Source organism: Pseudarthrobacter sp. NPDC058362 (assembly GCF_042723515.1).
Classification (GTDB): domain Bacteria; phylum Actinomycetota; class Actinomycetes; order Actinomycetales; family Micrococcaceae; genus Arthrobacter.
The window spans coordinates 1-54,822 of the sequence record NZ_JBHXIW010000006.1 but is presented as its reverse complement, the minus strand read 5'-3'; the positions used below and the strand labels follow the sequence as shown (position 1 = coordinate 54,822).

Annotated in this window: 54 protein-coding genes (1 of these 54 only partly in view); 25 read left to right on the top strand and 29 right to left on the bottom strand. The window is 66.5% G+C overall.

The window, feature by feature from the left end:
- Positions 1-425: the end of an EAL domain-containing protein gene (locus ACFWIX_RS12540; protein ID WP_377216456.1), read on the top strand. It extends 634 nt beyond the left edge of the window; 425 of the gene's 1,059 nt are visible here — the last part of the coding sequence; the start codon falls outside the window, past its left edge; the stop codon is at positions 423-425.
- Positions 426-556: 131 nt separating this feature from the next.
- Positions 557-1,000, top strand: coding sequence for a hypothetical protein (locus ACFWIX_RS12535; protein ID WP_377216455.1), 444 nt, complete (start codon positions 557-559; stop codon positions 998-1,000).
- Here the strand turns inward: ACFWIX_RS12535 and ACFWIX_RS12530 are convergent.
- From ACFWIX_RS12530 to ACFWIX_RS12515, 4 genes are all read right to left on the bottom strand, one after another.
- The gene (locus tag ACFWIX_RS12530) at positions 973-1,764 is read right to left on the bottom strand and encodes a glycerophosphodiester phosphodiesterase family protein (RefSeq protein ID WP_377216454.1); all 792 of its coding nucleotides are present in this window, start codon (positions 1,762-1,764) and stop codon (positions 973-975) included. The genes ACFWIX_RS12535 and ACFWIX_RS12530 overlap by 28 nt on opposite strands.
- 29 nt (positions 1,765-1,793) lie before the next feature.
- Entirely contained in the window at positions 1,794-2,042 is a 249-nt protein-coding gene (locus ACFWIX_RS12525; RefSeq protein ID WP_377216453.1) for a hypothetical protein, read from the bottom strand.
- 79 nt (positions 2,043-2,121) lie between these two features.
- Complete coding sequence (locus tag ACFWIX_RS12520) at positions 2,122-2,937, bottom strand: HAD family hydrolase (RefSeq protein ID WP_377216452.1); 816 nt, start codon at positions 2,935-2,937, stop codon at positions 2,122-2,124.
- A gap of 19 nt (positions 2,938-2,956) precedes the next feature.
- On the bottom strand, positions 2,957-4,471 hold the full coding sequence (locus ACFWIX_RS12515) for a multicopper oxidase family protein (RefSeq protein WP_377216451.1): 1,515 nt from the start codon (positions 4,469-4,471) through the stop codon (positions 2,957-2,959).
- Positions 4,472-4,577: 106 nt separating this feature from the next.
- On the opposite strand from ACFWIX_RS12515, the gene ACFWIX_RS12510 reads away from it, so the two are divergent.
- Complete coding sequence (locus ACFWIX_RS12510) at positions 4,578-5,441, top strand: F510_1955 family glycosylhydrolase (protein ID WP_377216450.1); 864 nt, start codon at positions 4,578-4,580, stop codon at positions 5,439-5,441.
- Positions 5,442-5,515: 74 nt separating this feature from the next.
- On the opposite strand, the gene ACFWIX_RS12505 is transcribed toward ACFWIX_RS12510, so the two are convergent.
- From ACFWIX_RS12505 to ACFWIX_RS12475, 7 genes are all read right to left on the bottom strand, one after another.
- Positions 5,516-7,147, bottom strand: a complete 1,632-nt coding sequence (locus tag ACFWIX_RS12505; protein ID WP_377216449.1) for an APC family permease — start codon at positions 7,145-7,147, stop codon at positions 5,516-5,518.
- 126 nt (positions 7,148-7,273) lie between these two features.
- On the bottom strand, positions 7,274-8,827 hold the full coding sequence (locus ACFWIX_RS12500) for an aldehyde dehydrogenase family protein (RefSeq protein WP_377216448.1): 1,554 nt from the start codon (positions 8,825-8,827) through the stop codon (positions 7,274-7,276).
- A gap of 31 nt (positions 8,828-8,858) precedes the next feature.
- A complete protein-coding gene (betA, locus tag ACFWIX_RS12495) occupies positions 8,859-10,562 on the bottom strand; it encodes a choline dehydrogenase (RefSeq protein WP_377216447.1) in 1,704 nt (567 codons plus the stop codon).
- Between the two features lie 156 nt (positions 10,563-10,718).
- A complete protein-coding gene (locus ACFWIX_RS12490; protein WP_377216446.1) occupies positions 10,719-11,312 on the bottom strand; it encodes a TetR/AcrR family transcriptional regulator in 594 nt (197 codons plus the stop codon).
- A 9-nt stretch (positions 11,313-11,321) separates the two neighbouring features.
- Positions 11,322-12,050 carry a Pr6Pr family membrane protein gene (locus ACFWIX_RS12485; RefSeq protein ID WP_377216445.1) on the bottom strand — a complete coding sequence of 243 codons (729 nt, stop codon included), beginning with the start codon at positions 12,048-12,050 and terminating at the stop codon, positions 11,322-11,324.
- 75 nt (positions 12,051-12,125) lie between these two features.
- Positions 12,126-13,064, bottom strand: a complete 939-nt coding sequence (locus tag ACFWIX_RS12480; protein WP_377216444.1) for a carbohydrate kinase — start codon at positions 13,062-13,064, stop codon at positions 12,126-12,128.
- Between the two features lie 33 nt (positions 13,065-13,097).
- Positions 13,098-13,901, bottom strand: coding sequence for an alpha/beta hydrolase (locus tag ACFWIX_RS12475; RefSeq protein ID WP_377216443.1), 804 nt, complete (start codon positions 13,899-13,901; stop codon positions 13,098-13,100).
- A 227-nt stretch (positions 13,902-14,128) separates the two neighbouring features.
- On the opposite strand from ACFWIX_RS12475, the gene ACFWIX_RS12470 reads away from it, so the two are divergent.
- Complete coding sequence (locus ACFWIX_RS12470) at positions 14,129-15,679, top strand: APC family permease (protein ID WP_377216442.1); 1,551 nt, start codon at positions 14,129-14,131, stop codon at positions 15,677-15,679.
- Positions 15,680-15,763: 84 nt separating this feature from the next.
- Here the strand turns inward: ACFWIX_RS12470 and ACFWIX_RS12465 are convergent, their stop codons facing one another.
- Positions 15,764-17,167 (bottom strand): flavin monoamine oxidase family protein, encoded by a 1,404-nt coding sequence (locus ACFWIX_RS12465; protein WP_377216441.1) that lies wholly within the window; start codon positions 17,165-17,167, stop codon positions 15,764-15,766.
- Positions 17,168-17,316: 149 nt separating this feature from the next.
- Here ACFWIX_RS12465 and ACFWIX_RS12460 point away from each other — a divergent pair, with 149 nt between their 5' ends.
- From ACFWIX_RS12460 to ACFWIX_RS12445, 4 genes are all read left to right on the top strand, one after another.
- Positions 17,317-18,006: a TetR/AcrR family transcriptional regulator gene (locus ACFWIX_RS12460; protein ID WP_377216440.1), complete on the top strand. Its 690-nt coding sequence runs from the start codon at positions 17,317-17,319 to the stop codon at positions 18,004-18,006.
- 95 nt (positions 18,007-18,101) lie between these two features.
- On the top strand, positions 18,102-19,193 hold the full coding sequence (locus tag ACFWIX_RS12455) for an agmatine/peptidylarginine deiminase (RefSeq protein ID WP_377216439.1): 1,092 nt from the start codon (positions 18,102-18,104) through the stop codon (positions 19,191-19,193).
- Positions 19,190-20,935 (top strand): amidase, encoded by a 1,746-nt coding sequence (locus ACFWIX_RS12450; protein WP_377216438.1) that lies wholly within the window; start codon positions 19,190-19,192, stop codon positions 20,933-20,935. The genes ACFWIX_RS12455 and ACFWIX_RS12450 overlap by 4 nt, the downstream gene beginning before the upstream one ends.
- A gap of 18 nt (positions 20,936-20,953) precedes the next feature.
- Positions 20,954-21,616: a cyclodeaminase/cyclohydrolase family protein gene (locus ACFWIX_RS12445; RefSeq protein ID WP_377216437.1), complete on the top strand. Its 663-nt coding sequence runs from the start codon at positions 20,954-20,956 to the stop codon at positions 21,614-21,616.
- Here the strand turns inward: ACFWIX_RS12445 and ACFWIX_RS12440 are convergent.
- Complete coding sequence (locus tag ACFWIX_RS12440) at positions 21,613-22,470, bottom strand: PhzF family phenazine biosynthesis protein (RefSeq protein WP_377216605.1); 858 nt, start codon at positions 22,468-22,470, stop codon at positions 21,613-21,615. The genes ACFWIX_RS12445 and ACFWIX_RS12440 overlap by 4 nt on opposite strands.
- 87 nt (positions 22,471-22,557) lie before the next feature.
- Here ACFWIX_RS12440 and ACFWIX_RS12435 point away from each other — a divergent pair, with 87 nt between their 5' ends.
- The 3 genes from ACFWIX_RS12435 (at position 22,558) to ppsA (ending at position 27,112) form a co-directional block, all read left to right on the top strand.
- On the top strand, positions 22,558-23,664 hold the full coding sequence (locus ACFWIX_RS12435; protein ID WP_377216436.1) for a GTP pyrophosphokinase family protein: 1,107 nt from the start codon (positions 22,558-22,560) through the stop codon (positions 23,662-23,664).
- Positions 23,665-23,717: 53 nt separating this feature from the next.
- Positions 23,718-24,536: a pyruvate, water dikinase regulatory protein gene (locus ACFWIX_RS12430; protein WP_377216435.1), complete on the top strand. Its 819-nt coding sequence runs from the start codon at positions 23,718-23,720 to the stop codon at positions 24,534-24,536.
- Positions 24,537-24,685: 149 nt separating this feature from the next.
- Positions 24,686-27,112, top strand: a complete 2,427-nt coding sequence (gene ppsA, locus ACFWIX_RS12425; protein ID WP_377216434.1) for a phosphoenolpyruvate synthase — start codon at positions 24,686-24,688, stop codon at positions 27,110-27,112.
- Between the two features lie 129 nt (positions 27,113-27,241).
- Here the strand turns inward: ppsA and ACFWIX_RS12420 are convergent, their stop codons facing one another.
- Positions 27,242-28,090, bottom strand: a complete 849-nt coding sequence (locus tag ACFWIX_RS12420) for an esterase/lipase family protein (protein ID WP_377216433.1) — start codon at positions 28,088-28,090, stop codon at positions 27,242-27,244.
- Positions 28,091-28,244: 154 nt separating this feature from the next.
- Between ACFWIX_RS12420 and ACFWIX_RS12415 the strand changes: the two genes are divergently transcribed.
- Together ACFWIX_RS12415 and ACFWIX_RS12410 are read left to right on the top strand one after the other, a co-directional pair.
- Positions 28,245-30,635, top strand: a complete 2,391-nt coding sequence (locus ACFWIX_RS12415; protein WP_377216432.1) for an ATP-binding cassette domain-containing protein — start codon at positions 28,245-28,247, stop codon at positions 30,633-30,635.
- Between the two features lie 20 nt (positions 30,636-30,655).
- Entirely contained in the window at positions 30,656-31,228 is a 573-nt protein-coding gene (locus tag ACFWIX_RS12410; protein ID WP_377216431.1) for an MOSC domain-containing protein, read from the top strand.
- Here ACFWIX_RS12410 and ACFWIX_RS12405 read toward each other — a convergent pair.
- Entirely contained in the window at positions 31,206-32,594 is a 1,389-nt protein-coding gene (locus tag ACFWIX_RS12405; RefSeq protein ID WP_377216430.1) for an MFS transporter, read from the bottom strand. The two genes, ACFWIX_RS12410 and ACFWIX_RS12405, sit on opposite strands and share 23 nt — an antisense overlap.
- Positions 32,595-32,837: 243 nt before the next feature.
- On the bottom strand, positions 32,838-33,041 hold the full coding sequence (locus ACFWIX_RS12400) for a hypothetical protein (protein ID WP_377216429.1): 204 nt from the start codon (positions 33,039-33,041) through the stop codon (positions 32,838-32,840).
- Between the two features lie 305 nt (positions 33,042-33,346).
- Between ACFWIX_RS12400 and ACFWIX_RS12395 the strand changes: the two genes are divergently transcribed.
- Together ACFWIX_RS12395 and ACFWIX_RS12390 are read left to right on the top strand one after the other, a co-directional pair.
- Complete coding sequence (locus ACFWIX_RS12395) at positions 33,347-34,648, top strand: glycosyltransferase 87 family protein (RefSeq protein WP_377216428.1); 1,302 nt, start codon at positions 33,347-33,349, stop codon at positions 34,646-34,648.
- A gap of 28 nt (positions 34,649-34,676) precedes the next feature.
- A complete protein-coding gene (locus ACFWIX_RS12390) occupies positions 34,677-35,927 on the top strand; it encodes a glycosyltransferase 87 family protein (protein WP_377216427.1) in 1,251 nt (416 codons plus the stop codon).
- A gap of 31 nt (positions 35,928-35,958) precedes the next feature.
- On the opposite strand, the gene mptB is transcribed toward ACFWIX_RS12390, so the two are convergent.
- Both mptB and ACFWIX_RS12380 read right to left on the bottom strand, forming a co-directional pair.
- Positions 35,959-37,545, bottom strand: a complete 1,587-nt coding sequence (gene mptB, locus ACFWIX_RS12385; protein WP_377216426.1) for a polyprenol phosphomannose-dependent alpha 1,6 mannosyltransferase MptB — start codon at positions 37,543-37,545, stop codon at positions 35,959-35,961.
- Positions 37,546-37,635: 90 nt separating this feature from the next.
- On the bottom strand, positions 37,636-39,159 hold the full coding sequence (locus ACFWIX_RS12380; RefSeq protein ID WP_377216425.1) for a SulP family inorganic anion transporter: 1,524 nt from the start codon (positions 39,157-39,159) through the stop codon (positions 37,636-37,638).
- Between the two features lie 203 nt (positions 39,160-39,362).
- On the opposite strand from ACFWIX_RS12380, the gene ACFWIX_RS12375 reads away from it, so the two are divergent.
- Positions 39,363-39,716, top strand: coding sequence for a MerR family transcriptional regulator (locus ACFWIX_RS12375; protein ID WP_377216604.1), 354 nt, complete (start codon positions 39,363-39,365; stop codon positions 39,714-39,716).
- A gap of 29 nt (positions 39,717-39,745) precedes the next feature.
- On the opposite strand, the gene ACFWIX_RS12370 is transcribed toward ACFWIX_RS12375, so the two are convergent.
- The 3 genes from ACFWIX_RS12370 to ACFWIX_RS12360 form a co-directional block, all read right to left on the bottom strand.
- Entirely contained in the window at positions 39,746-40,891 is a 1,146-nt protein-coding gene (locus tag ACFWIX_RS12370) for a diguanylate cyclase (RefSeq protein ID WP_377216424.1), read from the bottom strand.
- An 89-nt stretch (positions 40,892-40,980) separates the two neighbouring features.
- Complete coding sequence (locus ACFWIX_RS12365; protein WP_377216423.1) at positions 40,981-41,118, bottom strand: methionine/alanine import family NSS transporter small subunit; 138 nt, start codon at positions 41,116-41,118, stop codon at positions 40,981-40,983.
- A complete protein-coding gene (locus ACFWIX_RS12360; protein ID WP_377216422.1) occupies positions 41,115-42,680 on the bottom strand; it encodes a sodium-dependent transporter in 1,566 nt (521 codons plus the stop codon). Before ACFWIX_RS12360 ends, ACFWIX_RS12365 begins: the two co-directional genes overlap by 4 nt.
- Before the next feature lie 229 nt (positions 42,681-42,909).
- Here ACFWIX_RS12360 and ACFWIX_RS12355 point away from each other — a divergent pair, with 229 nt between their 5' ends.
- On the top strand, positions 42,910-43,242 hold the full coding sequence (locus ACFWIX_RS12355) for a hypothetical protein (RefSeq protein WP_377216421.1): 333 nt from the start codon (positions 42,910-42,912) through the stop codon (positions 43,240-43,242).
- A gap of 21 nt (positions 43,243-43,263) precedes the next feature.
- On the opposite strand, the gene ACFWIX_RS12350 is transcribed toward ACFWIX_RS12355, so the two are convergent.
- The gene (locus ACFWIX_RS12350) at positions 43,264-43,806 is read right to left on the bottom strand and encodes a MarR family winged helix-turn-helix transcriptional regulator (protein WP_377216420.1); all 543 of its coding nucleotides are present in this window, start codon (positions 43,804-43,806) and stop codon (positions 43,264-43,266) included.
- Between the two features lie 229 nt (positions 43,807-44,035).
- On the opposite strand from ACFWIX_RS12350, the gene ACFWIX_RS12345 reads away from it, so the two are divergent.
- The 3 genes from ACFWIX_RS12345 to ACFWIX_RS12335 are packed head-to-tail and all read left to right on the top strand — an operon-like array spanning position 44,036 to position 46,040.
- Positions 44,036-44,944 carry a hypothetical protein gene (locus ACFWIX_RS12345; RefSeq protein WP_377216419.1) on the top strand — a complete coding sequence of 303 codons (909 nt, stop codon included), beginning with the start codon at positions 44,036-44,038 and terminating at the stop codon, positions 44,942-44,944.
- Positions 44,941-45,399: a phage holin family protein gene (locus tag ACFWIX_RS12340; RefSeq protein WP_377216418.1), complete on the top strand. Its 459-nt coding sequence runs from the start codon at positions 44,941-44,943 to the stop codon at positions 45,397-45,399. The genes ACFWIX_RS12345 and ACFWIX_RS12340 overlap by 4 nt, the downstream gene beginning before the upstream one ends.
- Positions 45,396-46,040 carry a DUF3618 domain-containing protein gene (locus tag ACFWIX_RS12335; RefSeq protein WP_377216417.1) on the top strand — a complete coding sequence of 215 codons (645 nt, stop codon included), beginning with the start codon at positions 45,396-45,398 and terminating at the stop codon, positions 46,038-46,040. The genes ACFWIX_RS12340 and ACFWIX_RS12335 overlap by 4 nt, the downstream gene beginning before the upstream one ends.
- Before the next feature lie 205 nt (positions 46,041-46,245).
- On the opposite strand, the gene ACFWIX_RS12330 is transcribed toward ACFWIX_RS12335, so the two are convergent.
- Positions 46,246-47,076: a LysR family substrate-binding domain-containing protein gene (locus tag ACFWIX_RS12330; RefSeq protein WP_377216416.1), complete on the bottom strand. Its 831-nt coding sequence runs from the start codon at positions 47,074-47,076 to the stop codon at positions 46,246-46,248.
- Between ACFWIX_RS12330 and ACFWIX_RS12325 the strand changes: the two genes are divergently transcribed.
- On the top strand, positions 47,039-47,431 hold the full coding sequence (locus ACFWIX_RS12325; RefSeq protein ID WP_377216415.1) for a DUF5997 family protein: 393 nt from the start codon (positions 47,039-47,041) through the stop codon (positions 47,429-47,431). The genes ACFWIX_RS12330 and ACFWIX_RS12325 overlap by 38 nt on opposite strands.
- Before the next feature lie 79 nt (positions 47,432-47,510).
- On the opposite strand, the gene ACFWIX_RS12320 is transcribed toward ACFWIX_RS12325, so the two are convergent.
- The 6 genes from ACFWIX_RS12320 to ACFWIX_RS12295 form a co-directional block, all read right to left on the bottom strand.
- Positions 47,511-47,891 (bottom strand): VOC family protein, encoded by a 381-nt coding sequence (locus ACFWIX_RS12320; RefSeq protein WP_377216414.1) that lies wholly within the window; start codon positions 47,889-47,891, stop codon positions 47,511-47,513.
- Between the two features lie 23 nt (positions 47,892-47,914).
- On the bottom strand, positions 47,915-48,352 hold the full coding sequence (locus tag ACFWIX_RS12315) for a low molecular weight phosphatase family protein (RefSeq protein WP_377216413.1): 438 nt from the start codon (positions 48,350-48,352) through the stop codon (positions 47,915-47,917).
- Positions 48,353-48,635: 283 nt separating this feature from the next.
- The gene (locus ACFWIX_RS12310) at positions 48,636-50,021 is read right to left on the bottom strand and encodes an FAD-dependent oxidoreductase (protein ID WP_377216412.1); all 1,386 of its coding nucleotides are present in this window, start codon (positions 50,019-50,021) and stop codon (positions 48,636-48,638) included.
- Positions 50,022-50,030: 9 nt separating this feature from the next.
- On the bottom strand, positions 50,031-51,008 hold the full coding sequence (gene trxB, locus ACFWIX_RS12305; RefSeq protein WP_377216411.1) for a thioredoxin-disulfide reductase: 978 nt from the start codon (positions 51,006-51,008) through the stop codon (positions 50,031-50,033).
- Between the two features lie 25 nt (positions 51,009-51,033).
- Positions 51,034-51,468, bottom strand: coding sequence for an arsenate reductase ArsC (locus ACFWIX_RS12300; RefSeq protein ID WP_377216410.1), 435 nt, complete (start codon positions 51,466-51,468; stop codon positions 51,034-51,036).
- Positions 51,469-51,595: 127 nt separating this feature from the next.
- Positions 51,596-52,273, bottom strand: coding sequence for a helix-turn-helix domain-containing protein (locus tag ACFWIX_RS12295; RefSeq protein WP_377216409.1), 678 nt, complete (start codon positions 52,271-52,273; stop codon positions 51,596-51,598).
- A 47-nt stretch (positions 52,274-52,320) separates the two neighbouring features.
- Between ACFWIX_RS12295 and ACFWIX_RS12290 the strand changes: the two genes are divergently transcribed.
- The 4 genes from ACFWIX_RS12290 (at position 52,321) to ACFWIX_RS12275 (ending at position 54,630) form a co-directional block, all read left to right on the top strand.
- The gene (locus ACFWIX_RS12290) at positions 52,321-53,052 is read left to right on the top strand and encodes an aquaporin (protein WP_377216408.1); all 732 of its coding nucleotides are present in this window, start codon (positions 52,321-52,323) and stop codon (positions 53,050-53,052) included.
- Between the two features lie 52 nt (positions 53,053-53,104).
- Entirely contained in the window at positions 53,105-53,449 is a 345-nt protein-coding gene (locus ACFWIX_RS12285; RefSeq protein WP_377216407.1) for an ArsR/SmtB family transcription factor, read from the top strand.
- A 99-nt stretch (positions 53,450-53,548) separates the two neighbouring features.
- Positions 53,549-54,142 carry a hypothetical protein gene (locus ACFWIX_RS12280; RefSeq protein ID WP_377216406.1) on the top strand — a complete coding sequence of 198 codons (594 nt, stop codon included), beginning with the start codon at positions 53,549-53,551 and terminating at the stop codon, positions 54,140-54,142.
- A 41-nt stretch (positions 54,143-54,183) separates the two neighbouring features.
- Positions 54,184-54,630: a pyridoxamine 5'-phosphate oxidase family protein gene (locus tag ACFWIX_RS12275; RefSeq protein ID WP_377216405.1), complete on the top strand. Its 447-nt coding sequence runs from the start codon at positions 54,184-54,186 to the stop codon at positions 54,628-54,630.
- Positions 54,631-54,822: the final 192 nt, after the last annotated feature.

Genomic DNA, 54,822 nt, shown 5'->3' with positions numbered 1-54,822 from the left:
AGTTCATGGCGGCGGTCAACCCCTTCCGTGAGCAGGGCCTGCGGCTCGCACTGGATGACACCCAGCCCACCGCCGGCGCCCTGAGCCGCATGCTCCACCTGCAGCCGGACTTCCTGAAAGTGGGGCGCAACATCATCAGCGGCGTGGATACGGACGAGATCCAGCGCGCCCTCGCAGCCTGCCTGGTGGACTTCTCGGCGCAGATCGGCACATCGCTGGTGGCTGAAGGCATCGAAACACCGGGCGAGCTCAAAGCCCTGACCGAGCTGGGCATCCACGCCGGACAGGGCTACCTCCTGGGCCGGCCCTCCGTGCGGCCCCAGGACTGGGCCGGCTGGAACACCCCGCTGGATCCGGACGGCCTGAAGCGGCAGCTCGCGGACGCAGACGGAGCCGGGGCGCACCCAAGAGGCGGCGCCTCCTAAAGGATGTGCAGTCGTCGTCCGCACCGCAAGCCAGCCTCGCACTGGACTAAATGTAAGCATGCTGATAATTCTGGAATTGTCAGGCAGCGCCACCCGCAGTGGCCCCGCACACGATGTCAGGAGGAACAGTCATGGGAATCGGCGACAGCATCGGAAAGGCAGCGGAAAACGCGATGGAGGACCTCGCGGGCACATCGGATCCGGCAGAGAAGTCCAACGTTCCAGACCCTACGAATCCCAACGACGACGTAGAAGTCCACTCCTCCATCAGCGAAGGCTCCAACGCCATGGAGGCCGAGGAGCAGAAGGCGCCGGGGCTGAAGACAGGAGCAGCCCCCGGCCCGGTCTCGGAAGGTCCGGTTTCCGACAGCCCGCTGGGCGGCGACGCGGAACGAGGTCCGCAGCGGGGCGGTGGCGGCGGTACCGACGCGGCTGCGCCGGCCCCGGAGCATGTTGCCGGCCCCGGCGGACTGCCCGAAGGCGACCCCGAAGAGTTGCGCGCGGATCCTTCCGAGGGCGGCCAGGACCCGGCCACCACGCCAACCGACTACCGGACCGGCCCTTCAGGCCACTGACCCCGTTCCAGCAGCAGGTCCCGCAGCAGGTCCGCCCGGTCCGTGACGATCCCGTCCACGCCGAGGTCCAGCAGCCGCCGCATCTCGCCCGGGTCGTTGATGGTCCAGCAGTGAACCACGAGACCGAGGGAGTGCGCCCTCCGGACGAAGCCGGATGTGGCCACCCGGACCGGTCCGTAGCGGACGGGAACCTGGAGCGCGTGGACGTCGTGCAGGATCCGCGGCATCACGCGCCGGAAGAGCCGCGTGGGAAGGGCGGGGCCCAACAGCGTGAAGACGGCGCTGAGGGTGAGTCCGGCGGAGGAAGCCACGGGGCGGGACAGGCGTTTAAGGACCGCCCGGCGCCGCCGGTCCGAAAAGCTGGTAATTAGGACCCGGTGGTGGGCCTGGTGGCGTTCAATCACAGCCGCCACCGACTCCACGGAGTTCCAATCCTTGATGTCCAGGTTCAGCAGCGCCTCCGGCAGCTCCAGAAGCAGGGCATCCAGCCGGGGAACCTGCTCCGTGCCCCCGATTCTGGCCTGCGCCACCTGGTCCGCGGCCAGGCCGGAGATCCTGCCGGGGTTGCCGGTCACGCGCTTCAGGGTGCTGTCGTGGAAAAGGTGCGGAACGCCGTCGGACGTGGTGTGAACGTCCGTTTCCAGGTACCGGAAGCCGAGGTCGACGGCGGCGCGGAACGCGGCCATGGAGTTTTCCAGCCCTTCGCGGGAAAACCCGCGGTGCGCCAAGGCGGCCGGGCGGTCCTCGAAAAATGGCAGGCTCACTCCGTGAGCGTACCGGTTTCAGGCGCCGGTCAGGCGTCCCCGCGCCGGATGTCCACGCTGTCGCTGCAGTGCAGGAGCGTGCGGCCGGCTCCGTCGTCCAGGTGGACCCACACGGCCTCGTGGTCGGCCGTTACGGCATCTACGATCCCGCCGGTTTCGAAGCCGGGAGCCAGCTGTACGCGGACCCGGTCGCCCTGCCGGAGCTTCTTCCAGTGCGGCGCCGGCGAGACCTTGCGCACCGGTCCGTCCAGCGTATGGCGTTTGACGCTTCTGCCCATCGTTACCCCCTCATCGATTTCCCTACTCCAAGGTAGGAAGCCAAGATGAACGCGGGGTGAGCGCCAGCTGACAGCAGGCTTATAGTCTGACGCCCAAGGCTGCCAGCCGTTCCTCGAGGACCTGCGCAACGCCGTCGTCATCAAAATGCGGCGCCTGCCGGCCGGCGGCGCGGATCGCCTCCGGGTGGCCACTGGCCATCGCGTACCCGTGCCCTGCCCAGCGGAGCATCTCGATGTCGTTGGGCATGTCGCCGAAGGCCACCACGTCGGCGGCGTCGATCCCCAGGGTCGCTGCGTACCCGGCGAGGGTGACCGCTTTGTTGACGCCGGGTACGGCCAGCTCCAGCATCGCCACGTTGGGCGCGGAGTGGGTGGCGGACGCCAAATGCGCGACGGCGGGGCGCACCTGCGCCAGGAAGTCATCTGCGGTGCCCTCCCGGACAATCGCCAGGAACTTGGCCACGGCTTCGCCGGCGGCGAGCGTCGCGGCCAGCGGGGCGGGCGTGAATTCGCCCAGCAGTTCGCTGGAGCCGTTCTCGATGAAGCCGGGCTCCAGGTGGAAGCCGTCCAGGGTTTCCACGGCGAAGAGAGCCGCGGGCCGAAGCTGCTTGATGATCCGGCGCAGTTCCAGCACGGCGTCGGTGGTCAGGGTGCGGGCGGACACGAGCTTGTCCGCTTCCAGGTCCCACACGACGGCGCCGTTGGAGCAGATCACCCGGCCCGTGTGCCCGAGCTGCTCTTCCAGCGGGTGCAGCCAGCGCGGCGGCCGGCCTGTGACGAAGACAAGCTCGATGCCCGCATCCCGGCAGGCGTGGAACGCGCGGACGGTGCGGGCGCTGATCTTCCCGTCGTGACCCAGGATTGTTCCGTCGATATCGCTTGCTACCAGCCGCATCCTGCCAGTCTACGGGGCATCAGCGGACGTAGCTGAGGACACCCATCATCCCGCTGGCGGCGTGGTAGGCGTTGTGGCAGTGGTACAGCCACTGGCCAGGGTTGTCGGCGTCGAACAGCACGGACACCGTGGCTCCGGGCCGCACAATCACGGTGTCCTTCCGGGCGCCGGACTCGCCGATCTGGAACGTGTGCCCGTGCAGATGCATGGGGTGCCACATCACGCTCGGGTTAATGAAGTCCAGCTGTACGCGGTCCCCTTGCCGGACCGCGAGCGCACCGTCATACGGTGAATCCATGGCGAAGCGGCGGCCGTTGATCCCCCAGTTGTAGCCCATCATCGAACCTGTCAGGCGCACGGCATGGCGGACGGTCACGGGTTTGCGCGGAAGGCGGACGGAAGCCGCGGAGGTGAGGCGGCCGCCGTCGAACACTTCGCCGTTGATGCGGGAGGGCAGGGCGGCGGGTACTGGCTCCCTGCCGCTGCCGGCGCGGATGCGCCCCAGCGCCAGGCCGGCCTTGCCCTCGGGGAGGGCCATCAGCGGGGTCCAGCCGGCAGGCACGGTGAGGAGCGCGTCGATCCGCTCGCCCATGCCAAGCACGACGGCGTCCGCATCCTTGGGCTCCACGGGGAACCCATCGGTGTGGGTCACCGTCAGCCGGGCACCCGGGGCGCCCACCCGGTAGGCGGTGTCCCCGGCGGCGTTGATGATCCGCAGCCGGACCCGGTCCCCTGGCCTTGCGGCGAGGGTGTCCGGGTCCGCCGGGACCCGGCCGTTGAACAGGTGCAGCGGGTAACGGACGTCCCCCGCGTCCCCGCCAAGGAACGGGCTTACCGAACCCATGGCCATGTGTCCGCCGCGCATCATGGAGCCCATGCCCTGGTTCAACTCGGCCAGGACCTCCTCCGGGCTGCCGGTGACGCCGTCCAGCCAGTCGTCCAGGAGAATGACCCACTCGTGGTCGTAGTCCTTGCGCTCGTCCGGGTCGTCAACGATCAGGGCACCGTAGAGTGCGCGTTCACGCTGGAGCTCCATGTGCGAGTGGTACCAGTAGGTTCCCGGGTGGGAGAGCTTGAAACCGTAGTTGAAGCCGGCGCCCGCGGCGGTGGCCTCCTGGGTGAGCTTCTCCACGCCGTCCTGGCTGTTGGCCAAGGCCAGACCGTGCCAGTGGATGCTGGTGGGTTCCGGCAGACGGTTGGCGAGGGCCACCTCCAGCCGATCGCCCACGGAGCCGCGCAGCAGGGGGCCGTTCATGGCCCCGTCGTATCCCCAGGTGGACAGCGTCCCGCCCGCTGCGGCGGCGCCGAGGTCCGCGGCGAAGGGAGCGGCGGTCAGTGCCGCCGTAACCGTCTTGCCGCTGGATGGGCGCGCGTCCTCGGCCGCGCGGACGGCCGCATCACCGGCGTAGATGCGCTGGCCCCCGGACCGGCCGGAAGGCGTGCAGGCGGTGAGGAGGGCGGCGGAGGCGGCGGCAACGGAGAGTCCCAGGAAGTCGCGCCGCTGCAGGATGGTGTGCGGTGTGGAGGAGTTCATGGCACTTTCATCGTCCGTGGTTTACGGTTCCGCGGGCAGTGCCATAGGTCCTGAACGCACCGCCCCCGCCGCAAGGGCCGCACCGGGCCCCGATAGGCTTGTCCCCATGTCTAACCCCACGCTCCGTCTGCGCGCCGCCGGTAGCGCGGCAGCCGCCGTCGTCCTTGCCCTTTCCCTCGCCGCCTGCGCTCCCGGGGCTGCGCCCGAGAGGACAACAACGTCAGCCGCGCAGTCCGCGCTGCCCAGTGCGCACGTCCACGGACTAAGCGTGGGCGCGGACGGCAAGGTCCTGCTGGCCACGCACGAAGGGCTGTTCGACGTCACCGCCGACCCCGTCAAGGTCGGCCCCACCATCGACCTCATGGGTTTTACCGCCGCCAAGGACCCGGGCACCTTCTACGCATCCGGGCATCCCGGCCATGACTCCACCCTCCCCAACCCGGTTGGCCTGATCCGCAGCACGGACGGCGGCGCCACCTGGGAGGAAGTCTCGCGGCAGGGCGAGTCCGATTTCCACACGTTGACCACCACCAAGTCCGGAATCGCCGCCTTCGACGGGACGCTCCGCATCAGCAAGGACGGCTCCACCTGGGAGGCGGTGAATGCCGGGTTCGCCCCCGCCGCGCTGGCCGGTAACCCGGAATCCGACACCGTCCTGGCCACCACCGAGGCGGGCATCCAGCGCTCCACGGACGGCGGCCGGACATGGGCGCTGCAGGAGGGCGGGCCGGTGATCCAGTTCGCCGCGTTCGCCGGCGGGCTGGACGCGGTGGGCGTGGAGCCCAACGGAACAGTGCACACCTCGTCCGACGGCGGCACCGCGTGGGCACCTAAGGGACGTCTGGAGGGCCAGGTCATGGCTGTCGCCGCCACGGGTTCCGGCGACAGCCTGCGCATCTTCGCTGCGACGTCCACCGGGGTATTCGTATCGGACGACGGCGGAGCCTCCTTCCAGCCCCACGGCGACTGACCCAGGGAAAGGCATCCCTTCGCGAATCACCACCGCGAAGGGATGCCCTTTCCTGTGCGCTGCAGGTGCAGAACCTAGGAGCCGGTGCCTGCCCTTGATGCAACACCATGGCCTGCCGTGGACGACACGAGCTGGATTCCAGCCGAAGGTTCAGCCTCTACGGGACCTCTGGACAGGGGCACGACGGCTGCCGCGGCGTGCTCGGCGAGGACACCTGTCTGGTGCCGAAGCTTCAAGCGGTACATCAGGACCCCGGTAATGGTGACTGCGGCGACGAAGATAACCCCGCCCCACTGCAGGTACCACTCGAACGGTGGCACCGAGTTGTAGATCTCCGGCCGCGGCCAGATCAGGTTCAGCGTCATGGCACCGCCCCAGACCACGGCAAGGACATTCACCGGCAGTCCCCATTTGCCCAGGCTGAAGCCGGGCTCCGTGCCGTCGTCGGACAGCGGCCACTTCTTTGCCAGGCGGTTACGGAGCATGGGTACGGTCACCAGCAGGTAGGAGAGGTAGATCAGGACGATGCTGATGCTGGAGAGGATGGTGAAGATGGCTGGCTGGGAAACGTTCACGATCAGCGGGATGACCGCGATGATTCCGATCACGATGGCGGCGACAGTGGGAGTCTTCCGGACCGGATGCACTTTGCCCAGGTGGCGGCTGAACGGAAGGTTGTTGTCGCGGGCCATTGCAAACATCATGCGGATGGCGGCGGCGTGGACGGCCAGCGTGCAGACCATAACGGCCACCACGATGCAGACCAGGAACGCCTTGCCGAACGGGCCTCCCAACACGGAGAGCACAATGTACTGCAGCCCACCATCGGCGGAGCCAAGCTTGGGATCGCTGAGGTCCGGAGCGGCCAGGAGGCCCGTGAGCAGGATCAGTCCGCCTAATACGAAAGAGGCCGTGATGGCCCGCAGGATTGCCCTGGGCGCGGTACGCTTCGGGTCCTTGGTTTCCTCACCCAATGAACTGGCGGTGTCAAAGCCGTACATCACGTAGCCCGATGCCATGGCGCCGATGATGAACACTCCGAAGAAGCCCAGCGGGTGGTCTTCCCCGAATCCCTTGGCTTCGAAGAGCACGCCGGGGCCGCGGAGCATGTGCCAGCCGAGGGCCAGGATCAGCAGCACAGCGGCCGCAAGTTCAACGAACACGCCCACGCTGTTGATCTTGGTCATGAGTTTCACGCCGAAGGCGTTGATAAGGGTGGAGATCCCGATCATGATGCTCGCGAGCAGGACGCCGTTGACGGCGTAGTCGTAGGGGCCCGTACCATCGCCAATGACCTGGAACCCGGACCAGATCTGCGGCAGGGTGAGCTGCAGGGCAAGGGCTACGGCGCCCAGCGCCACAATGGAGGAAATCAACAACAGCCACCCTGCCAGCCAGGCAAAGGTACCGGAGGAGAGCCGTTTGGCCCAGTTATACACTGAACCTGCCACGGGGTAGCGTCCCGCCAGTTCCGCGAAGCACAAGGCCACCATCAGCTGTCCGGCGAAAACAAGCGGCCAGGACCAGGCGTAGGCCGGGCCGGCCATGGCGAAACCAAAATAGAACAGCTGAAAAACGCCCGTGAGGATGGAGATGTAGCTGACTCCGGCCGCGAAACTGGCGAATTTGCCGATGCTGCGGTCCAGGGTCTGGGCATAACCGAACTGGTCCATGCCGCTTGAATCAGTACTCTTGCTGGGTTCCATCAATTGAACTCCTAAGTCAGAAAAGCACGACGGTGATGACCTGCGGCCGCCATTGGACGCAGGTGAAACACTCGGCCAGGGCGCCGCGCCGTTGCGGCGCCCTGGCGTTTCCCCCAATGCTGTTGCCTAGTCGGCGTCGGCCGCCTCCACTTCCTCCGGCAATGAGCCGAACCAGCCGCTGGGCGCGGGCTGGATGTTCTGCCAGATGTGCTTTGCCTCCCGGTACTCATTAAGGCCTGCCTGGCCAAGTTCACGCCCGATACCGGACTTCCCGAAACCGCCCCACTCCGCCTGGGGAACATACGGGTGGTAGTCGTTGATCCATACAGTTCCGTGCCTCAGCGCGGCTGCGACGCGTTGCGCCTTCGACGCGTCCGACGTCCAGACTGCCCCGGCCAGGCCGTACTCCGTGTCATTGGCGATGGCCACGGCCTCGTCCTCGGTCCGGAATGTCTCGACGGTCAGCACCGGGCCGAATGACTCCTCCCGCAGCACGCTCATGCCGGAGCGGCAGTTGCCGAGCACGGTGGGCGGGTAGAAGAAGCCGTCCGCGAGCGGTCCCTCGTGCGGGATATAGCCGCCGCACAACAGCTCAGCGCCCTCCGCGATGCCGGCCTGGACATAGGCGTGGACCTGGTCGCGGTGCTTGGCGGAGATGAGCGGCCCCGTCTCGGCGTCGGGATCGAATGGCCCGCCCATCCGGATCTTTTGCGCCCGCTCCACCACTTCAGCCACGAAGCGCTCTGCGATCGACTCTTCGACGACGAGCCGCGCCCCTGCCGAGCAGACCTGGCCGGAGTGCAGGAACACCGCAGTCAGGGCGTTGTCGACGGCGGCGTCCCAGTCCGCGTCAGCGAAGACGACGTTGGGGTTCTTTCCGCCGAGCTCGAAGGCGACGCGCTTCACCGTCTCCGCGGCGGCGGCCATGATGGTCTGGCCGGTGGCCAGGCTGCCGGTCAGGGAGACGAGGTCGACGCGCGGGTCGGAGCTGAGCGGGCCGCCCACCTTCGACCCGCTTCCGGTCACCAGGTTTGCGACGCCGGCGGGAACCCCGGCTTCCGCAAGGGTCTCCATGAGCAGGACGGCGGTGGAGGGCGTGAGCTCGCTGGGTTTGAGCACGAAAGAGTTCCCCGCGACAAGCGCCGGGGCCACCTTCCAGGCGGCCTGGAGGAGCGGGTAGTTCCACGGGGCAATCAGGGAACAGACGCCCAGCGGCTCGTACACCACGCGGCTGATGGCATTCGCGCGGCCGGTGTCGATCACCCGCCCAGCATCCAGGCCGGCGATCTTGCCGTAGTACCGGAAGCACGCGGCAATATCGTCGATGTCGTATTCGGCTTCGACGAGGCGCTTGCCGGTGTCGAGCGCCTCGGCCCGGGCGTAGGCGGCCTTGTCCCGCTCCAGCAGTTCCGCCACGCGGAGCATGACCGCCCCGCGTTCAAGGTCGGTGAGCCGGCGCCAGGGGCCGCCGTCGAACGCTGCACGTGCACTGGCGATGGCCCGCTCCGCGTCCTCCGGCGTCGACTTGGCGACAACTGCGACGTCAATGCCGTCCGCAGGACAGCGCACGACTGTTGTGCCGCCGTCGGACGCCTGCTGCCAGGCGCCGTCGATGTACAGGCCCTTGATGGTGTCCTGCGCTTGGCCTGCCTGGTGTGCCTGCTCAACAGTGGCTGTCATGGTTGCTCCTTTTCCTGTGCATCAATCATGCCTAGGCCCTGCCTGCCGGGGCAGCGGCGGCATTCCGCTGCAGCGGGCTGATGCCATGCCGGTAGAACTCCGCCTGCTGCGGCGCCAAGGGTGCCTTGCCGGCGATCAGGTCCGCTGCCTTTTCGGCGAGCATCATCACGGGTGCGTAGATGTTGCCGTTGGTGACATAGGGCATGGCGGACGCGTCGACTACGCGGAGGCCGCGCGTGCCGTGCACGGTCATGTCCAGGGGATTAACCACGGCCATCGGATCGGAGTCCGGGCCCATCTTGGCGGTGCAGGACGGGTGCAGCGCCGTCTCGGCGTCGCGGGCAACCCAGTCAAGGATCTCGGCATCGGTCTGCACCGCACGGCCGGGCGAGAGTTCGCCGCCGTTGAAGGGGCTCATGGCGGACTGGCCCAGGATGTCGCGGGCCACGTGGATGGCCTCGACCCATTCGCGGCGGTCCTGGTCCGTGGACAGGTAGTTGAACACCATGGACGGGTGCACCGTGGGGTCGGTGGACTTGATCTTGAGGGTGCCGCGGGCGTCCGAGTACATGGGCCCGATGTGCACCTGGTAGCCGTGCTTGGCGTCCGCCTTCTGGCCGTCGTAGCGGACGGCGACCGGGAGGAAGTGGAACATCAGGTTCGGGTACGCCACATCCTCGTTGGAGCGGACGAAACCGCCGCCCTCGAAGTGGTTGGTGGCGGCCGGGCCCTTCCGGCCGAAGAGCCACTGCATGCCGATCCAGGGCATGCGCCAGAGGTCCAGGGCCGGCTGCATGGACACCGGCTGGGTGCAGGCGTGCTGGATGTAGACCTCCAGGTGGTCCTGCAGGTTTTGTCCGACGCCGGGCAGGTTGACTACCGAGTTGATGCCCAGGGTGTTCAGGTGGGCGGCGTCGCCGACGCCGGAGAGCTGGAGCAGCTGCGGGGTGTTGATGGCGCCGCCGGCCAGGATTACCTCACCCGCGTTCACCTGGTGGGTCTTGCCGTTGCGGCGGTAGGTGACGCCGGTGGCCACGCTGCCCGTGAAGTTGATCTTGGTGGCCATCGCCCGCGTCAGCACGGTCAGGTTCTTCCGGCCGCGGCTGGGCCGCAGGTAGGCGCGGGACGCGGAGAGCCGCTGACCCTTGTGCACGTTGCGGTCGAACGCGGCAAAGCCTTCCTGGCGGTAGCCGTTGACGTCGTCGGTCAGCGGGTAGCCGGCCTCCTGTGCGGCGGAAAAGAACGCCTGGAACAGCGGGTTTGTGGCGGGACCGCGTTCCAGGACCAGCGGGCCATCGTGTCCGCGGAGTTCATCGTCCGGGTCGGCTGCGAGCGCGTTTTCCATCCGGTTGAAGTACGGCAGGCAATGCGCAAAGTCCCAGCTCTCCATGCCGGGATCGGCGCCCCATCGCTCGTAGTCGAGGGGGTTTCCGCGCTGGAAGATCATGCCGTTGATCGAGCTTGAGCCGCCCAGGACCTTGCCGCGGGCGTGTGCCACGCGGCGGCCGCCCATGTAGGGCTCCGGGTCCGACTCGTAGCGCCAGTCATAAAGGGGATTCCCGCTGGGGAAGGTCAGTGCGGCGGGCATCTGGATAAAAAGGTCCCAGGGGTAGTCGCTGCGCCCCGCTTCGAGGACCAGGACGCTGCTCTGGCCCCCTTCGCTCAGCCGGTCGGCGAGGACGGACCCCGCACTTCCGCCGCCCACGATGACGTAGTCGTAGCTGTTTCTTGTCATGCTGCAGACTCCTTCTAGCTGACCTCAGCCGATGTGGTGCAGGTCATATCCAAGGAGATTAGTGCACCTTGAACAAGTGTTCAATAGGAAAACTGGACAAGTGTTCAAATTTTTTCGGGCACGGCAAAGTCGCGTGGAAACTGCAACTGTTATTCACTACGCCGCGAAGGCGATCTCCTCCGTGCGGGCGATGCTCCGGCGGATCGATTCCTTGTCCACACCAAGGAGCGCAGTGAGCCACATGCCGTTCTGCAGGACAACGATGTCGGCAGCCCGCTCCCTGCATTCTTTGGCGGACAGCTGCGGCTTGGCATTCCCGATCAGCGCCGCAAGCCCGTCCAGGTATCGGTCGAACGCCGCGGCATTGATCAGGGCGAAATCGTCGTCCGCCTTCGCGAGCGCCCACAGATGGAGGCGCAGGGACAGGTAGCGCGTGGTCAAGAGGTCCGGACCCGCGACACGGTGGAGTGCATTCCGGAGCTGCTCGTCCGGGGGCAGTGCAGGGTCCGGCGCAACCAGTGCGAGGTCGTGCTTGTCAACACTGTGCAATGCCGCGCGGATCAGGCTCGACTTGTCCTCGTAGTAATAGTTCACCAGGCCGAGGGCGACTCCCGCTTCGCGCGCCACCGCGCGCATGCTGACACCAGAGATCCCGTGGCGCGACAGCAGTTCCAGCGCTGCTTCAAGAATGCGCGACTGCCTGTCGACCTGCCCGCCCTGTTCGCGGGAATTCACGGTACCTGTATCCACCCGGCCAGCCTATGGTGAAAGCGACGCCGGTGCATCCCGGGACCCAAGGCCACCATGCCCGGCGCGAAGGTTTCCGGCCAGGTGCACCAGGAGGCCGGCCAGGAGGAACGCGAAAAGTACTTCCGCCGTTGTGATGAGGACGGCCGACCAGCCACCTTCGAGGGTCGGATCAAGGAAGTCATAGACGTACCAGCCATCCATGCCGCCGCGCAGCCAGGAAAAGACGAGGAAAGCGGTGGGGTAGCCCAACCACGCCAGGGGACGCCACCACGCGCCGCGGGCAGTCTTGGTCACCAGCAGCCAGTCCAGCGCAACGAACACGGGTGCCAGCCGGTGGTGCGCCATCTGCGGCCAGTAGAGGTCCCAGCTCCACCAGGGCTCGTTTGCAGGGGCTATCAGGACGATGTAGATGATGCCGGTCATCACCAGATAGAGGACGAGGGCGCCGAACAGGTGGTCCCACCACTGCGGCAATCCTGCCCTTGGCCGCGCGGCGGAAACCAGGAGCACAAGTCCAAGGACGAGGTTCGCCTGCACCGTGAATTCCGAATAGAGCTGGGCGATGTCCACATCGTTGCCTGGCAGCGTCGCATCGTAGGTCTTCTGGATGATGGCCACGAGCACGAAGATACCGACGGCGGCGCGCAGCAGGCGGACCCAGAGACGGTCCGGGTGCAAGGCATAGTTAGCGGACGGATGGCGTTCGACAGCGGGGGGCAGTGCCAGTTCACCGGTCATCTGCCCAGCATGGGCGCCTTGGCGGACCAGCGATAGGGCCGTTGGGCCCGCAGGCCTTAGGGACAGCCTCCCCGGCTACTCCACGGGAACGCCGTTCATCTCCGCCCGCGTGGGCGGATTCGCCCCTGGGCGCGACACGGTCACCGCAGCAGCCTTGGCCGCATGCGCCAGCAGCTCCCCCAGGCCCTCCGCCGGAAGTTCCCGCAGGTCCTTGCGGTTCTGGGCCCCGTCCAGGCCGCGGTCCACCAGTCCGGAGAGCAGCGCCGCCATGAAGGAATCCCCCGCACCCACGGTGTCCGCCACCTGCACGCGTGGCGCCGCGGCGTGCGCTTCCCCGGCCGCGGTGATACCCCACGGGCCCGCGGAGCCGCGCGTCACCACCACCATGGCCGGCCCTTCCGAGCCGCCCAGCTTGAGCCAGCGGCGTGCGGATTCCAGCGGATCCTGGCCCGGGTAGAGCCACTCCAGGTCCTCGTCCGAAGCCTTCACCACGTCCGCCAGCGTGACGAACTTTTCCGCCTGCCTCCGGGCATAATCCACGTCCGTGATGATGCTAGGCCGGCAGTTCGGATCAAAGCTGATGGTGGCGTGCGGATGGGCGAATTCGACGGCGGCAAGTACCTCTTTGGCCCCCGGCGCCAGCATCGTCGCAATGGATCCGGTGTGCAGCAGGGTGGTTCCCTGCAGCATGAAGGCGAGCCGCTCGGGCAGGCCGGGAAGCTCCCAGGTGAGGTCGAAGGTGTAGGTGGCGGCGCCGTCGTCGTCAATCAGGGCGGTGGCCACGCTCGTGGGGAGGTCATCGGCACCCATCGGAAGCATCACCGAGCTGGAGCGGAGATGCGCGGCCACGGAGTCGCCGTACGCGTCGCGTCCGTAGCGGCCGATGAACTGTACGGGGTGGTCAAGGCGGGCCAGCCCCACCGCGACATTGAGCGGACTGCCGCCCACGTGCGCCTCAATTCCGGAAGCGCGCTGGACAACGTCAACAAGGCCTTCGCCGATCACTGTGAGCATGGACATACTCTGCCAGAATTCGCGTTTCGGGGCTTACGTTAAGAGCTCCCGGACCAGCTCCCGGCACGTCCGGTATGCCTCCGCGGTAGGGTCGATCAGCGCGAAGTGGTCCCCCGGGACGATTACCAGCCGCGCGGGGACCCCGCCGGCTGCGCCCGCCGCAACGTAGGTGGCGGACAGCGCGAGGGGGACGTCGGCGTCGTCCTCGGCATGGACGGCCACTACCGGCACGTCCAGCGGCAGCGCGGCCATGGGGTCCGCGCTGCGGTACCGTTCCGGAACGGCCGACGACGGCCCGCCCAGCAGGTTGGCCACGGCACCATCGCTGAGGTTCAGCTCCTCCGCCAGCGCCAGGTTGAGCACGCCCGACTGGCTGACCACGCCGGTGAGGCGGACGCCGTGTTCCGCCTGCTGCCCGGCCGCCCAGACGGCGAGATGTCCGCCGGCAGAATGTCCCAGCGCCACCACCCGGCCCAGGTCCAGGCCGTGCCCGTCCGCGAGGTCCCGGAGCTTGCCGATCCCGGCCAGGATGTCTTGGAACGTGGCGGGCCAACCGCCGCCATTGCCGGCGCGCCGGTATTCCAGGTTCCATGCGGGGATGCCTTTGCGGGCCAGGTCCAGGGCCAACGGCTCGCCCAACTCCGCACCGTAGCGGGAGCGCCAGTAGCCGCCGTGGATCACGACGGCGACGCCGCGCGGGCGCTCGGCCCCTTCCCCGGTGCCGGGGAAGAAAAGTTCGCCCCATTGGCTGGGATCCGGTCCGTAGCTGTACCGGTGGCGTTGGAGTGGGGTTGCGGTGATGGGGTCCTCCCTGGCTAAGTGACAGAGCTTCTCCATTTGATCATTGAGGGCGGGACCCGCTCGAGCCGTCGGCCGGCCTGTCTCAAATGAACTTTATTCATTTTTAGCTTGCCTCACGCCCCCACCCAGTCAATACTAAATGAACGTCCTTCATTTAGTGACGGCCGTCTCATGCAACATTCGCGACGGTTGCGTCCCACGGCACCCCTCAGCAGCAAACTGCTGTTTCATGGAGCTGTGCCGATACCCAGAAAGGGAGCGACATGACCCAAAGCATCCGCACCAACTCCGGCGGCAACGGAGCCGCCGTGGCCCCAGCGCCGCACGGCATTAGTCCGAAAGGACTGAAAGGCGGGCAACTCGGCCTCCTAGCCGTCGTCGTCATTGGAATCTCCACGATCGCCCCGGCGTATACGCTGACGAGCGCGCTGGGCCCCACCATCAATGAAGCCGGGCTCCAACTGCCCGTCATCTTCCTCATCGGGTTCATCCCCATGATCCTGGTATCCCTGGCCTACCGCGAGCTCAATGCCGACTCGCCGGACAGCGGCACCACCTTCACCTGGGTCACCAAGGCGTTCGGTCCGTGGGTGGGATGGATGGGCGGGTGGGGCCTGCTCGCCGCGAACATCATTGTGCTGTCCAATCTTGCAGCGGTGGCCGTCGACTTCTTCTACCTCTTCATGGCGCAACTTACGGGCCTGCCGGGACTGGCAGACCTTGCAGCAAACAAGCCCCTCAACATCGCGACGTGCTTCGTCTTCGTGGCGCTGGCCGCCTGGGTGAGCTACCGGGGGCTGCACGCCACCAAGGTGGTGCAGTACGGACTCGTGGGTTTCCAGTTGCTGGTGCTCGGGATGTTTGTCGCCATGGCATTCGCCAACTGGAACTCGTCCGCAACGTCCATCCCGTTCAGCTGGGAATGGTTCGACGTTACAAGGATCGAGACGTTCGGCCAGGTCGCAGCAGGCATCTCGCTGTCCATCTTCGTTTACTGGGGCTGGGACGTGTGTTTGACCGTTAATGAGGAAACAGCCAACGGCAAGAAGACGGCCGGCGTCGCCGGAACCCTCACCGCCGTTATTGTCCTTGGCATCTACCTCCTGGTCAGCATCGCCACCATGATGTTCGCCGGAGTAGGCACCCAGGGCCTGGGCCTGAACAACGAGGAAAACCACGCGAATATCTTCACGGCGCTGGCGTCACCCATCATGGGTCCGTTCGCCATCCTGATGTCCCTGGCCGTGCTGTCCAGCTCCGCGGCCTCGCTTCAGTCCACGTTCACCTCTCCGTCCCGCAGCCTGCTTGCCATGGCGCACTATGGCGCACTGCCCGCGCCGTTCAACCGGCTCAGCAGATTCGCGACGCCGGGCTTCGCCACCATAGCGGCCGGGATTCTTTCCGCGGGTTTTTACGCCGTGATGCATGTGGTCAGCGAAAACGTCCTCAATGACACAATCCTTGCCCTCGGCCTGATGATCTGCTTCTACTACGGCCTCACGGCATTCGCCTGCGCCTGGTACTTCCGCAACAGCCTTTTCAGCAGCATCCGCAACTTCGTGTTCCGGCTGGCATGCCCGCTGCTGGGCGGACTCGGCCTGCTGGTGGTGTTCCTGCAGACGGCGGTGGACAGCCTGGCACCGGAATTCGGCAGCGGATCGGAACTCTTCGGAGTGGGGCTGGTCTTCGTGCTCGGCGTCGGCATCCTCGCCCTCGGGGCCGTCTTCATGGTCATCATGTCCCGGCTGCGGCCCGGGTTCTTCCGCGGCGAGACCCTTCGGCAGGACACTCCTGCCTTGGTGGTTCCGGAGTAGATCCAGAGCCACGGCATAAAGCGGGGCCCGTCCGGAGATTCTCCGGACGGGCCCCGCTTTGTTGTTCAGCTGTAGCGGGTCCGGCTAGATTCCTCCCGGAATTCCCGTCATCGCGTCAACGGATGTCCCCGCGACAGCTGAAATCCTCGCGGCGGTGAACTGGCCCATCCGGATAGCGCCGTCCACGTGCTGGTAGCCCTCGGCGGCAAGGTCCGAGGAGCACCAGTAGATGGGGCCAACCGGAGCCAGCTGGTCCTTGCCGTACCGATGAAGCCCTCCCAGGTCGTAACTTGAGGCATACGCACCGCGGGTCCATTCCTCGGAGGCCCAGTCGGATTCGTAGTAAACCTCGGGCTCCAGGGCCTCGGCGCCCAGGAAACCGGCAATGGACTCCAGGATGGCCCCCTTGCGCTCGTCGGCACCCAATTCGAAGACGGCGTCGGCTTTTTCGTCCGAAACGAAACCCACCAGCGTCCCGCGCGCATCCCCGTGATTGGTGTTGTCGTACACCTCCTGGACCAGAGATCCGGCACCGAAGCAGGTGCCGGAAAGCCCGGAGTTCCGCCAGAAGGGCGTCCGGTAGACCGCATGCACCTTAATCACCAGGCCGAGCGACTGATGCTGGTGCATCTGGTGCTGGCGCCGCGGCAGCGGCGGGTCGAAGGATACGCGGGAGTACAGGTTGGGCGGCACGGCCATGATGACAAAGCGGGCGTTGACGGTGGCGCGGTCGGACATGACGGTGACGCCGGCGCTGTCCCCCCCGCCCCACCGGATGGTGCGGACGGGACTGTCCAGGACGACGTCGTCCGCCAACTCCTCCGCCTGGAGCAGCGAGACCTGTTGCATCCCGCCCACCACGCGCCGGTCCAGGATGAAATCCTCATCCGTGAGATGGCTGAAGGAGCCTGCCGACGCGGCCATCAGCACGGCCTGCAGGGCGGAGAAGGAGTGCGCCGGTTTGGTCAGCATGCCGCCGGCAACGAACAGGCCGATGTTGTTGCACGCCTCCTCGCTGTCCGACTGCGCACGCAGCCACTGGTGGAAGGAGATGGTGTCCAGTTCGCGGGCTTTGGGATGGGCCCATGGCTCTGCCGCGCCGATTTCGGCGGCCAGGGCATCCAGCAGCCCGGTCAGCCGTGCCATTTCGACTGCGGTGGCCGGGTCCACGGGAAACGAACCGCCCGCGTAGCGCACGGGAATGCCGTCCGCGCCGATGTATATCGACTCGCCGCGGCGGTAGCGCGGATAGGTCTCCAGCCCCAGTTCATCCAGCAGTTCGAGGAGCGCGGTCTGGTCCGGCGAAACCCATTGACCGCCTATCTCCAGCACGGCACCATCCACGGTGTCGGTCCAGGTCCGCCCCCCGACGCGGTCGCGCGCCTCCAGCACGGCAACGGTAAGGCCGGCCCGCCTGAGCTCGCGTGCAGCTGTAAGCCCCGACGGTCCCGCTCCGACGACCACGACGTCTCGGTTCAGGTTCAGCATGATGTCCTCTCTGCAGCCCACACAGCGTGGGTCCAAGTCGATGAATGCCAACTAAATGAACGGCGTTCATTATTTAGCGTAGCCGCTTCCTGGCCCGACCGGAAGGCGGCGGGTGGAATAATGCAGGAACCACCACAGAAAGGGCCGTAATGCCTGCAGTACCTGCTGCCCAAGGACCCTCCACCGACACCCCGGGCGGCGGAAAACGGCGTGCCGGCCGGCCCTCCGCGGCAGTCCTGGACAAAGCCGGAATTACGGTGGCAGCACTGAAGCTCGTCAAGCGCAAGGGTTACGACGGGCTCACCATGGCCGCCCTGGCCAAGGAGCTGGACGTGGCCCCGTCCGCCCTCTATAACCACGTGGCGGCAAAGCGCGACGTCCTCCTTCTCGTGGAGGACCATCTCGCGTCACTGGTGGATGTTTCCCTGTTCGGCACGGCGCCCTGGAGTGACGCCGTGCGCGGCTGGGCGTGGAGCTACCGCAATGTTTTTGCGGAACATACCCCACTGATTCCGGTGATCGCAGTCCTGCCCGTCACCGACGCACCGCAGACGCTGGCCATGTACGAAACCGTCACCCGAGGATTCGCCGATGCGGGGTTCCCCGAGGATCGGATCGTGCCGTCCATCGTGGCTCTTGAGTCCTTTATCTTCGGATCCGCCTACGACGTGACCGCACCGGCGGACATCTTTGACCCGGGCTCCATGGCGGAGTCCACCCCGCACTTCACCGCCGCCGTACGCAGCGCGGCCCACTCAGGCGGCAAGTCGGCGGATGCCGCCTTCACACTCGGACTCGAAGCCCTGATCGACGGCCTCGCCGCACTCCTGCCCGCGTAACCGGACCACCAGAACACCCAGCTCCCGGCCCTTCCTTGCATCCCGGCCGCCTCATGCTGCACTATAAATGAACGTCATTCATTTATAGTGCAGCAATGAAGCTGCACCATTCCGATACGAGGACTTTCCGAACCATGGAGCCCATTTCACCCGCAGCGCCCCTGATGCCCGCCGAATGGCATCCTCACACCCGGACCTGGATGGCATTTCCGCCAGCCAACGCCACGTTCGGTACGGCCGGCAGCAGCACGCTGGCAAGAGCCCGCAACGCCTGGGGAACCGTTGCCAGGACCTTGGCCCGGTACGAGCCGGTCACTGTGGTGGCGCGCCCAGCCGATGCCGAGACCGCACGCACCGAACTGGGCGGCGACATCGCCGTCGTCGAAACGCCTCTCGATGATGCGTGGCTGCGGGACTCCGGCCCTACTTTCGTGCTCGGGGAGGGAGGACAAGTTGCGGCCGTCGATTGGGTGTTCAACGGGTGGGGAGGCCAGGACTGGGCCGCATGGGACAAAGACCGGCGCCTGGCGGCAGTTATCGCCGGCCGGGCCGGCGCCACCGTCCACAGCAGCAGCCTGGTCAATGAAGGCGGCGGCTTCCATGTGGACGGCGAGGGTACAGTCCTGCTGACAGAAACCGTGCAGCTGGACCCTGGCCGCAACCCGGGCGCCACCAAAGCAACGGTTGAGGCGGAAGTCCACGCCCGGCTCGGCACCACCAAAGCCATCTGGCTGCCCCGCGGGCTCACCCGCGACTACGGCCAGTTCGGCACACGCGGACACGTCGACATCGTGGCCGCATTCACAGCACCCGGCACCGTCCTGCTGCACCGGCAGGAGGATCCGCGCCACCCCGACCATCGGGTCACCCGGGAGCTCCGCAGCATCCTCGAGGATGCGGTGGACGCTGCAGGCCGCCGCCTGCGCATCATCGACGTTCCCGCCCCGACAGTCCTGGACGACGGAAGTGGTTTCGTCGACTGGTCCTATATCAACCACTACGTCGCCAACGGCGTTGTGGTGCTCTGCGCCTTTGAAGACCCGAACGACAAGGTGGCCGCGGACATCCTGGCCGAGGCGTATCCGGGCCGCGCGGTGGAACTCGTGGATGCCCGCGATATCTTCGCCTTCGGCGGCGGCATCCACTGCATCACCCAGCAGCAGCCTGCCGGCAGGGGCGCACGATGAGCCACTTCAACGTCGTCGAGTCCTCGATTGCGGAGCTCCGCGATGCCATGGAAACCGGACTCGTGAGCAGCGAGGAGCTGGTCCGCCAATACCTGGCGCGGATCGCGGCATATGACCAGGACGGAATCCGGCTGAACGCCCTGGTGGTCATGAACCCCGATGTCCTCGCCGAAGCGCGGGCATCGGATGGACGACGCGCTGCCGGTGCCCTGTTGGGGCCGTTGGACGGGATACCGTACACGGCGAAGGACAGCTTCCAAGTCCGGGGGCTGACGGTCGCCGCAGGTTCTCCTGCCTTCGAACATCTTGTGGCGCGCACGGATGCCTTCACCATCGAACGGCTCCGGGCGGGCGGAGCGGTGCTGATCGGATTGACCAACATGCCGCCGATGGCCAACGGCGGCATGCAGCGCGGGCTGTACGGGCGGGCGGAAAGCCCCTATAACGCCGAGTACCTGACGGCGGCGTTCGCCTCGGGTTCGTCCAACGGTTCCGGAACCGCGACGGCGGCCAGCTTCGCCGCGTTCGGACTCGGCGAGGAAACCTGGTCCTCCGGCCGGGCCCCGGCCTCCAACAACGCCCTGTGCGCGTACACGCCGTCCCGGGGAGTCATCTCCGTCCGCGGGAACTGGCCACTGGTACCCACCATGGACGTGGTGGTTCCGCATACACGCAGCATGCCGGACCTCCTTGAGGTCCTGGACGTCATCGTCGCCGACGACGGCCGGACCCGCGGTGACTTCTGGCGCACACAGCCCTGGGTGGAGATCCCGACGGCGGACAGCGTGCGGCCTGCTGACTATGCTTCCCTTGCGGTCGCGGACAGGGAGTCGGCCGAACGCGCCCTCGACGGGCGGCGCTTCGGAGTTCCGCGGATGTACATCAATGCCGATCCCGGTGCCGGAACGAACCCGGCACCGGGTTTTGGCGGCCCCACCGGCCAGAAAATCCTTACCAGGCCCTCAGTGCTGGAGCTGTGGCAGCGCCTAAGGGGTGACCTGGAGGCCGCAGGCGCCCAGGTGGTCGAGGTGGATTTTCCCGTGGTCAGCAATTACGAGGGGGACCGCCCCGGTGCACCCACCATCGCCACCCGCGGACTTGTTAGCACGGCATACCTCGAACACGAGCTCTGGGATCTGTCCATGTGGTCCTGGAACGACTTCCTCGACGCCAACGGCGACCCGTCCCTGAACCGCCTTGCCGACGTCGACGGTCCCCGCATCTTTCCGCATCCGGACGGGGCGCTGCCGGACCGCTACGCCGAACTGGATTTCGACCCTGCCGGGTACGTGGAGCGGGCACGCGAATGCGGGATCCCGGCCCTGGAGGACATTCCGCATCTGGCCCAAGGCCTGCGCGGGCTGGAGGAGACCCGGCGGATCGACCTCGAGGATTGGATGGACCGGCTCGGCCTGGACGCCGTCATCTTTCCGGCGGCAGCCGATGTTGGACCTGCGGACGCCGACACAAACGAGGCTTCGGCAGAGCTGGCATGGCGCAACGGCGTATGGGTTGCAAACGGCAACCTGGCGGTCCGGCACCTGGGCATTCCCACCGTCACGGTTCCCATGGGGACCATGGCCGACACTGGCATGCCGGTGGGGCTGACCATCGCCGGACGGGCCTACACCGACAGCACCCTGCTGCACCTGGCCTCGGCCATCGAGGCCACCCGCCAGCGGCGCACCGTTCCGCGCCGGACGCCGCCACTGGGTGGGAATACCACGCTGCCGCCCCGGTGAGCGGGCACACTGGATGCCATGGATGATTCTGCTGCCGTGACCACCCAAGGCTCCACCGTTGAGGAGTGGACGCGCGCGCTGGCCGAGTCCACCGGCTCCCCCGGCGGCGGCGCCGGGACTGGCCTGATGCTGGCGGTGGCGGCGTCGCTCACCTCCATGGTGGCCGGCTATACAGAGGCCGACGGCGGGGCCCGCGGCGAGGTGGAGCGCATCCGGACGCGCGCCCAGACGCTTCGGGCGGAGGCGCTGCGGCTGGCAGACGAGGATGCGACGGCGTCGCAGGCTTTCGGTGCCGCCTTCCGGCTGGAATCGGGGCCAGAGCGCGATGAAGCCATCCGGGCCGCCTCGGTGGAAGCCGCGAAGGCCTCCGCGGTGCTCGGCGACCGCGCCATCGCTGCCGTGGATGACCTTGCCTGGCTGGCAGCCAACGGCAACCGCGCCCTGGTTGCCGACGTCGTGGTGGCGTTCGGCGCCCTGCGTGCAGCGGTGGCCGGGGCGCGCACCAATGTCAGCTTCGACCTTGGCGCGCTCCGCTCTGCCGGCAGCACGCTGGAGGACATCCGTCGGCAGCATCCCGCACTGTGGTCCACCGTGGAACGGCTCACCGGCGCACTGGAACGGATCGACGGGCTGGCCGCCGGGATTGATGACCGGGCCGCTCCGACGGATGCTGCCGGTTAGATGGTTACCCGGCCACTGACCACGGTCCGGCAGGCGCCGCCCACCCACGTGGTGTCCGCTTCATTCGTGATGCTGATACGGCCGCCGCGGCCCAGCACCGTGCCCTGCTGGACCGTGTAGTTCTCCGGCGCGTTGCCTTCCCGCCGCATCCACTGGGCCAGGCCCGCGTTGGCACTTCCCGTTACGGGGTCCTCCGGCACGGCGAGGCTCGGAACGAACGCCCGGACCTCGTAATCCGCCGGGCCGCCCGCGCCATAGGCGCCAATGACGCCAAGGTTCAAGGAGCCCATGGCCGCAAAGTCCGGGCGCAGGCCCAAGACGGTTTCCGCGGAGTCCAGCCTAATGCCCATCCAGCCCGGACCGTTGTCCACCCAGTTGCTGCCCAGGACCCGTACGGGGTCAACGCCCAGGCTCGCCACCGCCTGTTCCAGCGTGGCCTGCTCCACCGGACCGGACCGCCGCAGTGGCGGGGCGGCAAACGCATATTCGGCGGTCCCTGACTGGCCGCCCGCACGGACGCGCACCAGGCCAACGCCGCATTCCTGCACCAAGTGGCCCTTGTCCCGGGGCTGTCCGCCCGCGGTGAGCCAGGCGTGCGCCGTGCCCAGGGTGGGATGGCCGGCGAAGGGCAGCTCGTCCGCGGGGGTAAAGATCCGCACGCGGTAGTCCGCTTCCGGAGCGTTGGGTTCCAGCAGGAATGTGGTTTCCGAGAGGTTGGTCCAGTTGGCGAACCGCTGCATCTGACCGGTGGTCAGGGCGTCCGCGCCGTGCACTACGGCCACCGGATTTCCGGGCAGCGGGCCGGGGGCGAAGACGTCCACCTGGGAGAACGGGAATTCGGCGTAGGAAGGCATGGCAAGGCTTTCGGTCCGGCGGGCTGGTTCCTTTACCTTAGGCACGCGGTCCGGCCATGTGTCTCACCCCCGCCGTAAGCTGGAGCCATGCCGAGTAACTGGGACAGCCTGGACGCAACTCTTCGCGAATCCGTGCAGCACAATGTGGAGATTTACGAGCGCGTCCGCCCTGCCTTGAAGCTGGTCACCCGGGACGTTCTCACGCTGACCAGGGACATGCTTAAGGACACCGAGGTCACCCCGCTGTTCGTGACGGGCCGGACCAAGACGGTGGAGTCCTTCCGCGAGAAGATCTCGAGGGTGGAGGAGCCGCTGGAGCCGGGCGGGCCGCCGGTGCTGAAGTTCCCGGACCCGTTCCGCACCCTGAATGACATGGTGGGCATCCGGGTCATCACCAAGCTGCCGGCCGAAAATGCGGTGGTGGCCAACATCATCAAACGCCAGCGCCAGCTCTTTGACTGCCGCGGAGACCGGGAAAAGGACATCGGTTCCATCGAGTCCGGCACCTACGGCTACTCCAGCCGGCATCTGATCCTGCGGACCCTCCAGAACGAGGCTGTCAAGGAGTACCAGCAGGTGTTCAACCCGGACATTCCGCCCAACGGCAGCTACTTCTTCGAGTGCCAGATCCGCACCATCTTCGCCCATGCCTGGAGCGAGATCGAGCACGACATCCGCTTCAAGGCCGAGGACCCGCGCGCCTGGACGCCGCATTTCGACCGCCAGTTCACGGCCACGGCGGCCATGCTGGAAACCGTGGAAACCGCCTTCGCCGACCTGCACGAACGTTACGAGGAAGTCCGGAGTTTCTGGGACATGGACGGCGAGGGTGCGGCTCCCCTGACCCCCAACCGGATCCGCGACGTCTGGCGCACGCTGCTTCCGCACGTGGACCGCAAGGTGGATGACGACTGGGGCTGGGCCGCGGAGCTCCTTGCAGCCCATGGCCTTAACCAGACCATGCAGCTGGCCGGGCTCCTCAGCGCCAACCGCATCACCGAGGTCCGCAAGGCCCTGGACCACCGCTACTCGCCCGGCCCGGACCGGCTCCTGGATGACCTCCTCCTGTGGCAGTACGGCACCAAGCACATTGACCTCACCGCGGAAGCGCCCGACGCCGTCCCGCACCCGCGGCGCGACAGCCTCCTGCGGCGGTTACGGCAGATCGAGCGGTACCGACTGACCAAGAAATAGGAGGGCTGGCCGCCGAATGGCCCGCCGGACCCGTCCTGATGAACAATGAGGGCATGACCAACAATGATGTTCGGCCTGTCTACTTCCTCTCGGACAGCACGGGAATCACCGCCGAGACCCTCGGAAACACCCTCCTGACCCAGTTTCCGGGCAACCGCTTTGACCGCATCACCGTCCCGTTCATTACGTCCGTGGAGCAGGCGCGCAAGGTGGTGGACGGCATTGACAAGCTGGCTGCCCACGGGCTGCGGCCCATCGTCTTTTCCACCGCGGTCAGCAGCGACATCCGCGAGGCCGTGGGCAAATGCAAGGGAACCATCGTTGACCTGATCGGCACGCATGTGGGGCAGCTCGAGCACGCCCTGGGCGCCCCGGCGAGCGGCGAACCGGGCCGTGCGCACGGCGTGGGGAACGCCGAGCTCTACCAAAAGCGGATGGCGGCGGTGGAGTACGCCATGGAGCACGACGACGGCCAGAGCCTCCGCGCGCTGGAAAAGGCCCAGGTGATCCTGGTGGCGCCGTCCCGTTGCGGCAAGACCCCCACCACGATGTACCTTGCCCTGCAGCACGGCATCTTCGCCGCCAATTTTCCGCTGGTGGACGAGGACTTCGGCCGGGAGGGCCTCCCCAAGCCCTTGCGCCCCTACGTTGCGAAGTGTTTCGGTCTCTCCTCCAACCCGCTGCGTCTGAGCCAAATCCGCACCGAGCGCCGCCGCGGTTCCTCGTATGCGTCGCTCCGACAGTGTGGATTTGAGCTCCGGAGCGCCGAGCAGCTGTATGTCTCCCACAGGATTCCGTACCTGAATTCGGCCACGGTCTCGGTGGAGGAAATGGCTGCGACGATCCTCCAGCGAATGAACCTCAAGCATTAGGGAAAGTTTTCACAAACTCCATGTGGCGGACGTCATATGGAAAGACCGCCGCAGACCTGTCACTGTGGACGGACTTGCGCCCTCTTTACCGGCCATCGCCGGGGCGGGGCGCAGCTAGGCATGCCATTACCTGCGAAGGAGCAGTAAGAATGACAACAGAGATCCTGTGGTTCTCGGAATTGGGACTCAAGGACCTGGACCGGGTGGGCGGCAAGAACGCCTCGCTCGGTGAGATGGTGCAGAACCTGACCTCCGCCGGGGTGCAGGTGCCGGACGGTTTCGCTACCACTGCGGATGCCTATCGGAACTTCCTGGCCGGCTCCGGCCTGGACCAGAAGATCGCCGACCGGCTGGTGGGGCTCGACACCGACGATGTCACAGCCCTCGCCGCCGCCGGCAAGGAAATCCGCGGCCTGATCCGCGACACCCCGTTCCTCCCCAACCTCGAATCGCAGATCCGCGACGCCTACCAGCAGTTGGTGGACAAGCACGGCGGCCACGAGGACCTGTCGTGGGCTGTCCGTTCGAGCGCCACGGCAGAGGACCTGCCGGACGCGTCATTCGCCGGGCAGCAGGAGACGTTCCTGAATGTCCGCGGCATCGACAACATCCTGCTGGCCATCAAGGATGTGTTCGCGTCCCTCTACAATGACCGCGCCATCGCCTACCGGGTGCACCACAAGTTCGAGCACGCCGAAGTGGCGCTCTCAGCGGGCATCCAGCGCATGGTCCGCTCCGACGTCGGGGCTTCCGGTGTGATGTTCACGATGGACACCGAGTCGGGGTTCCAGGACGCTGTGTTTGTCACGTCCTCCTACGGCCTGGGCGAGGCCGTGGTCCAGGGTGCCGTGAACCCGGACGAGTTCTACGTCTATAAGCCGGCGCTGCGTGCCGGCCGGCCCGCGATCCTCAAGCGCGGTCTGGGCGAGAAGGCCCTGCAGATGACCTACACCGCCAACCAGGAAGTCGGGCGCACCATCGACCTGGTCCCGGTTGCCGCCGAGCAGCGCAACCTGTTCAGCCTCAGCGATGAAGACGTCGAGCAGCTCGCCCGGCACGCCATCGCCATCGAAAACCACTATGGCCGTCCCATGGACATCGAGTGGGGCAAGGACGGGATCGACGGCGGCCTGTACATCCTGCAGGCACGCCCGGAAACCGTGCAGTCCCGGCGCGCCGCAGGGAGCCTGAGCCGTTTCCGCCTCAACGGCACCGGCCAGGTCCTCGCCGAGGGGCGCGCGATCGGCCAGCGGATCGGCGCCGGCGGCGTCCGTATCCTCACCGCCATCGACCAGATGGCCAGCTTCAAGACCGGCGACGTGCTGGTGGCGGACATGACGGACCCGGACTGGGAACCGATCATGAAGCGTGCCGCCGCGATCGTGACCAACCGCGGCGGACGTACCTGCCACGCAGCGATCATCGCCCGCGAATTGGGGATCCCCGCCGTGGTCGGAACCGGCGACGCCACCGAAACGCTCCGCGACGGCCAGGAAGTCACCGTATCCTGCGCCGACGGCGAGACGGGCCTGATCTACGAAGGCCTGCTGGACTTCAGCGTGGACGAGACCGAGGTTGACCAGCTGCCCGAAGTTCCGGTCAAGGTCATGATGAACGTGGGCACCCCCGAGCAGGCGTTCACCTTCGCCCAGCTGCCCAACCACGGCGTGGGCCTGGCCCGGCTCGAATTCATCATCAACCGCCAGATCGGCATCCACCCGAAGGCCCTCCTCAACCTCGAGGACCAGCCGGCCAATGTTGCCGCGGAAATCCGCGAACGGATCGCGGCCTACGAAGGTCCGCGCGATTACTACATCAAGCGGCTGGCGGAGGGCGTGGCCACCATTGCGGCTGCCTTCGCGCCGGAACCGGTGATCGTCAGGATGTCAGACTTCAAGTCCAACGAGTACGCGAACCTCATCGGCGGGCCTGCCTACGAACCGCACGAAGAGAACCCGATGATTGGTTTCCGCGGCGCGTCCCGCTACCTGGAGCCTTCCTTCCGGGACTGCTTCGACCTGGAGTGCGAGGCACTGTCCTTCGTCCGGAACGAGATGGGCCTGACCAACGTCAAGCTCATGATCCCCTTCGTGCGGACCCTGGACGAGGCCAGCGGCGTCATCGACCTGCTGGCTGAGAACGGCCTCAAGCGCGGCGAAAACGGCCTCGAAGTCATCATGATGTGTGAGCTGCCGTCCAACGCCTTGCTCGCGGACGAGTTTCTGGAGTATTTCGACGGATTCTCCATCGGCTCCAACGACATGACCCAGCTGGCGCTGGGTCTGGACCGGGACTCGGCCCTCGTCTCAGGCGGCTTCGACGAGCGCAACCCCGCGGTCAAGAAGCTGCTGTCCATGGCCATCAAGGCCTGCAAGGCCCGCGGCAAGTACGTGGGCATCTGCGGCCAGGGCCCGAGCGACCACAGCGATTTCGCCGAGTGGCTCGCCGGCCAGGGCATCGACTCCGTCTCCCTAAACCCGGACACCGTGGTGGACACCTGGCTCCGCCTCGCAGGCCAGAGCGAAGGTCAGGTCGAGGGCGCAGGTTCCAAGGAAGAGGTCGGCGCCGGGCTGTAACCGGCCCGACAAACCGTCCACGCCAAAGAGGCGGCATCCGCAAGGGTGCCGCCTCTTTGTGCTTCGGGGACTTACCGGGCCACCAGCGGTTCCTGGCTGCGGCGCAGGCGTCCTCCCGCCGGGCGGGGGCTAGACACAGCTCGGCTGGAACGTCGGGTCAGCCGGGCCGGGTGACGCCAAGGCGTGCGAGACCAGCCGGTGGACCACGGGATCGTTCGGAGCCTGGTCATGTTCAACCAGGTCGAGGGGGCACTTATCTTGGATAGTGATGTTGGTGACCTGCCGGGCGGAGCCGACCAGGAACTGGCTGGTGTAGGGGGTGACCACTTCGTCGTACTTGGTTGAAATGACGGTGTAATACGGACCCGCCACGGTATCGCCGATGGAGTTCAGCTCGGTCATGAACGCCGAGCCCGCTTCCTGGTCCGCGCACGCCTGGCACACGAATTCCATGTCCCCGGTGGATGCCGGGAAGTCTTCCGGTGCCGGGGCGATCACGCCTTCGGTGCCGTGGTTCGAGGGCGCAATCCCTATCAGGTGGTTGACCTTCCGGGCGCCGCCCAGGAACCCCATGTAGTAACGGGGCATCATGCCGCCCTGGCTGTGCCCCACCAGGTCAGCCTTCTTGGCGCCGGTGGCAGCGAGAACTGCATCGACGAAGGAGGACAGCTCGCGGGCGGACTCAGTTACAGGCCCCGTAGCCGGAACCCCATTGGTGGTGCCGTAATTCAGTGCGAAGACGCAGTATCCCTGCCCGGCAAGGACCGGCGAGAGCGTGGACCAGTTCTTGAGCATGCTCTCGAAGGTCCCGGGAACGAGAATGACCGGATAAGGATGCTCAGCGGAGGGCTTGCACGACCAGTTGTTGGCGCCGGGGGGCGAAATGTCTGCCGTATCGGCGGAAGCGGGCGCAGCCCCGGCAAGCGTCCCGGCCAACAGGGCGAGCGCCGCGAGAAAAACGGAAATGCGTTGGGACATCGGAAACCTCTTCGTATCAACGTCCGCCCCCGGAAGTGGGAGCGTGCACCCATTTACGCTAGGTTCCAGCTGATCCGCGGGCAACGGTTCTGGGAAAACGTGCAGGAGCCGGCGCATCTGGACATCTCCTTCGGCGCGTAGCACGATCTGACGTGTGAGCACCGAGATCCCTGCAGCCAGCCGGAAGGGCGGCCTGCACGCCGCCGACACCCACGACATCATCCGGGTGCAGGGTGCCCGGGAGAACAACCTCAAGGATGTCAGCGTTGAGCTGCCCAAGCGCAGGCTCACCGTATTCACCGGCGTTTCGGGTTCCGGCAAGAGCTCCCTGGTCTTCGCCACGATTGCCGCCGAATCCCAGCGGATGATCAATGAGACGTACAGCGCCTTCGTGCAGGGCTTCATGCCCAGCCTGGCCCGCCCGGACGTGGACCGGCTGGAGGGACTCACCACCGCGATCATCGTGGACCAGGAGCGGATGGGCGCCAACCCGCGCTCCACCGTGGGAACCGCCACGGACGCCAACGCCATGCTGCGTATCCTGTTCAGCCGGATCGGAGACCCCTACATCGGCCCGCCCACCGCGTTCTCCTTCAACGTGCCAACCCGTAAGGCCAGCGGCGTGATGAGCAGGGAAAAGGGCGGCCGGGTGGAAAAGAACGTGGTCCGCCAGGTCACCTACCTGGGCGGCATGTGTCCGCGCTGCGAGGGCATGGGCAACGTGAGCGACATCGACCGCACCGCGCTCTACGATGACTCCAAGTCGTTGAACGACGGCGCCCTGACCGTACCAGGCTACTCGATGGACGGCTGGTACGGCCGGCTGTTCGAGGGCATGGGCCTGCCAATGGAGAAGCCAATCGCCGCGTTCACCGCCAGGCAGCTGGACACGATGCTGTACGCCGAGCCCACCAAGATCAAGGTGGAGGGCGTGAACCTCACGTTCGAGGGCATCATCCCCAAGATCCAGAAGTCGATGCTGTCCAAGGACGTGGAGGCCATGCAGCCGCACGTGCGCCGCTTCGTGGAACGGGCCGTCACCTTCACCATCTGCCCCGAGTGCCAGGGAACCCGCCTCACGCCGGAAGCGCTTTCCTGCCGGATCAAGGGCAGGAACATCGCGGATCTGTGCGCCATGCAGATCAGCGACCTCGCCCAGTGGATCCGCGAACTCGATGAGCCGTCGGTGAAACCGCTGCTCGCCGGGCTGCGGGACCTGCTGGACTCCTTTGCGGAGATCGGCCTTGGCTACCTTTCGCTGGACCGCCCCGCCGGGACCCTATCCGGCGGCGAGGCGCAGCGCACCAAGATGATCCGGCACCTGGGCTCCTCGCTGACGGACGTCACCTACGTCTTTGACGAACCCACCATCGGCCTGCACCCGCACGACATCGAACGCATGAACAAGCTCCTGCTGCAGCTGCGCGACAAAGGCAACACCGTGCTGGTGGTGGAACACAAACCGGAGACGATCGCGATTGCCGATCACGTCGTCGACCTCGGCCCTGGCGCCGGCACCGGCGGCGGCGAGATTGTCTACGAGGGCGACGTCGGCGGGTTGCGTTCCAGCGATACCGTCACCGGACGGCACCTGGATGACAGGGCCCGCCTCAAGGATGCGGTGCGGAACGCCGTCGGGGCCCTCGAGGTGCGGGGCGCGTCCATGCACAACCTGCGCAACGTGGACGTGGACGTTCCGTTGGGCGTCCTCTGCGTGGTCACGGGCGTGGCCGGGTCCGGCAAGAGCTCCCTCATCCACGGCTCGCTGGCCAAACGCGAGGGTGTCGTCGTCATCGACCAGGGCGCCATCAAGGGCTCCCGCCGCAGTAACCCCGCCACGTACACGGGCCTGCTCGAGCCGGTGCGCAAGGCATTCGCGAAAGCCAACGGCGTCAAGCCGGCACTCTTCAGCTCCAACTCGGAGGGCGCCTGCCCCACCTGCAACGGCGCGGGCGTGATCTTCACCGAACTCGGCGTCATGGCCACGGTGGAGTCCACCTGCGAGGACTGCGAGGGCCGCCGCTTCCAGCCCGCCGTCCTGGAGTACACGCTTGGCGGGCAGAACATCGCGGACGTGTTCGACATGTCCGTGGAGGCCGCACTCGCCTACTTCGCCGAAGGGGAGGCCAAGACCCCGGCCGCGCACAAGGTCCTCGAACGCCTCGCGGATGTGGGACTGGGATACATCACGCTCGGGCAGCCGCTCACCACCCTCTCCGGCGGCGAGCGCCAGCGGCTCAAGCTCGCCACGCAGATGGCGGAGAAGGGTGACGTCTACATCCTCGACGAGCCCACCACCGGGCTGCACCTGGCGGACGTGGAGCAGCTCCTGGGCCTGCTGGACCGGCTGGTCGACGGCGGGAAGTCGGTGATCGTGATCGAGCATCACCAGGCGGTGATGGCACACGCCGACTGGATCATCGACCTGGGGCCGGGGGCCGGGCACGACGGCGGCACGGTCGTTTTCGAGGGCACGCCGGCTTCGCTTGTCACCGGGAAAGGGACGCTCACCGGCAAACACCTGGCGGCCTACGTCGGGGCCTGAGTCCCACGTACGGTGGGGGTATGAACGGGAACTTCCGGTACGACGTCGAGATTCTGCATCTGCTGGTCTCACCCGGGCACGCGTACTTTGGCCGGGCCAAGGACGGAGCCGCCGATGTGCCCACCGCGGACGCTGACGTTGCGGAGGTGGTGGCGGGCAAGGGCATCGTGGGTGACCGTTTCTTCGGCAAGGCCGCGCATATGGACGCGGCGGTCACGCTGTTCGCCGTCGAGGCCCTTGAGGCGGTAGCCGCCGAACTGGCCTCAGGGCCCTTTGACCCGCTGCTCACACGGCGCAACCTGGTGCTCCGCGGAGCTCAACTGGCTCCCCTGCTGGGTCAGGACTTCTCGCTGGAGTCGGGCGGTTCCACGGTGGCCTTCCACGGCGGCCGGCATGCACAGCCATGTGCCTGGATGAACGAAATGCTCGCCCCGGGCGCGCATGCAGCACTGCGGGGCAGGGGCGGAATCCGGTGCCGGGTCCTCTCCGGCGGTTTCCTGCGCCGCGGCCCGGCCGTGCTGGTCAGTCCGGTCCCGCTGGACCCGGCGCAGGCCGGGGCACCGAGCCGGCTCAGGCCTGACCGTCTGCCGTAGCGGGCGCCGCCCCGGCATACGATGCGGACACCCGGCGGTAGACCGGCGTCAGGAAGGCCAGCAGCGCGGCAGCCATCACGATGATGCCTGCCACCAGGAAGACGAGGGCAATGCCCCGGGAGATTCCCTCGCCCAACAAGGGTGCCAACTGAGCGGCACCCTCGGCAGAGCGGGCGTACGGGATGATCCAGACCTGCGCAATCGGGGCGATAACGAACGCAGTAAGCGGTGCAGCCGCGGACTCAAACGCCATCGCAAAACCGAAGACCCTGCCCTGCTTCTGCAGCGGCACCACCTGTTGGATGACTGTCTGCTCCGCGGCCTCGACGAAAGGTATCAGGACCAGGTAGAGCCAGATTCCCGCGACGTAGAGCCATGGCCATTCGCGCAGGGTGAAAACGGCCCCGAGGAACCCCATGATGACCACGACCAACAGCATGGTCCGCAGCGGATTCTTGCCGAGTCCGAATTTGCCGATGAGGGCCCCACCGACAATGAACCCCGTGGCGCCGAAGGCGAAGACCGCGCCCCACACCTCCACGGAGAACATCTCCAGTCCGTAGGGGTCCATCAGCGCCATATAGACGCCACCGATGAAGTTGTTGAAGGTGGAGAACAGGATCAGCGCGAACAGTCCGCCGACGGCCAGGACGGCCGCGAGGGCGCCGCGCAGGTCGAAGCCGCCTTTGGCGTCCGTCGCAGCGGCCCGGATTTCCTCCGGCATCGTGAGGGTCAGCAGGTGCGCAAAAGCCACTGCCGTCAATACCAGGGCGACGACGATGGTCCAGCCCATGCCCAGCAGCCCCACCGAAAGGCCGGACAGCAGGGAGGTCACAATGAACATCAGGCCCTGCACCATCCCCACCATGCCGTTGGCGTTGGCCCGCCGGTCCGGCTCGATAAGGATGGTGACCGTAGTGGAGAGGGCGATGTTCCGCATGTTTTCGACCACCGCGCCGATCAGGATGATCAGCATGAAGATCCACAACCACGGCTGGGTCAGGTCCAGCAGACGTTCCATGGGGACGAGAAGGAACACCACCCCGGACAGCACGAACATGGCCAGTGTGAAGGCGGCAGCGAACCGCATCACCGTGAGCTTGCGGTACCGGTCCACGAAGGTGCCGAAGCTGATGCTGGACAGCGCAATCAGCAGCATGTAGGCGCCGCCCACTACACCCGTGGCAATCACGTTGCGCGTCTCCAGGTACACCCAGAACGTGAGAGCAAACCACAGATAACTGGTAGTGATGTTTGCGAGCGCGGTGTTCACGAGGATTCCGGCGAAGGTGCGTGAGCGCTCCGCCGGGCTGCGCACGGAGGTGTCCACGGCGTCCGGATCTGCCAAATGCGCAGGCTCGGTCATGCGACCCAGTGTAGTGCTCTATGGCTGCCGCGCATCAGGCCCATAGGCCTCCCCCGCCAGGCGGATGAAGTCCTCAACCAGGCTCGGCAGCGCCGGGAAACTGTGCATACGGATGCATCTTTAGCCCAGTGCGGAAGCACCGCGATGGCGGGACCGTGGCGCTGGGCCAGGTCCTGGTGCTGCATGAGTGGCTGGGAATGGGGATGATTGTGGCCACCAACTCGGTGGCCATCCAGCTGGCTGCTACCAGGCCTGGTGTTCGCGCGTCAGGCCGAACGGAACGGCCTCGCTCAGCGCCACGGTGAATTTGTCAGCCGCGTGCCGGGTGACCAGGATGCCGTGCTGCCTGCCGGCGAGCGCGTGCGTCTTGGCAGCGGAGACTGCGGCTTCGAGCTCGCTGTCCATGCTCTTGCGGTCGGCGACGGTGAGGGTCAGGGGAAAATTCATGGGAAAAGCCTTTGTGGATCGTCAGGGGCAGGGTGTTCGTTCAACGGTTGCGCTCCCCCAGGCTGCAAACGCGGCAGGGCACCCGTAAAGTGCCCTGCCCCATAGTCCCCCACCGTGGCGGCGCCAGCAACTTTAGATATCGGCCAGCGGGCGGGATTGTGCGCCGAGCGCCGGTCTGCGCGACAAAGCTCACACGGGGAGCCGCAATTACGGCCGCCAATCGCCGGTCAATTAGAGTTGACTGCGGGCGCGGGCTGTTCCTGGCCCCACCGAAACCCCCAACCTGACAAGGTCCCGCCATTCCCATGGATGCTTTTTTCGGCAGACTGACCCGGATCCGCAACGTGGTCCTTCCCGCCCCCGCCCGCAGGGCGCTGAACACGCCGCTGGGCCTGCTGGCCGGATTCATCGTGGTGCACCTGGTCTTCCTGGTCTTCTCCGCATCGCTCTCACTACGGGGCGAGGCACTGAGCGACACCTACATCTACCGGAACTGGGCAGCGGCCGGGTTCGACGACGCCAACCTCGCCGGCGGCCCCAGCCCCTGGGTCTATCCCATCCTTGCCTTGGTCCCGATGGCCGTCGCCGGCATCGCCGGACCGGGCCCGTTCTTCTTCCTTTGGGTGCTCATGACCACCTTCCTCAATGCCTGGGCGCTGCTCAAGCTGACCGAACGCGGCCGCAACACCTCCGCCATCCCCGCAGCCTGGTGGTGGCTCACCTTCACCTTCCTCATGGGCTGGCTCGGTTTCGCCCGCGTGGACGGCCTCACCGCTCCCCTGGTCCTGGTGGCCCTCGCCTACGGAGTCAACCGCCCGTTCATCGCATCCGTGTTGCTGGCCATCGGAACCTGGATCAAGGTGTGGCCGGCCGCCGTCATGCTGGCCCTCTTCGCGGTGCTCCGGAACCGCCTGCTGGTGGTACTGGCAGGAATGACGACGACGGCGGGCGTCGTCGCGCTGGCAGCCACCTTGGGCAGCGTCCCCAGGTTGCTGAACTTCCTCACCCAGCAGGGCGACCGCGGCATGCAGCTGGAGGCGACCTTCACCACGCCGTGGCTGTGGCTGTCCGTCCTGAACATCGGGGATTCCCGGATGTACATGAACACGGACATCAACTCGATGCAGGTGGACGGTCCGGGCACCGCCGCCATGTCCGTGCTGATGCAGCCGCTGCTGGTCCTCGCCGCCCTGCTCGTGGCCGGCCTGACCTTCTGGGCGCTGCACAACGGCAACCAGTACGGCGGCGTGGACCGCACCGAGCTGCTCCTGGCCGGCGCGCTCAGCCTCACCACGGCGTTCGTGGTCTTCAATAAGGTGGGCTCCCCCCAGTTCATGGTGTGGTTGGGCCCGGCCGTCGCTGTGGGCCTGGCCCACAGCTGGCGTGAATGGCGCGTGCCGGCCACCATGCTGATTGTCATCGCGGTGGCCACGTACTTCATTTACCCGCTGTTCTATGACGCCCTCAGCCACAACAATCCCTGGATGGCTCTGGTGCTCAGCATCCGCAACGTCCTGTTGGTGGTGCTGTTCCTCTGGAGCGTCCGCCGGCTGTACCTGCTGGGCAGGAAGACCCCCGCCGCCGCCCCCGCGCTCAAGGAGTCCTGAGATTTCCACGAGGTTCTTTGACCGCCTGGTGACGGTCCGCAGCACAGTCCTCCCCGCCAAGGTGGTGGACTGGTTCGCCCGCCCCTCGAGCGTGTGGTGGGGATTCGCCGTCGTCCATCTCTACTTCCTGGGCTGGATGGCGTCCTTCTTCCTCAACGGCGAGACGTTCAGCGACACCGAGCAGTACCGCCAGTGGGCCATGGACGGGTACAACCCCGCGGACCTGGAAGGAAAGATCAGCCCCTGGGTCTATCCGGTGCTGGCGCAGGTGCCGATCTTCCTGGCAAATATCGCCGGGCCCAGCATGTACCTGCTGAGCTGGTTCCTGATCATCACGGTGCTGAACGCCGTCGGACTCTACATCCTGACCCGCGGCCCGCGGCGCGTGAGTGGCATTGCCCCTGCCTGGTGGTGGCTGTTCTTCACCGTGTTCATGGGCTACCTCAGCTTTGCCCGGGTGGAGGGCATCACCGCCCCCATCGTGCTCGTCGCACTGCTGTACGCGGCGCAGCGGCCCGTGGCGGCCGGCCTCCTGCTCAGCATCGCCACCTGGATCAAGGTATGGCCAGCGGCCGTGCTTGTGCCCATCCTGATCGCCAGCCAGAAGCGGGTGCAGGTGTTCCTGTCCGGCGTGGCCGTCACCGCCGTAGTGGCCCTCGGCACCTGGCTGTCCGGCGGCCTGCCGCACATCCTGGACTTCCTCCTGAACCAGGGCGACCGCGGCATGCAGCTGGAGGCAACGTTCTCCACGCCCTGGGTGTGGCTGAGCGTGTTCAACATTGCCGGATCGAAGATGGCGGACAACACCGCCATCAACTCCACCGAGGTCTACGGCCCGGGTGCGTCCGCCGCCGCCGTGCTGATGCAGCCTCTCCTCATCCTGGCCGCTGTGGGCGCCGCGATCCTGCTGGTCCGCGCCATGAAACGCGGCGCCGAACGCGAGGAACTGTTCCTCGAAGGCTCGCTGATGATGGTCACCGCGTTCATCGTGTTCAACAAGGTGGGCTCGCCGCAGTTCATCATCTGGCTGGCCCCGGTGATCATCGCCGGCCTCACCCACGACTGGGACCGCTGGAAGGTGCCCGCCGCGCTGCTCATGGGCATCGCGATGACCACCTTCGTGATTTACCCGCTGTTCTACACCCCGCTGATCCACGCGCACCCAGTGATGGCAGCTGTCCTCACCGCCCGCAACGTGCTCCTGGTGGTGCTGCTGTGGTGGTCGGTACAACGGACGGCCGAGCTCGGCCGGAAGCCTGCGGCGCGGATCGCCGCGTAGGCGCTTAGGTTAGGCGCTTAGCGGGCCGCCGCTATCGCGCCTGACGGGCGGCTGCGCGCCGCTCCTGGACCCAGCGCCACCCCTGCCTGGCCAGGTCCTGGGGCTTCCCTTCGATCAGCAGCTTCCGGGTGTGGATATCCAGCACCAGCAGGTAGAACGTGAACGCCAGGGCCGTGACGAACGCCAGCGAGGACGCGTCGATGGGCAGCTCCACGAACGACCACACGGACAGCTGATCCTGCGCGCCGAACACCACGAAGAACGTGACCACTACGTAGAGCGAGCGGATCTGCCAGTCGTCGCGGATGCCGGTGACGGCGAGGAACGGCAGGAACCACAGGATGTACCAGGGCTGGATGATGGGGGAAAGCATCACGACGGCGGTGAACGCCAATGCCATCCGGCGCACCGCCCGCGAATAGTCGCCGCGGAACATCAGCAGCAGCACCAGGCCGATGGCGATCCACTTCAGGCCCGTACGCAGCACGTCCGCAAACGTCCCGCCCGGGAGCCCCAGCGCGTTGGCCAGCATCTCCACCTGCTGGCCCAGGAAGCCTGACGGTGAATAACCGGTGTACCCGGGCGTGGGGTCCATGATGGCCCACACCCACCCCGTTCCGAGGTTGTACGGCAGGCCGCTGAGCAGCAGGACTCCGAAGCTGATCCCCGCCGTTGCGGCCCAGATGAGGAACTTGCGCGGCCAGGTGGCGGAGGCCCCGGCCCACATCACGCCGAGGAAGGGCAGCAGCAGTACAGTGATGGGCTTGATGCCGATCGAGGCGGTCACCAAGAGGATGCCCAGGATGTACCTGCGGGTAGCGGCGAAGTACACGCCGGCGACGGCTAGCCCCACCATGAGCGCGTCATTGTGCGCGCTGGCGATGAAACTGATCAGGAACAGCGGGTTGGCCACGGTGATCCAGAGCGCCCGGGCACCATTGATGCCGTGGAGTTCGGCCAGCTTGGGCACGTAGATCACGCACAGCAGCACGCCGACGCCGGCCAAGAGCCTGAAGAGCAGGACGGACAGGTCCGGCTGGGCGCCGGTCAGCCCCACCACCCCGCGCGCCAGCCACAGGAAATACGGGCCGTAGGGGGTGCGGGCTTCCGCCCAGGCGGGGTCGGCTCCGAGCGAAAACCAATTGCTCAGGGTGGAGATGCCCACCTCGTAGGGGTTCTGTCCCTCCCGGACCAGCCGGCCCTGCCCGGTGTACGCGTAGACATCCCGCGAGAAGACGGGGACGCAGAACATCAGGGGCAGCGACCAGGCGGACACCGCGATGACCACGGACCGCAGGGAATGCTGTCCCCAGCCGGCGACCCGCTGGCCAAGCCGGAGCCAGGAGCGGATCAGGAGCATGGCTCCAGCGGTCAGAAGGATGGTGGACACGGCCACGCCCCAGCCTTCGGTCCGCAGCGCGATGACCACAGGCTGCCGGATCATGGGCGAGCCGTTGGCGATCCAACCGGTTCCGATGGATCCCACGAACATCATCAGGGCGCCGAGGAAACCCTGGGCGGTGCCGATGTAGGCGCGGTGGCCGGCGGGCGCGGTGCCGGCTTCCGGCGCGCCCGGGCGGCTCTCCGAGGTTCCGAGGGGTGAACCGCCTGCCGTCATGATGTGTGTGGTTCCCTACTTTGGTACGGCGCTGGTTGACCAGCAAAATGGCCGCCTTGCAGCGCCGCTATTTTATCAGTGGCGCGTTTGTCAGTGGCCGCCGCCGAGCTTCCCGCCCAGGCGGTGGCGGATCTGCAGGCTGGCGTCGTTGAGTCCCACCACCTCCACCTCCTTGCCGTGGTGTCGGTACTTCTCGATGATGGCGTCCAGGGCGGCGATGGTGGACGCGTCCCACAGGTGCGAGGCGTGCATGTCGATCACCACCTGCGTCGGGTCGTGGGCGTACTCGAACTGGGTGTAGAGGTCGTTGGAGGACGCGAAGAAGAGCTCACCGTTGACCACGTAAGTGGCGGCTTCCCGGCCCTCCACTGTTTTTACGGTGCGCTCGACCGTGACAAAGTGCGCCACGCGCCGGGCGAAGAGGACCATCGCCACCAGCACGCCGACGCCGACGCCGATGGCCAGGTTGTGCGTGGCAACAGTGACCACGACGGTCGCCACCATGACCAGCGTTTCGCTCTTGGGCATCATTTTCAGCGTGCGCGGGTGGATGCTGTGCCAGTCGAACGTTGCCCAGGACACGAAGATCATCACGGCCACCAGCACGGCCATGGGAATGACGGACACTACTCCGCCGAACACCACCACCAGGATGAGCAGGAAGACGCCAGCCAGGAGTGTGGAAATGCGGGTGCGGGCGCCGGACGCCTTCACGTTGATCATGGTCTGGCCGATCATCGCGCAGCCGCCCATGCCTCCGGTAAAGCCGGTAACGATGTTGGCCACGCCCTGGCCCCACGCCTCGCGCGATTTGTTGGAGCGCGTGTCTGTCACGTCATCCACGAGCTTTGCAGTCATCAGCGATTCCAGCAGCCCCACGAAGGCCATAGCCAGCGCGAACGGGAAGATGATCTGCAGGGTCTCGAGGTTGAACGGCACGTTGGGGATGAACAGGGACGGCAGGGATTCGGGCAGCTCGCCCTTGTCCCCCACGGTGGGAACGGCGACGGCGGCAAGGACGGTGATAAGCGTCAGCACCACGATCGCCACCAGCGGAGCTGGAACGGCCCTGGTGAGCTTCGGCAGCCCAAACACGATGACCAGGGCCAGCGCCGTCAGCGGGTACACCAGCCACGGCACGTTGATCAGTTCAGGAACCTGCGCCATGAAGATCAGGATGGCCAGGGCATTGACGAAGCCCACCATGACGGACCGCGGAATGAATCGCATCAGTCTCGCGACGCCGGAGACGCCCAGGACGACCTGGAAGACGCCGGCCAGGACGACGGCGGCGATGAAATAGTCGACACCGTGGGACTTCACCAACGGGGCGATGACCAGCGCGATCGCCCCGGTGGCCGCGGAAATCATCGCCGGGCGGCCTCCCACGAAGGCGATGGTCACGGCCATGGTGAAGGAGGCGAACAGGCCAAGCCGGGGATCCACGCCGGCAATGATCGAGAAGGCGATAGCCTCAGGAATCAGGGCCAGCGCCACCACCAGGCCCGCGAGGACCTCGGTCTTCAGCCGCCCCGGCGACTTCAGGGTTTCCCGGACAGACTGAAGCTGTTCCGGCGTGTAGGCAGGGGCATCCCCGGCGGTCTTGACGGCCATTGCTGGCTCCGTTCATGGTCGGGAGGACGCACTACAGCGCCATCGCACTTTCGAAGAATGTGGGGGCGCATCAATGCACCGAAAAGGGGGGAACACCTTTAAGCTTGGTCCCACCTCGCTCAAACTCTACCCTAACGTGATGGTAGGGTTTAAGCCGATTGACCAGGAGGCACACTATTTCTACCAACACCGGCACCGCCACCATGCATATTGGGGAGCTGGCCGACCGCACCGGGCTTTCGCTGCGAACCATCCGGCACTATGACGAAGTGGGACTGCTTCCGGCCTCGTCCCGCACCGAGGGCGGCTTCCGCGTCTACACGAACGCGGACTGCGAGCGGCTGCTGGTTATCATGCAGATGAAGCCCCTGGGGTTTTCGCTGGAGGAAATGGCGGAACTGATTCCCGTCCTTACGGCAGGCCCCGGAACTCTTTCCGACCGGGACCGCGCCCGACTCGCGGCATTCCAGGAGAAGGCGGTTCACCAGCGCGCCAAGCTGGCCCGCAACCTGGCGCAGGCCGACCAACTCATTGCGCGGCTCGGCGAACTCGCCTGAACCCGCGCGGCTTTCCCACCCGGGTCAGCTCAGCCTTCGCTGCGCGCGCTCCTGTTCCTGCCCCGCGACTTGGCCACGTATAAGGCCCTGTCCGCGGAGGCGATGGCGTCCTCGAGGGTGGACGTCCCGGCGTCGTACGTTGAAATCCCGTAACTGACGGTGGGCATTTCGAACCCTTCGGCCTCCGATGCTTCCGCCAGGCGCGCGCTGATGCCGGCGGCAACGTCCTCCGCCCGTTCGGCGTCGGCGCCCGGAATAAGGAGAACGAACTCCTCGCCGCCGTAGCGGCCCACCAGGTCCGTCTTCCGGACCGTGGCGGTGCAGGCATCCGCGAAACGCTGCAGGACGTGATCCCCCGCCGCATGGCCGTAGGTGTCGTTCACGGACTTGAAATGGTCCAGGTCAGCCAGGACCAGCGCACCCCCCGGGCCTGCTGCGCGGCGCGAACCGAGCTGGGCGGCGGCCAGGCTGAGGAACGCCTTGCGGTTCAGCAGTCCGGTCAGGTCGTCCCGGGAGGCCACCAGGCGGAGTGCCCGGGTGTGCTGCTCGCTGCTCAGGGCGGGCATGCTGTACGAAGCCACCACCAGCAGCATCATGCTCAGCAGGGTGGTGGTACCGGACCCGAAGAGGCCGTTGAAAAGCTCCCCTTCCGCCCCTTCCGCCAGGAACACCGCCAGCCGCGCTGCATAAAAGGCAGCAAGGATGCCTGCGGCCGAGGCGAGCGGGATGCGCACCCGTGAGTAGTCAGGACCCAGCCGCCAGAGCTCGCGTGCGGAGAGTCCCACGGTGAAACTCATCGCGGCCAGGAAGACCGCTCCGCCGGCCCAGCTGTTGTTCGCGGGATCGTCCACCAGGCCCGCCACGAGAACTGACAACGGGACCGCAGCGGAGATCCAGCCCTTGGGCGGTGCTGTCCGCAGGGAACGGGCTCCCGCCCACACCGCCACTCCGCCGTGGGCCAGCAGCGCGTTGCCCACCGGATTGGCCCACGCCTGGTGCGGGGTGCCGTCCAGCAGGAAAGCGGCGGACCCGGCCAGGAAAAAGCCAAGCGCCACGCACCACCATCCACTGTAGGAGGAGCGCGTGACTCGGTAGGCGGAGAAGTAGAAAAGGAACAACTGGACCACCGCTATTACCACGAAGGCGACGCGGAGCGTGGCGATGTCCAGGATCATGACGCGGAGCCCCCCATGGGCCGAAGTGCTGATGATGCCTCAGTATCCCATCACCGGCACGCATCCCACAGGGGGCCAAAAGTCCCTTGCTAGAGCTCCCAGGCGTTTTCTTCCGGGAGGGCGCCCTCGTCCTCGGGGTGGCGTTTGAGGTTCAGCAGGGACAGCGCCAGGCCGCCCCACACGGTGAGGATGGCAATGATCATCATGGTGATGGCAATGGGTGTCACGGTGCTGTTTCCTTTGCTTCCTCCGCCACCAGGGCGTCGTATTCAGGGTCATAGTTCAACTTGGACCGGCTGCTCCATGGAATGAAGGTCAGCGCGAGGGCCAGCACCACCAGCGCCGCCGCCATGCCCCAGCCGAACACGGCCAGGAACCAGTCCGGGTAGCCGCTGTACGGCTCGGCGATCTTGGTGGCGAACTCGTTGTACACCATGTAGATGAGGGCGGCCGGGACCACCACTGCGATCAGGGCGATCCAGCCCCGGTGCATCCTGATGGTGGAGGTCCGGTTCAGGTGGCGGGCCAGCAAGGGCAGCTTGCGCAGGAACCATGCCAGCACAACAACCGTGACCAGCGCGCCCAGGGTGATGCCGAAGCTGTTCACAAAGGCGTCCGACGTGTCCAGCAGGTAGAGGCCGGTGGCCGTGGGGAACAGCAGCAGCGAGACGGCGGCCACCAGGACGCTGACCACCACGGAGGTGCGCACCCGGGCCCAGCCCAGCTTGTCCTGGACAGCGGAGACGATGACTTCCAGCACGGAGATCAGCGACGTGATTCCGGCAAACACCAGCGAGCCAAAGAACAGTACGCCCATGACGGCGCCGAACGGCGCCTGGGACACGATGGTGGGGAAGGCGATGAATGCCAGTCCAATGCCACCGGTGACCACGTCATCAACGCCGGACCCGGCTGCCTGGGCCATGAAGCCGAGGGCCGCGAACACGCCGATACCGGCAAGGATCTCGAAGCCGGAGTTGGAGAACGCCACCACCATGCCGGATCCGGTCAGGTCGGTGCGGCGCTTGAGGTAGGAGGAGTAGGTGACCATGATGCCGTAGCCGACGGAGAGCGAAAAGAAGATATGGCCATATGCTGCGGCCCATACCGAAGCATTGCCCAGTGCCGTCCAGTCCGGGGTGAAGAAGGCGTTCAGGCCCAGTGCCGCACCCGGGAGGAAGAGCGACTGGACCACCAGCAGCAGGAACATGACCATCAGCAGCGGCAGGAGAATTGAGTTGGCCCGGGAGATACCCTTCCGGATGCCGGCCACCATGATGGCGATCACCGCAACCCAGATCACCAGCAGCGGGAAGAATACGGACGGCACATAATCGAAGCCCACCCCGGGCGTCTCGGCCACGGCGAGGAAGTTGCCGAAGAAGAAGCCCTCGGCGTCGTCGCCCCACGCCTCGGTGAAGGAGAAGATCATGTACATCAGGGACCACGCGATGATCACTGCGTAGTAGGCGGCGATGACGAAGCAGACCAGCACCTGCCACCAGCCCAGCGGCTCGGCGGCGCGGTGGAGGCGCCGGTAGGCCAGGGGCGCGGAGCCGCGGAATTTGTGGCCAACGGCGTAGTCCAGGAACAGCAGGGGGATACCGGCGGTCAGTAGTGCCACCAGGTACGGGATGAGGAATGCGCCGCCGCCGTTTTCGTAGGCGATGTACGGGAAGCGCCAGATGTTGCCCAGCCCCACGGCGGAGCCGATGGCGGACAGGATAAAGAGTCTGCGGGTCGAGAAGGTCTCGCGCTTCACCGGCGCGGCGGGTCCCTGGGTGCTCATGCGTGCACGCTCCGGACGGCGGGGGCATGGACTACGCCGCGCAAGATGCGGCAGCAGGCAGACCGGTTCATTGGATAGCTCTCTCTCAAGTGGAATTAGACACCAAGACGCCCGCCCGATCAGGGGCAGGCGTGGCTGTCTTTCCTCCCACGATAAACCCGCGGCACCTGCGCGCTCCTCCCGGGAGGCCAAAATCCCGTCTGGCGGACCGGCCGGATACGCTGGAACCATGAACTTCCAACCCGCTGCCCTGCCCCTTGCCGCCCTCCTCCTCCTCACCGGCTGCGGTGCCGTCGGGGATGCGGCCGGCAGCGCCGCCAGCGAGGCCGGGTCCAAGGTGGCATCCGCCGCCGCGGACGAAGTGACCCGCCAGGTTTGCGCTGTCATCAAGGACGGTCTGGTCAGTACGTCCGACAAACAAGTCCTGGGTGGACTCGTGGACGCAGCCGCCACGGCAGGCCTTCCCGCAGAAATTACGACGCCGATGCGCCAGATCGCCGAGTCCGGAGACCAGGTGCCGTCAGACTCCGTCAACTCCCTGCGGGAGGCCTGCGGAGCGTAGCCCGCCTACGCTGGGGGCGTCCTATCCCTGGGGCCGGCCAAAGCGCCGGTGATGCGGCGGTTCCGGCCGACGCGGGGGCTCATGCCCCTGGTTCCCCCAGCGGTCTTCGGGCTGCACCAGCGGGATGACTCCGGCCGACCGGCCCACGGGCACGGCGCGAACGAACTTGGACAGTTCTTCGCGGAGCATCTTCCAGTCAATAGTGGGATCGTCCGGGTAGGCGTTGACCTCCGCCTGGCGCGCGGCTTCCAGCGCGGCCATGCCGGCGTCGGTCAACTCGACTTTGAACTGGCGCCGGTCCGTGGGCTGGCGGCGCCTGGTGATGTGGCCGGCCGATTCAAGCCGAGTGAGGACACGGCCCAGGGTCTGACTCTGGACCCTCACAGCCTCTGCGAGGCGCTCCTGGTTCAACGGCCCGTCGGCAAGCCCCTCAAGGGCGATGACGGCCGCGCGGGTCAGGCCCAGGTGAGCCAGGGCGTCGTCCTGGCGCCGCTGAACCATCCTGGCCGCCACAGTGATCAGGCGATAGCTGTCCCGGGCGTCCGGATCAAGATCGCTGGTCATTCTCCCAGCCTTCCTGTTGATGGCGGGTTACCCTTCGTCGCTACCCCTCTACAATAAGCATGCTTACCATCATGCATGCAAGTGGTCGCGGTGAAACGGGGCCTGCAGTCGGGAACCCCTTGCGCATCGAATGGGAAGTGTGCTTAGTATCGGATTAGTAACCTTGCTTACTAACCGCCAGCACTGCTGGTTCTTGATCGCCAGCTGACATTTCCTGAAAGAGAGCCCGATGACAGAGAACCAATGGCCCCAGACCCCCAAGCCCGCCTCGACTGACCCGTACGCGGCAGATCCGTATGCTGCGGACCCGTACGGAACGGAAACGGGCATAGCACCGGAAACCTACGCGCCCCCCGCTGCAGGCACCCCCGGAACGCTTGACGCTTCCGGGACCGCGGGCGCCTCCCGGAAGGATGCTGCGAAGGAAGAGGCTTCGCAGGTTGCCGGGCAGGCGAAGTCCGCGGCGCAGGATGTTGCCGCCACGGCCAAGGAGGAAGCGGCAAACGTTGCCGCCGAGGCAAAGGCCAGCGCCCAGGACCTGCTGGAGCAGGCCCGGACCGGGCTGAGCAGCCAGGCCGGGGCGCAGCAGCAGAAGGCCGCCGAAGGAATCCGGAACATCTCCAGCGAACTGCACCGCATGGCCACCGCCCCGGACCAGCCGGGAGTCGCCGCCGACCTGGTCCGTGAGGCCGCCCAGCGCACCTCAACGCTGGCCGACTGGCTGGAAAACCGCGACCCGGGCTCGCTGCTGACCGAGGTGCAGTCGTTCGCCCGGAACCGCCCCGGGACCTTCCTCCTGCTCGCCGCAGGGGCCGGAGTCCTCGCCGGCCGCCTCACCCGTGGCCTTACCGCCGGAGCCCCCGAAACTTCAGCCTCGCAAGTGGGCCAGGGCACCGCGCCCCGGCACTACCAGCCGCAGCAGGAGCGCATCCGGCAGGAGACCGTCTTCGCAGCCGGAACAGACGCCGGTCTGTTCGACGAGCCCACTGTCGGCTCGGGCGCCCCGGTATCCACTTCCACCCTTCCGGGCGGTACAGCAGAGGACACCCCACTCCGCTACGAGGATGACCCCTTCAGCACTGACAGCACCCGGGCGGGCAACGACCCGTACGGGACTCAGGAAGGACGGCACCTGTGAGTAGCCAGTATTCGGAGTTTCCCGCCGGCGCGGGTCCAGTCAGTGGCGAGGGCAGCGCGGCGCACCAGAAAGCGGAGAACACCTCGCTCGGTGACTTGCTTGGCGAGGTGACCCGGGACCTGTCCACGCTGATGCGCCAGGAAGTGGAACTGGCCAAGGCCGAAGCGAAAGAATCCGCGACCCGCGCCGGGAAAGGCGGCGGCATGCTCGCCGGCGCCGGCGTGGCCGGACACTTCGTCCTGCTCTTCCTCTCCCTGGCCCTGATGTTCGCCCTCGGCGCCCTCATGCCCCTGGGCTGGGCCGCCCTAATCCTCGCGGTGATCTGGGGCATTACCGCCGCGGTCCTCGCCGCGACCGGCCGCAAGGAACTCAAACACATCAAAGGCCTGCCCCAGACAGGCGAAACACTCTCCGAAATCCCCCCGACCCTCAAACCAGGTGAGGTAAACCGATGACCAACGAGAACCCGGACGCCATCCGCTCCGACATAGAAGCCACCCGCGCCCGCCTCGGAACCAACGTGGACGCCGTCGCGGACAAAGTCAGCCCGTCCAACATCGTCCACCGCCAAACCGACAAGGCCAAAGAGGCCCTCACCGGCGTGAAGGAGAAAATCATGGGCACAGCAGACCACGCCACCACCCGCGTCCAGGACACCCTGCACACCGGGACCGGACACACCACCGGCACCCTCCACGACGCCAAGGACACCGCCGCCGCCCGGCTCTCCGACGCCGGGACCGCGGTCTCCCACGCCCCGGACCAGGTCAAAGCCAAAACCCAGGGCAACCCCCTCGCCGCGGGCCTGATCGCCTTCGGCGCCGGGATGATCGTCTCCTCCCTGATCCCGGCCAGCCAAAAAGAACGCGAAGCCGCGGACCAGCTCAAAACCGCAGCCCAACCCCTGGCCAACCAGGTCACCGAAGCCGCCAAAGACATGGCCGAAGACCTCAAAGAACCAGCCCGCGAAGCCATGGAAAACCTCAAAACCACCGCGGCCGACGCAGCCGACCACGTCAAGACCGACAGCCAACACGCCGCGACCGACGTCAAAGACCGCGCCACCGACGCCAAAACCAACGTCCAAAACACCTAGGACAAACCACAGGGGGCCGCTCTTCCGTCGGGAAGGGTGGCCCTCGCCTTTCCCCGACATCCCAGCCAAGGAGCCACGCCATGAAGAGGCTGCTTTTCGCCCTGCTGCCCACGATCATCAGCCGCGTCCTGCGGGCCCGGAAGGTGCGCCAGGCCCGGGCGGGCCGGCCTCCTCAGCGAAACCGGTACTAGCTTCCGTCCCGGAACTAGCGCTTGCCCTTCTTGCGCGAGCCTTTCCCGCGGCCTTTGTCAGGGTTGGGCGCGTACCGCTGGGCCACCTTCGGCGCCTTCTTTGTTCCGGTTCCGCGCCGGTCCGGCCTTGGCTCCTTCTTCTCCTTAACCGGCTGAGCGGACGGCTGCCGGGAGCTTTGGGCCGTGCGCCCGCGGACGATCCCGATGAATTCTTCGATGATCTCGTCTGTTGCATCGGCCGGCCACACCAGCGCGATTTCCGTCCCTTCGGCGCCGGTGAGCCGCCGCGCCACGGTGTCCTTGACGTTGAAGTGCCGGGCCACGGACATGGGTAGGACCACCAGCCCGGCGCCCGCGGCAACCACCTGGAGCGTGGCTTCCGGCCCGCCCAGGGCAGCAACATCCAGAAAGGACTCCTGCTCCAGGTCGGCCAGGGCCACTTCCTCGAACACCGAAATTTCATGCCCTTTGGGCGCCACCACAACGGGCTGTTCCTCGTACAGGGGGATGACGCTGAGGCCCTCGCGCTCGATGGGAAGCCGGACGAAGGCCATGTCCGCCGAACCGTCACGAACGGCGGCGGTCTGGGCGCCGTCGTCGGACATAAATGACTCCAGTGGCACCCCCGGCATCCGCTCTTCCCACCTGCGGATCCATTTGCCGGGCGTCACCCCCTGCACATACGCGATGCGGAGGGTCCGGGGCGCCGCTTGCTCCCCCGCGTCAGCGTCTTCGAAAGCGTTCGGCGGGGCGGTGTTGTCAGTGGGCACGTCTTCACAGTACCGCCCGCCCGGATACCCTTGAAGCATGACCTCTGCAAACTCCCAGTCCATGAAGCCGGCCACCGTTGCCAAGAAACTTGGCATCTACCTGCCCGCCACGCCCCAGGAGTTCCAGGAATCCACTATCACCCGGGCAGAGTTCGCCGAGCTCCAGTCAAACCCGCCCGAGTGGCTCGCGGAGCTCCGCCGCAACGGCCCGCACCCCCGCCCCGTGGTGGCACAGAAGCTGAATGTCTCCATCAGCGGCCTGGCCCGCGGCGGTGTTGAGGATGCGCTGACGACGGCGGAAATCACCGCACTGCTACAGGCTCCGCCCCAGTGGCTGGTCACCGAGCGCGCCACGCACGCCGCCGTCCGCGCCGAAGCGCAGCGCGTTAAGGAAGAAGCCGCCAAGAAGGAAGCCCGCAAGGCGCAGTAGCACGCCACCCACACGAACCAGAGGCTTGTTCGCGGATCTGGACCTTGACGGCACGGATCTGAGAACAAGCCTCTGGGATCTAGTCCTGGTGCAGCTGGACGTAGTTGCCGCAGCCGTCGTCGAACACTGCGGTGACGCCGAACGGGCCCTCCTCGGGCTCCTGCTTGAACGTCACGCCGGCCTGCACCAGCCGCTCGTGCTCGGCCCGGACGTCGGGCACCCCGAAGACGATTGCCGGGAGGCCGGCGTCGTGCACGGCATTCATGTAGTCCGCACCGATGGGATTGTCGCTGGGTTCCAGCAGCAGGCCCGCTGCGTTTTCCGCCGCACCGGGGTCCTTGATGATGAACAGGTTGTGTTCCGGCATGGCCATCAGCGTGTCGAAGCCAAGGGTCCCCGTGTAGAACTCGTAGGCGGCGGCGGGTTCCTTAACGTGGATGCTGCACATTTTGAGTCTCATGGCTTCGAGCGTACCGGCTGAACTCAGCTGCGTGTCAGTTCCTGGTGAAGCTGCTCCACACGCTGCCGGATGTCGTCACGGACAAGGCGCATGCGTTCCATGCCCTCAATGCCCCGCTCCGACGGCTCATCTGTCTCCCAGACCTCCATGCGAACCCCTTCCCTCGGGGCGAGTTTCGCCTCGGTGCCAAGTACGACGACGACATCCACGGTGTCTTCCACCGCGCCGGTGACGGGCTTGGGGTATTCGCCGGACAGGTCAATGCCGAGCTCCGCGAGCGACTCGACAGCTAAGGGGTTCAGGTCCTTTCCGGGTTTGGTCCCGGCCGAATAAACGTCCACTGAACCCCCCGCGAGCTGCCGCATCAGTCCGGCCGCCAGCTGCGACTTGCCACCGTTCTTGCTGCAGACGAACAGGACTGCCGGCTTGGTTCCGGCGTGTGCAATGTCTGGAGTGCTCATGAGGATTCTTCTTCCTTGGTCTGGTTAGTAAGCAGGGAGGCAACCAGGACTTTGCCCCGGTCATGGATTAGGTCACGGATTTCCCGGACGGCTTCCAAGGACCGGCCGGCCGGGTCTGCAAGGTCCCAGTCCTCGTATCGCTTGCCGGAGTAGATCGGACCCGGCGGAGCGGACTCAAGCGGTCGCCGGCGATGCGGTGTAGAACCTCGGCGTTGTCCTGCAAGCCGAGGGCTGTGCGTTGTTCGGTCATTTCGACCCGTCGTCTACTGCCATGCCGGATTTGTCAGTTGGCGCCGGAGCGGCCGTGGGTCAGTCCTGTGGGGAAGCCGACCAGGACCGGTTCGGTCGCGCCGCAGCATGCTGCCTCTGCTTCCTCCATACCCCGGATGTCTCCCGGTGCCGGGGTATCGCAGCTGCTGCCCGCATCCGTGGAGCAGACGCCGGTTTCCGGAAGCTCGAGCTGGACGGTGTCTGCCGCTTCCCGGTCTCCGGCCAGGGCGGCCGCCACGGACCGGACCTGTTCATAGCCGGTAGCCAGCAGGAAGGTCGGGGCCCGCCCGTAGGACTTCATGCCCACGATGTAAAAGTCCTTGTCCGGATGGGCCAGGAGCTTCGCGCCGTGCGGCGGTACAGTTCCACACGAATGGAATTCGGGGTCGATCAGTGGGCCGAGCTGCATCGGCGCTTCCACCGCAGGGTCCAGGTCAAGGCGCAGTTCGCGGAGGATGTCCAGGTCAGGGCGGAACCCGGTGCAGGGAATGACGACGTCGGCCTCCAAGGCGCGGCCGTCTACCGCACCGGCGGTGACGCCCGGCCCGGCGGAACTAAGCGACGCGATGCCGAAACCGGTGTGCAATTCGACCCGGCCCGCCTCGACGAGGCGCCGCAGGCGGGAGCCCAACTGGCCCCGTGCGGGCAAGCCGTCTGCGTCCCCGCCGCCGTAGACCTTGTCCGCCGACCCGCCGCGGACGGCCCAGAGGATCCGCGTACCGGGCTCTTCCCTGGCCAGGTCCGAGAGATTGATCAGGGTGTTCGCCGCGGAGTGGCCGGCGCCCACCACCAGCACCCGGCGGCCGGCGAACATGGCACGGTCGCGGCCCAGGACGTCCGGGAGGGGAGCGGAGATTCGGTCCGCCATGGCCTCTTCCCCGATTGCGGGCAGGCCGGACGTTCCCAGCGGATTCCGGGCAGACCAGGTGCCGGAGGCGTCAATGACAGCTGCCACGGCGTGGTCCCGGATGCGCCCGTCTGCGTGCTGGACCCGGACCACGAAGGGCGCGTCATCCCGCTTCTTCACGTGCGTTTTGTCCAGGCCCTGCCGCGACACGGCAGTGACCCGAGCACCGGTGTGCAACCGGGATGCGATCTGCGGCAGCGCGGCCAGCGGCTCAAGGTAGTTGTCCAGGAGTTCGCCGCCGTAGGGAAGCGCCGTCAGACGCGGCGCTTCCCAGCCGGATTCCTCCAGGAGCCGCACCGCTGCGGCATCAAGGTTGAACCGCCACGGAGAGAACAAGCGGATGTGGCGCCACTGGGCAACGGCAGCACCCGCCGTCGTGCCTTGCTCGAAGACGACCGGCTCAAGGCCGCGCTCCAGCAGGTGCGCCGCAGCCGCAAGGCCTACCGGTCCCGCTCCGATCACGGCGACTGGAAGGTTGTTCTGTCCGTTCATGGCGGTTCCTTAGTTGTGGGTGGGTTCCTCGACAAGAGCGGTGGCGATGCTGTCCGCTTCCTCCAGCGCCGCCAGGTAGCGCTCCGCGTCCAGCGCGGCGGCGCATCCTGTTCCGGCGGCGGTGATGGCCTGCCGGTAACGGTGGTCGACTGCGTCGCCGCACGCGAATACGCCGGAGAGGTTGGTGACCGTGGTGGGTGAATCAACCTTGATGTAGCCTTCATCGTCCAGCTCCACCTGGCCGGTGAGCAGCTCGGTACGCGGAACGTGCCCGATCGCGACGAACAGGCCCGTGGCAGCGTGGGCACGCGTCTCACCGGTGCGTGTGTCCGTCAGGGTGACGCCCGTGACCTTCTCCTCGCCGTGGATGGCGGTGACGGCAGAGTTCCAGGCGAAGCTGATCTTGGGGTTGTCCTTGGCGCGCTGGGCCATGATGCGGGAGGCACGCAGTTCGTCTTTGCGGACGACGACGGTTACGGACTTCGCGAACCGGGTCAGGAAGGTCGCTTCCTCCATTGCGGAGTCACCCCCGCCCACCACGATGATGTCCTGCTCACGGAAGAAGAAACCGTCGCACGTCGCGCACCAGGACACCCCGTGCCCGCTGAGCTTCTTCTCCTCGGGCAGCCCGAGTTCCTTGTACGCGGAGCCGGTGGCCAGGATGACGGCGGGTGCCTCGTGGGTCTCGCCGGCTCCGGTGACCACGCGCTTGAGGTGGCCGGTCAGGTCAACTGACGTGGCGTCATCGAACACTACCCTCGCGCCGAATTTCTCAGCCTGCTCCTGCAGCCCGTCCATGAGCTCAGGGCCTTGGATTCCGCCCGGGAAGCCGGGGAAGTTCTCCACCTCGGTGGTATTCATCAGCGCACCGCCGGCGGTGACGGAGCCGGCCAGGACCAATGGCCGCAGCCCTGCCCGCGCCGCATAGATTGCCGCCGTGTAACCCGCCGGGCCGGAACCGACGATGATCAGCTGTTCGTTGCTCATGGGATCTCCTGGGGAAGTGGCCGGGCTACTGGGCGTCCGCGTGCTGCGCAGGCACGAGTTCGGTGATCAGCTGCTCGATGCGGGTCTTGATCTGGTCGCGGATGGGGCGGACAGACTCCACGCCCTTGCCGGCGGGATCTTCCAGCACCCAGTCCTCGTAGCGCTTGCCCGGGAAGTAGGGGCACTCGTCGCCGCAGCCCATGGTGATCACCACGTCGGACTCCTTGACCGCCTCGGTGGTGAGGACCTTGGGAACCTCGGCGGACATGTCAATGCCCAGCTCCGCCATGGCTTCCACCGCAGCGGGGTTGATCTTGTCGGCGGGCTGCGACCCGGCCGAGCGGACCTCGATGGCTCCCTTGCCCAGGGTGGTCAGGAACGCGGCAGCCATCTGGGAGCGGCCGGCGTTGTGGACACAGACGAACAGGACGGACGGCTTCTTGGGGGTTTCAGTGGTCACTGGAGTTCTCCTTGAGTAATGGTGCTGTGGATGGGTTGCATCCGGCCGCTGCCGTCCCCACAAATACATTGATGAGGATCGATACAGCGAGTATGGCCGGAGATATCGATGGATGTCAATATGTTCTTTATGCGGCCCGCAAGCGGGGTGCCAGCCCCGCGATCCGGGCTTCCAGGTCCCGGTAGGCATCCGCAAAAGCCTGGCTGCTGTTGCGGCGGAGGGGATCCGGCACAGACCAGTGCACGGCATGGAGGGACGGTAGTTCCTCGTGGGCGTTGTCGCAGACGGTAACGACGAAGTCGTCCGCACTCGCCACCTCGTCCAGGTGCTGCGGCTTCACCGCGTCCGGCAACCTGACCCCGTGCTGCCACGCGATGTCCACCGCGCCGGCCGCGACCGCCTCTGCCGGATGCGTGCCCGCCGAGACCGCAGGAATCTCACTCATCCGGCTCCACAGCGCCGCCGCCAACTGGGAGCGGGCTGCGTTCGCTGTGCATACGAAGAGGACCCGCCGGGCCGCGTGCGTTACTCCGGGCGCCAGCCCGTCCAGGGCAGCGGGAGCAAGCCGGATATAGGTCCGGCGCCGGTCAGCCTCCGACCGGCCGCGCGTCACCATTGACGCCTGCTCCAGCGTGCGTAGGTGGTGCGCCAGCAGGTTGGATGCCATCCCGAGTTCGGCCTGCAGCTCTGAGGGCGAGAGGTCGCCGAGGGTCAGCAGATCCACGATGCGAAGGCGTGCGGGATCGGCCAGGGCAGCGTGCTTCGCCACGCGCTCCTCCAGGGCTGAATTTTCCTCAAATTTCATTGCCTCAAGTTTGACTGAGGTAATGCAAATGCGTCAAGCTGTGGTGCATGACTTCTTTCCAACCGCCGCTTTGGCGTCGCGCCACCGCTGAACTGCTCGGAACCGGACTGCTCGTGGCCATTGTGGTGGGTTCCGGCATTATGGCGGAACAGCTGTCTCCGAACGACGTCGGCCTGCAACTGCTGCAAAACAGCACTGCCACTGTCTTCGGGCTGACCATCCTCATCCTGATGCTCGGGCCGGTCAGCGGGGCACACTTCAACCCGGTGGTCTCCCTGGCGGACTGGCTCCTGGGGCGGCGCAGTGGGGCCGGACTGACCCTCCCCGAAGTGGGGGTCTACAGCGCGGCGCAAGTGGTGGGCGGCATCGGCGGAAGCGTGCTCGCGAACGCAATGTTCGACGTCGGAACCTCCTTCTCCAGTAAGGACCGCCTCACCGGCGCGCACGCGCTGAGTGAAGTGGTGGCCACTGCCGGCCTGATCCTGCTGATTTTCGCCTTGGCCCGCACTTCACGTGGCATGCTGGCGGCGCCGGCCGTGGGTGCCTACATCGGCGCCGCCTACTGGTTCACCTCCTCCACGTCATTCGCGAACCCTGCGGTCACCGTGGGCCGCATCTTCACCGACACCTTCGCCGGCATCGCACCCGGCTCGGCCCCCGGATACATCGCGGCACAGGCGGTGGGCGGTGCGGTAGGTCTGGCTCTGGTCCTGCTGCTGTTCCCCACAGCCGGTAAAGCGGCAGACGACGTCGTAGTGCCGCACCGGGCGGACGACTGACCGCGCACCCCGCATATATTGATGCGTGTCGATCTCAGGGGATAATGGACCCATGACCGCCCCGACAGTCCAGGATTCCATTGCCGCGTGCTGCCCACCGGAAGCAGGCCCTGTGCTTTCCGCCCCGGCGGCCGCCGAGGCGGCCCGCATCTTCAAGGCGGTCGCCGATCCCAACCGGCTGCGGCTGCTGTCCCTTGTCAAGGCCTCCGCAGCCGGGGAACGTTGCGTGTGCGACCTGACGGGGCCGCTGGGCCTCGGCCAGCCGACGGTGTCCCACCACCTGAAAATCCTGGTGGACGCTGGCCTGCTGCACCGCGAAAAGCGGGGCACGTGGGCCTACTACTCACTGGTGCCGGGAGCCCTGGAACGCGCGGCAGGACTTCTGGCCGGGCTCTGACAGGGCCGGTCCTCCGCCCATTGACCCCGGGGTCCACACGGGATGCAATGGAATTACCAGTCCAGCCATTCCCCGGCCGGGCAGGTGGAGGTGTTTTCGATGTCTGCCGCGGCTCTGTTCCTGTTCCAGGGTGCTTGGGTCTTCTTCGTGTGCGGCACAGTCCTGCTGGTCAGCGTGGCCTGTACTGCCTTGGTTGTCAGGCGGCATGCGGACGACGGAACGATGGCGGAACGCCCCGACCAGCTCTTCTGGGATGTCTTCCTGGGGGCAGCCGTTGCCGTTCCGTCCCTGCTGATCCCCACGCTCATGGCCCCTCCAGCTGGCCTGCTGCTGGGTCTGGCCGCCACTGCGGCCGGCGTGGCAGGCTACCGGGGAGCTCCCAGATTCTCGCAATGGCGCGAACGTCGGCGGGATGCCAGGCTGCGGCTCCCCCGCCACCGGGCGGCGCAGGTGCAACATCAGGAACTACTGGCGCGGTGGCGGCGCTACGAGCTGGACCCGGGCTGTGCCATCGAGTATCCGGGACTCACAGACGTGAGCCTCCCGGAGACGTCAGCCCTGATCAAGGCCATGCGGGATGCCGACCGGCTTGCCGAGAGCGGCCACCCCGGCTACCCGGCAGCGGTGGCCACCCTGGCCGAATCGCTGACGGCCGCGGAGCGGGCTGCCGGAGTTCCGGAACGGCAGGCCTAAGGGCCCTGTTGGCCCCCGCTGTCCGTAGGTATTCTCAGGCCATGAACAACCCAGCAGATCACCCTGAAACAGAAAACATGAGCCTCCACGACTGCTGGGCCTGCCTGCAAAGTTCCTCGATCGGCAGGCTCGCAGTCCTCAGCGGCGGGAAGCCGGAGATCTTTCCGGTGAACTTCATGCCGGACAATGCCACCATCCTCTTCCGCACGGCACCCGGAACCAAGCTCGATGCAGTCACCGTCGGCTCGCCGGTTGTCATGGAAGCGGACGGTCTGAATGATTACGGCACCATAGCGTGGAGCGTCGTGGTAAAAGGCACCCCGGAACACGTGGACCCGGCTGACGCCCCATTCGGGCTGGCACAGTGGGAACCCGGCGTGAAAGCGCACCTGGTGCGGATCACGCCCACGGAGGTGACGGGCCGGCGGTTCGTAATCAACCCCAACATGGGGTGGTGGCAGCCGGAGAGCCCTCGCCCGCCCGCCTAGCCCGGGGCCGAATCCGGCGCATCGGAAAACAAAAACACCCCCGGTCCTGAGACCGGGGGTGTTGTGCGCTTTCTTGAAACATCGATGCGTGCGCGAGGGGGTGTCTAGTTTCACGACATAGTTCTCACATGAGTCGGGACATCGTTCCCAGTTGATGCTTCACCGGTGAGTCGGGACATCGTTCACACCCTG

What these genes read in the sequence shown, in the direction of transcription:
- ACFWIX_RS12290 (WP_377216408.1), top strand. Translation starts at nt 52,321, where the DNA reads ATGACTTCTTTCCAACCGCCGCTTTGGCGTCGCGCCACCGCTGAACTG.
- ACFWIX_RS12505 (WP_377216449.1), bottom strand. Translation starts at nt 7,147, where the DNA reads ATGGAACCCAGCAAGAGTACTGATTCAAGCGGCATGGACCAGTTCGGT.
- ACFWIX_RS12510 (WP_377216450.1), top strand. Translation starts at nt 4,578, where the DNA reads ATGTCTAACCCCACGCTCCGTCTGCGCGCCGCCGGTAGCGCGGCAGCC.
- ACFWIX_RS12325 (WP_377216415.1), top strand. Translation starts at nt 47,039, where the DNA reads ATGACCTCTGCAAACTCCCAGTCCATGAAGCCGGCCACCGTTGCCAAG.
- ACFWIX_RS12445 (WP_377216437.1), top strand. Translation starts at nt 20,954, where the DNA reads ATGGATGATTCTGCTGCCGTGACCACCCAAGGCTCCACCGTTGAGGAG.
- ACFWIX_RS12405 (WP_377216430.1), bottom strand. Translation starts at nt 32,594, where the DNA reads ATGACCGAGCCTGCGCATTTGGCAGATCCGGACGCCGTGGACACCTCC.
- ACFWIX_RS12465 (WP_377216441.1), bottom strand. Translation starts at nt 17,167, where the DNA reads ATGCTGAACCTGAACCGAGACGTCGTGGTCGTCGGAGCGGGACCGTCG.
- ACFWIX_RS12440 (WP_377216605.1), bottom strand. Translation starts at nt 22,470, where the DNA reads ATGCCTTCCTACGCCGAATTCCCGTTCTCCCAGGTGGACGTCTTCGCC.
- ACFWIX_RS12355 (WP_377216421.1), top strand. Translation starts at nt 42,910, where the DNA reads ATGAACTTCCAACCCGCTGCCCTGCCCCTTGCCGCCCTCCTCCTCCTC.
- ACFWIX_RS12460 (WP_377216440.1), top strand. Translation starts at nt 17,317, where the DNA reads ATGCCTGCAGTACCTGCTGCCCAAGGACCCTCCACCGACACCCCGGGC.
- ppsA (WP_377216434.1), top strand. Translation starts at nt 24,686, where the DNA reads ATGACAACAGAGATCCTGTGGTTCTCGGAATTGGGACTCAAGGACCTG.
- ACFWIX_RS12295 (WP_377216409.1), bottom strand. Translation starts at nt 52,273, where the DNA reads ATGAAATTTGAGGAAAATTCAGCCCTGGAGGAGCGCGTGGCGAAGCAC.
- ACFWIX_RS12350 (WP_377216420.1), bottom strand. Translation starts at nt 43,806, where the DNA reads ATGACCAGCGATCTTGATCCGGACGCCCGGGACAGCTATCGCCTGATC.
- ACFWIX_RS12420 (WP_377216433.1), bottom strand. Translation starts at nt 28,090, where the DNA reads ATGTCCCAACGCATTTCCGTTTTTCTCGCGGCGCTCGCCCTGTTGGCC.
- ACFWIX_RS12275 (WP_377216405.1), top strand. Translation starts at nt 54,184, where the DNA reads ATGAACAACCCAGCAGATCACCCTGAAACAGAAAACATGAGCCTCCAC.
- ACFWIX_RS12375 (WP_377216604.1), top strand. Translation starts at nt 39,363, where the DNA reads ATGCATATTGGGGAGCTGGCCGACCGCACCGGGCTTTCGCTGCGAACC.
- ACFWIX_RS12370 (WP_377216424.1), bottom strand. Translation starts at nt 40,891, where the DNA reads ATGATCCTGGACATCGCCACGCTCCGCGTCGCCTTCGTGGTAATAGCG.
- ACFWIX_RS12435 (WP_377216436.1), top strand. Translation starts at nt 22,558, where the DNA reads ATGCCGAGTAACTGGGACAGCCTGGACGCAACTCTTCGCGAATCCGTG.
- betA (WP_377216447.1), bottom strand. Translation starts at nt 10,562, where the DNA reads ATGACAAGAAACAGCTACGACTACGTCATCGTGGGCGGCGGAAGTGCG.
- ACFWIX_RS12430 (WP_377216435.1), top strand. Translation starts at nt 23,718, where the DNA reads ATGACCAACAATGATGTTCGGCCTGTCTACTTCCTCTCGGACAGCACG.
- ACFWIX_RS12360 (WP_377216422.1), bottom strand. Translation starts at nt 42,680, where the DNA reads ATGAGCACCCAGGGACCCGCCGCGCCGGTGAAGCGCGAGACCTTCTCG.
- ACFWIX_RS12395 (WP_377216428.1), top strand. Translation starts at nt 33,347, where the DNA reads ATGGATGCTTTTTTCGGCAGACTGACCCGGATCCGCAACGTGGTCCTT.
- ACFWIX_RS12455 (WP_377216439.1), top strand. Translation starts at nt 18,102, where the DNA reads ATGAAGCTGCACCATTCCGATACGAGGACTTTCCGAACCATGGAGCCC.
- ACFWIX_RS12520 (WP_377216452.1), bottom strand. Translation starts at nt 2,937, where the DNA reads ATGCGGCTGGTAGCAAGCGATATCGACGGAACAATCCTGGGTCACGAC.
- trxB (WP_377216411.1), bottom strand. Translation starts at nt 51,008, where the DNA reads ATGAGCAACGAACAGCTGATCATCGTCGGTTCCGGCCCGGCGGGTTAC.
- ACFWIX_RS12475 (WP_377216443.1), bottom strand. Translation starts at nt 13,901, where the DNA reads ATGGAGAAGCTCTGTCACTTAGCCAGGGAGGACCCCATCACCGCAACC.
- ACFWIX_RS12285 (WP_377216407.1), top strand. Translation starts at nt 53,105, where the DNA reads ATGACCGCCCCGACAGTCCAGGATTCCATTGCCGCGTGCTGCCCACCG.
- mptB (WP_377216426.1), bottom strand. Translation starts at nt 37,545, where the DNA reads ATGACGGCAGGCGGTTCACCCCTCGGAACCTCGGAGAGCCGCCCGGGC.
- ACFWIX_RS12515 (WP_377216451.1), bottom strand. Translation starts at nt 4,471, where the DNA reads ATGAACTCCTCCACACCGCACACCATCCTGCAGCGGCGCGACTTCCTG.
- ACFWIX_RS12450 (WP_377216438.1), top strand. Translation starts at nt 19,190, where the DNA reads ATGAGCCACTTCAACGTCGTCGAGTCCTCGATTGCGGAGCTCCGCGAT.
- ACFWIX_RS12525 (WP_377216453.1), bottom strand. Translation starts at nt 2,042, where the DNA reads ATGGGCAGAAGCGTCAAACGCCATACGCTGGACGGACCGGTGCGCAAG.
- ACFWIX_RS12400 (WP_377216429.1), bottom strand. Translation starts at nt 33,041, where the DNA reads ATGAATTTTCCCCTGACCCTCACCGTCGCCGACCGCAAGAGCATGGAC.
- ACFWIX_RS12335 (WP_377216417.1), top strand. Translation starts at nt 45,396, where the DNA reads ATGACCAACGAGAACCCGGACGCCATCCGCTCCGACATAGAAGCCACC.
- ACFWIX_RS12315 (WP_377216413.1), bottom strand. Translation starts at nt 48,352, where the DNA reads ATGAGCACTCCAGACATTGCACACGCCGGAACCAAGCCGGCAGTCCTG.
- ACFWIX_RS12485 (WP_377216445.1), bottom strand. Translation starts at nt 12,050, where the DNA reads ATGACCGGTGAACTGGCACTGCCCCCCGCTGTCGAACGCCATCCGTCC.
- ACFWIX_RS12480 (WP_377216444.1), bottom strand. Translation starts at nt 13,064, where the DNA reads ATGCTCACAGTGATCGGCGAAGGCCTTGTTGACGTTGTCCAGCGCGCT.
- ACFWIX_RS12470 (WP_377216442.1), top strand. Translation starts at nt 14,129, where the DNA reads ATGACCCAAAGCATCCGCACCAACTCCGGCGGCAACGGAGCCGCCGTG.
- ACFWIX_RS12345 (WP_377216419.1), top strand. Translation starts at nt 44,036, where the DNA reads ATGACAGAGAACCAATGGCCCCAGACCCCCAAGCCCGCCTCGACTGAC.
- ACFWIX_RS12320 (WP_377216414.1), bottom strand. Translation starts at nt 47,891, where the DNA reads ATGAGACTCAAAATGTGCAGCATCCACGTTAAGGAACCCGCCGCCGCC.
- ACFWIX_RS12310 (WP_377216412.1), bottom strand. Translation starts at nt 50,021, where the DNA reads ATGAACGGACAGAACAACCTTCCAGTCGCCGTGATCGGAGCGGGACCG.
- ACFWIX_RS12535 (WP_377216455.1), top strand. Translation starts at nt 557, where the DNA reads ATGGGAATCGGCGACAGCATCGGAAAGGCAGCGGAAAACGCGATGGAG.
- ACFWIX_RS12280 (WP_377216406.1), top strand. Translation starts at nt 53,549, where the DNA reads ATGTCTGCCGCGGCTCTGTTCCTGTTCCAGGGTGCTTGGGTCTTCTTC.
- ACFWIX_RS12500 (WP_377216448.1), bottom strand. Translation starts at nt 8,827, where the DNA reads ATGACAGCCACTGTTGAGCAGGCACACCAGGCAGGCCAAGCGCAGGAC.
- ACFWIX_RS12410 (WP_377216431.1), top strand. Translation starts at nt 30,656, where the DNA reads ATGAACGGGAACTTCCGGTACGACGTCGAGATTCTGCATCTGCTGGTC.
- ACFWIX_RS12380 (WP_377216425.1), bottom strand. Translation starts at nt 39,159, where the DNA reads ATGGCCGTCAAGACCGCCGGGGATGCCCCTGCCTACACGCCGGAACAG.